This window comes from Pontitalea aquivivens (assembly GCF_046507575.1).
Taxonomy (GTDB): domain Bacteria; phylum Pseudomonadota; class Alphaproteobacteria; order Rhodobacterales; family Rhodobacteraceae; genus Pontitalea; species Pontitalea aquivivens.
In genome coordinates, this window is sequence record NZ_JBKFEY010000002.1 from 278,905 (window position 1) to 334,046 (window position 55,142).

Here is a 55,142-nt window from a genome sequence, read left to right on the forward strand (position 1 = left end):
ATGGCGCGAATGACCTTGGCATGCTGGGCATGGCGGGCGCCGGGGTGGCGCTGCACGCCAAGCCCGCGGTCGCCGCGCAATGCGACATCCGCATCAACCACGGCGACCTGACGGCGCTGTTGTATATTCAGGGCTATCGCGCCGATCAGTTCGCCTGAACCGGCGCACCCGCCTGCCAGACGCGGGTCAGTTGCCAGTCGGCATTGAAATGCACCAGATCGGCGGGCAGGCCGGGGGCAATGCGGCCCCGGTCCGACCCGATCACCTGCGCCGGGATGCGGCTGGCCATGGCCAGCGCGCGTTCGGGCGAAAGGCCCACCTGTTTGATCATGAAGCGCACGGCCTGCGGCAGGCTCAGGTCGGCCCCGGCCAGGGTGCCATCCGCCAGCGTCAGCCGCCCGCCCCGGCGCAGGATGCGGCGGTCCCCCAGCTGGAATTCGGTCAAGCCGGTACCCGCCACGGCCATGGCGTCGGATACCAGAAACACCTCGCCTGCGCTTTTGGCGGCCAGCGCCAGACGGATCGTTTCGGGATGCACATGCACACCATCGGCGATCAGGCCACAGGCCAGCGGCAGCGAAAGGGCCGCGCCGACAAGGCCGGGTTCGCGGCTGCCAAGCGGGCTCATGGCGTTGAACAGATGGGTGACGCTGGTGGCGCCCGCGGCCTGCGCGGCGGCCGCTTCGGCCAGGGTGCAGTCGGCATGGCCCAGGCTGACCACCGCGCCCGCGGCGTGCAGGGCCGCGATCTGGCCGGGCCGGGCCGAGGCCGGGGCCAGCGTCACCATCAGCGTGGGCAAGGCGCGGGCGGCGGCGATCAGCGCGGCAAGGTCGCCATCGGTCATCGGGCGGATCAGGGCCGGGTCATGCGCGCCGTGGCGGCGCGGGTCCAGGTGCGGGCCTTCCAGATGCAGGCCCAGAAACCCCGGCACGCGCGCCTTGGCCGCTGCGATTCCGGCTTTGATCACGGCGGCGGTGGCCTGCGGCGTGTCGGTGATCAGCGTGGGCAGGATGCCCGTTGCGCCCAGCCGCGCGTGGGCGGCGCAGATCCGGGCAAGGGTTGCCGCCGTCGCGCTGCCATCCAGCAGGATGCCGTCGCCGCCATTCACCTGCAGGTCAATCAGCCCCGGCGCCAGAACGCCGCCATTCAGATGCAGGACGGGGTAATCGGGCGCCTCGGCCTCGGGCAGGATAGCGGTAATGCGGTTGTCCTCGATCACCAGCGCCATGCCGGGGCGGCGCGTCGTGCCGTCGAACAGATCGGCGCCGGTCAGAATCCGGGTCATGATGCCTCGGCCAGATGGCGCGCCATGTGCAGGGCGCCCGCCACATTGTCGCCCAAGGCAGGGCGGATCTGCCAGCGGTCGTGCAGGTGCGTCGCGCAGGCCGGGCCAAGACCGCCGGTGAAGGTGACGGGCAGGGGGGGGCCGCCCTGTTGCAGCAGGGAAATCGCGGCGGCGACCTCGGCCGTGGCGGCGCCCAGCACCGCGATCGCGGCGGGGTCGTCGCTGTCGGTGACAAGCGGCGCGACGGCGGCGAAATCCGCCGGACGGGCGGATTGGGCAAAGGCGGCAAGCCCCGCGCCGCCGCCGTTGTCGTCCAGCAGCCGCTGCAACAGCGGCGTCAGGGACACAAAGCCGTCCAGCCCCCGCAGCGCCCGCGCCATCAGCGCCCGCCCGATCCAGGCGCCCGATCCCTCGTCGCCCAGCACCAGCCCCCAGCCGCCGATCACCCGCAGCGCGCCGCCGCGCCGCGCGGCAAAGACCGACCCGGTGCCCATCGCGGCCAGGATGCCATCGTCATCCCCAAGTGCGCCGGCCACTGCGATCTGCACATCCTGCACCACCTGCACACGGGCAAAGGGCAGGCCTTGTGCGATGCGCGCGGCGGCCTCGGGGAAATTCGCCCCGGCAAGGCCAAGAACGGCGCAGACCTGATCGGGGTGGCAATGACCGTCCATCACCGCGTCGGCGGCGGCAAGGATCGCGCCCCGCGCGCCCTGCGGATCGGTGACGATATTCGCCGGCCCCGCGGTGGCGCGGGCGATCGCGCGGCCCGTCGCATCGGCCAGCGCCGCGCGGCATCCGGTGCCGCCACCATCCAGCCCCAGTAGAAACATGCCCGCCCCCTTGCAGCCCCGCGCCACGCAGATTGCCAAAACCTTGCGCCCGGCGAAAGGGTGGCTGGCGCCAGCGGTGCTTTTTCCGTCTTATGCCGGGGCGGGCGGATTTTTTGGGTGACATTCCGTCCGCTTGCGCCAATTGAAGGGGGCGGGCGCGTATCGCCGCCCGAAGCGATGGGCGGCAAGGGAAAACGATGCGCAAACCGGTGATCTTTGCGGCGCTGGGGCTGGTGGTGCTGGGCCTGATCTGGGCCAGTGGCGGTGCGCCTGCCGATCTGGACGGCCTGCGCGCTGCGCTGGCCCGTGCGGAAGGGTGGCGCGCGGCGAACCACGCCGCCTTCGCGGTGCTGTTTTTTGCCGCCTATATCGCGGTTACGGCGTTGTCGCTGCCCTTTGCCGTCTGGATGACGCTGGCGGCGGGGGCGGTGTTCGGGTTCTGGGGTGGGCTGGTGCTGGTGTCCTTCGCCTCGACCATCGGCGCGACGCTGGCGTTCCTGGCGGCGCGGTTTTTGTTGCGCGACTGGGTGATGGCGCGGCTGGGGGCGCGGGCCAGGGCGGTGGAACAGGGGCTGGCGCGGGACGGTGCGTTCCACCTGTTCTCGCTTCGGCTGATCCCGGTGGTGCCGTTTTTTGCGTTGAACCTGCTGATGGGTCTGACCGCGATGCCCGCGCGCCGGTTCTACTGGGTCAGCCAGCTGGGGATGCTGCCGGGCACGGCGGTCTATACCAACGCGGGCACGCAGCTGGGGCGGCTGGACAGCCTGTCGGGGGTGATCTCGGCCCCTGTTTTGGGGGCCTTTGCGGCACTGGCGGTGTTTCCCTGGATCGCGCGGCTGGGTCTGGGTCTGCTGCGGCGCAGGCGGGCCTATCGTGGCCATACCCGCCCGGCGCGGTTCGATCGCAACCTGATTGTGATTGGCGCAGGCGCGGCGGGGCTGGTCACGGCCTATGTGGCCGCCGCCGCCAAGGCCCGCGTCACGCTGATTGAATCGCATCGCATGGGCGGGGATTGCCTGAATTACGGCTGCGTGCCGTCCAAGGCGCTGATCCGCTCGGCCAAGGCGGCGCATCAGATGCGCCATGCCGACCGCTTTGGCCTGACGCCCGCCGATCCGGGCGTATCGTTCCGCGCGGTGATGGCGCGGGTGAGGCAGGTGATTTCCGACATCGCACCGCATGACAGCGCAGAACGGTATGAGGGCCTGGGGGTCGAGGTTCTGCAGGGCCATGCCCGTCTGGTTGACCCCTGGACGGTCGAGGTGACCGGCGAATCCGGGCTGCAGCGGCTGACGGCGCGGGCGATCGTGCTGGCGACCGGGGCCGCGCCTGTGATCCCCGATCTGCCGGGGCTGGCCGATGCAGGGCCGCTGACCTCGGACACGTTGTGGGACCGGATGGCGCCGCGCGACACCCCGCCCGCGCGGCTTCTGGTGCTGGGCGGCGGGCCGATCGGGTGCGAACTGGCGCAGGCCTTCCAGCGGCTGGGCTCACAGGTGACGCTGGTCGAACAGGCCCCCCGCCTGCTGGCGCGTGAAGAGGCCGAGGCCGCCGATCTGGTCCGCGCGTCGCTGGAGGCAGACGGCGTGCGGGTGCTGACCGGCCACCGGGCGCTGGCCTTTGGCGCGCAGGGCGGAAAATGGGTGGATCTGGACGGCGGTCAGCGGGTCGAATTTGATGAGGTGATCGTTGCCGTGGGCCGCGCCGCGCGTCTGACGGGATACGGGCTGGAGGATCTGGGCATTCCTACCGCCCGCGTGATCGGGACGAACGAGTATCTGGAAACCGTCTTTCCCAACATCTACGCCGCCGGGGATGCGGCGGGGCCGTTCCAGTTGACCCATGCCGCGGCGCATCAGGCCTGGTTTGCCGCGGTGAACGGGTTGTTCGCCCCCTTCTGGCGGATCAGGACCGATTACCGCGTGATCCCCTCGGCGGTTTTCACCGACCCTGAAATCGCCCGCGTCGGCCTGACCGAGACCGAGGCGCAGGCGCGCGGCATCCCCCATGAGGTCACCCGCTACGGTATCGACGATCTGGACCGTGCGATTGCCGACGGCACCGCGCGTGGCTTTGTCAAGGTGTTGACCCCGCCCGGCAAGGACCGGATTCTGGGCGTGACCATCGTGGGTGAACGCGCCGGGGATCTGTTGGCGGAATTTGTTCTGGCGATGAAACAGGGGCTGGGGCTGGGGCGTATCCTGTCCACGATCCACATCTATCCGACGCTGACCGAGGCAAACAAATTCGCGGCCGGCAACTGGCGCCGGGCGCATGTGTCGCCCCGCGCGCTGGCGGTTTTGGGGCGGTTCCACGCCTGGAGACGCGGATGATCGACGCCGCGCTTTTGCCCCTGCAGCGCCGTCTGCTGCATCCCCCGGCCCGCGCGCTGGCGGGTTTGGGCGTGCAGGCCGACCAGGTCACCATCGCGGGGTTTGTGCTGGGCCTTGGCGCGGTGATCGCCCTGACGGCCGGTGCCTTTGGCGCGGCGCTGGGGTTCATCGCATTGAACCGGCTGGCCGACGGGCTGGACGGTGCGGTGGCGCGGATCACCGGGCCGACCGACCGGGGGGCGTTCCTGGATATCGCGCTGGATTTCGTGTTCTACGCGCTGGTTCCCCTGGGCTTTGCGCTGGCCGATCCGGTGGCCAACGCCCTGCCCGCCGCCGTGTTGATCGCGGCCTTTGTCGGCACCGGGTCCAGCTTTCTGGCCTTTGCCAGCGTTGCCGCCAGGCGCGACCTGCGGACCGAGGCCTATCCCGCCAAGGGCATCTATTACCTGGGTGGTCTGACCGAAGGGGCCGAGACCATCGCCTTTTTCACCGCCGCCTGTCTGTGGCCCGGGGTTTTCGCGTCCCTGGCCTATGGCTTTTCCGCCGCCTGCGCGGTGACCACCCTGACCCGCTGGCATTGGGGCTGGCGGGCCTTTTCCGACAAAGGATGACCGATGCGACTGTTGTTCAGCGCCCTTGCCCTGACCGCCGCCACCCCCGCCCTTGCCGACTGGCAGGCCACGCTGGATGCCGCGCGCGGCCAGACCGTCTATTTCAACGCCTGGGGCGGGGATCAGCGCACCAATGACTTCATCGCCTGGGTGGGGGCGCAGACCGAGGTACGTCATGGCGTGAAGGTCGAACAGGTCAAACTGGCCGACACCGCCGAGGCCGTGTCGCGGGTGATCGCGGAAAAGGCGGCGGGCAAGGACACGGGCGGCTCGGTCGATCTGATCTGGATCAACGGGCCGAATTTCCTGGCGATGAAAGAGGCGGGGTTGCTGCATGGCCCCTTTGTCGGCGATCTGCCGAATGCGGCGTTTGTGGACCTGTCGGCGGGTGCCCCGGCCTCGGTCGATTTCACGGTGCCGGTCGAGGGGATGGAAGCGCCGTGGCGGCTGGCGAAATTTGTCTTTGTCCATGACAGCGCACGGGTTGATCCGCCTGAAACCATGGCGGCTTTCGTGGATTGGGCGGCGGCCCATCCGGGGCGGATGACGCATCCGAACCCCGCGAATTTCATGGGCGCGACCTTCCTGAAACAGGCGCTGACCGAGCTTGCGCCCGATCGGGCGGTGCTGCAGTCCGCCCCGACCGGGAAAAGCTATGCTGCCGCGACCGCGCCGTTGTGGGCCTGGTATGACGCGCTGCGCCCGCATCTTTGGCGCGCGGGCGAAAGTTACCCGGAAAACGAATCCGTTCAGGCCCGGATGCTGAACGATGGCGAGGTGGACATCGCCATGTTCTTTGATCCGGCCGCCGCCGCCGCGATGATCGAACAGGGGCTGCTGCCGGAAACCGTGCGCGTCTTTGTCCCGAAGGGCGGCAGCCTTGGCAACGTGTCCTTCGTGGCGATCCCCTACAACGCCGCCCACAAGGAAGGCGCGCAGGTCGTGGCCAATTTCCTGCTGGAACCCGCGACCCAGGCGCGGATGCAGGATATTACCGTGCTGGGCTCATTCCCGGTGCTTGACCCGGCCCGGCTGGACGGGGCGGCCCGGGCGGCCTTTGACGCGCTGCCCACCGCACCCGCCTTGCCGACGCTGGAAGATCTTGGCCCGACCCTGGCCGAGCCGCACCCTGCCTGGATGACCCGCCTGACCGCGGACTGGGCCGCGCGCTACACGAAATGATCTGGGCGCGCGTCCTTCGCGGGCTGGTTGTGCTGGGGATCGGCGGGCCGATCCTGGCGGGGCTGGCGGTGACGCTTGCGGCCTCGTTCGGATGGCTGCCGGCGATTGGGCATGCGGATCTGACCCTGGCGCCCTGGGCGCAGGCGCTGGCGCAGCCGGGCTTTGGCACGAGCCTGCGGCTGACGCTGGTGACGGGGCTTGGCGCCTCGGTCCTGTCGCTGGCGCTGGCTTTGGGGGTGGCGTTCCGGCTGGCGATGCGACCCGGCGCCTTGCGCTGGCTGGCCCCGATCCTGGCGGTGCCGCATGCGGCGCTGGCGATCGGGCTGGCCTTTCTGATCGCGCCCTCGGGCTGGATCGCGCGCGTTCTGAGTGGCCCTTTGGGCTGGACGCAGCCGCCCGATCTGGCGACCGTGGGCGATCCTTTGGGGCTGGCGCTGATCCTGGGGCTGATGCTGAAAGAGGTGCCTTTCCTGCTGCTGGTGATCCTGGCCGCGCTTTCGCGGGTGCCGGTGGCGGCGCAGATGGCGGCGGGGCGGGCGCTGGGCTATCGCCCGTGGGCGGTCTGGCTGAAGCTGGTCGTGCCGCAGCTTTACCCGCTGATCCGGTTGCCGGTCTATGTGGTGCTGGCCTTTTCGCTGTCGGTCGTGGATATGGCGCTGATCCTTGGCCCATCGCACCCGCCAACCTTGGCCGTGGCAATCCTGCGCGGCTTTTCGGCACCCGATCCGGCGGTGGCGCTGCCGGCCTCGGCCATGGCGATGCTGCAGGCTGGCATCGTCGCGGCGGGCATCGGCCTGTGGCGGTTGGCCGAGTTGGCATTGGCCGCAGCGGGCAGGCTTTGGCTGCGCCGGGGCGGGCGCGGGGGGGCGGCCCCGGTATGGGCGTTGGCGGCGGTCGGCGGCGGGGGGGGCCTGGTGCTGGCGGTCGGTTCGCTTTTGGTGTTGGCGATCTGGTCACTGGCCTGGCGCTGGCGCTTTCCACAGCCCCTGCCCGAAAGCTGGTCGCTGCGGATCTGGGCCGCGCCGGGGCAGGGCTGGGGCGGCGATGCGTGGACGACGCTGGGGCTTGGGCTGGCGGTGGCGGGGTTGGCGCTGGTGCTGGCCATCGCCTGGCTTGAGGCCGAGGACCGGCTGGGCCACCGCACGCCGCTGGCGGCGCTGATTGCGCTGCCGCTGCTGATGCCGCAGATCGCGTTCCTGCAGGGGGTGAACGTGGCCTTCCTGCGCGCGGGTCTGCCGCCGGGATGGGGGGCGGTGCTTTGGGCGCATCTGCTGTTTGCCTTTCCCTATGTGCTGATCGCGCTGGCGGGGCCGTGGCGCGCGCTGGATGCGGGCCTGATCCGGTCCGCTGCCAGCCTTGGCGCGGGGCCTGTGCGGCGGCTGGCGGTGGTCAAGCTGCCGATCCTGCTGCGCCCGATCCTGACCGCGGCGGCGATCGGCTTTGCCGTGTCGGTCGCGCAATATCTGCCGACGCTGTTTCTGGGCGGGGGGCGCGTGGTGACGCTGACGACCGAGGCGGTGGCGCTGTCGTCGGCCTCGGACCGGCGGGTGGCGGCGGTCTATGCGGTGTTGCAGGGGGCGCTGCCGTTGCTGGCCTTTGGCGCGGCGATCATCTTGCCCGCGCTGGTGCAGCGCAACCGCGCGGGGCTGACCGGGGCGCTGACCCGATGACGCTGATCCTGCACGATATCGCGCTGACCGCGCCCGGTGCCGCCGCGCCGTTGTTCGCGCCGCTGACCCTGACGGTTCCGCCCGGCGTTGTGGCGACGGTGATGGGGCCGTCGGGGGTGGGCAAATCCTCGTTGCTGGACCTGATCGGCGGGCATCTGGCGCGGGGCTTTCGCTGGACAGGCCGGGTCACGCTGGAGGGGGGTGACCTGTTGCCCCTGCCGGCCGAGGCGCGGCGCGTCGGCGTGTTGTTTCAGGATGCCCATCTGTTCCCGCATCTGTCGGTGGGCGACAACCTGGCCTTTGGTCTGTCGGCGCAGGTGCGTGGACGTGCCGCCCGCCGCGCCGCGGTGGATCAGGCGCTGGATCGCGCGGGCCTTGCCGGCATGGCGCGGCGCGATCCGGCCACGCTGTCGGGTGGGCAGCGGGCGCGGGCGGCCTTGATGCGGACGCTTCTGGCGCGGCCCCGGGCGATCCTGCTGGATGAGCCGTTTTCGCGTCTTGATGCGGGTTTGCGCGCCGAAATCCGCGCTTTCGTGCTGGATCACATCCGTGCCGAGGCGATCCCTGCGATCCTTGTCACCCATGACCCCGAGGATGCGCGCGCCGCCGCCGGGCCCATCGTGACGCTCTGACGCGCCAAACCGCCTTGCCCCGCCAGCCTGCGCGCTTTATGCCATAGCCAGCCAATTCCGGGAGGATGCCCCATGCACAACAGCCGTTTCAACAAGTCGAAACTTCCCAGCCGCCATGTGACCGAAGGGCCCGAACGCGCCCCGCACCGGTCCTATTTCTACGCGATGGGCATCACCGAGGAAGAAATCCACCAGCCCTGGGTCGGCGTCGCCACCTGCTGGAATGAGGCAGCACCCTGCAACATCGCGCTGAACCGTCAGGCGCAGGCGGTCAAGATGGGCGTCAAGAAGGGCGGCGGCACCCCGCGCGAATTCACCACCATCACCGTGACTGACGGCATCGCCATGGGGCATGAGGGGATGCGTTCGTCGCTGGCGTCGCGCGATGCCATTGCCGATACGGTTGAACTGACGATGCGCGGCCATTGCTATGATGCGCTGGTCGGCCTTGCGGGCTGCGACAAGTCGCTGCCGGGGATGATGATGGCGATGGTGCGGTTGAACGTGCCCTCGGTCTTCATTTATGGCGGGTCGATCCTGCCGGGCAAGCTGAACGGCAAGGATGTCGTGGTGCAGGACGTGTTCGAGGCCGTGGGCCAGCATGCCGCAGGCAACATGTCCGATTCGGAACTGGCGATTCTGGAACGCGTTGCCTGCCCCTCGGCCGGGGCCTGTGGCGGGCAGTACACCGCCAACACCATGGCCTGCGTGTCCGAGGCGATCGGGCTGGCGCTGATGAATTCCTCGGGTGCGCCCGCGCCTTATGAAAGCCGTGACCAGTATGGCGATGCCTCGGGCGTGGCGGTGATGAACCTGATCGAAAAGAACATCCGCGCGCGCGACATCGTTACCCGCAAGGCGCTGGAAAACGCGGCCCGCGTCGTGGCCTGCACCGGCGGGTCGACCAACGCGGGCCTGCACCTGCCCGCGATCGCGAATGAGGCCGGGATCGACTTTGACCTGTTCGACGTCTGCGACATCTTCCGCGACACGCCCTATTTCGTGAACCTGCGTCCGGGCGGCGATTACGTCGCCAAGGACCTGTTCGAGGCGGGCGGCGTGCCGGTCGTGATGAAGGAACTGCGCAAGGCGGGTCTGATCCACGAGGATTGCATCACCGCCAGCGGCAAGACCATGGGCGAGGAACTGGACCTGATCACCCGCGAGGCCGATGGCCGCGTGATCTATCCGGTGGAAACCCCGATCTCGGCCACCGGCGGTGTCGTGGGCCTGAAAGGCAACCTGGCCCCCGATGGCGCGATCGTGAAGGTCGCGGGCATGGCCCCCGAACAGCAGGTCTTCACCGGCCCCGCCCGCGTCTTTGAATGCGAGGAAGAGGCCTTTGCCGCCGTGCAGGCGCGCACCTACAAGGAAGGCGACGTGATCGTGATCCGCAACGAAGGCCCCGCTGGCGGTCCCGGCATGCGGGAAATGCTGTCCACCACTGCGGCGCTGTCGGGTCAGGGCATGGGCAAGAAGGTTGCGCTGATCACCGACGGGCGTTTCTCGGGCGCGACGCGCGGCTTCTGCGTGGGCCACGTCGGCCCGGAATCGGCGCATGGCGGGCCGATCGCGTTGTTGAAGGATGGCGACATGATCACCATCGACGCGATCAAGGGTGAAATCTCGGTTGCGCTGAGCGATGCGGAACTGGCGGCGCGCAAGGCCGACTGGAAGGGATCGCGCGCCACCGATTACGGCTCGGGCGCGCTGTGGAAATATGCCCGTCTTGTCGGGCCGACGCGCTTCGGGGCGGTGACCCATCCGGGCGCCAAGGCCGAAACCCATGTCTATATGGATCAGTAACCTGCGGCACGGGGCCGGGCGTCTTGCCCCGGCCCTGGCCCTTGCGGTGCTGGCGGGGTGCATGGCCCCCACGGCAGGGCCCGCGCCGCGCAGCGTGGCTGTGGCCGATGGTGCGCTGCTGCTGGCCGCCCCGCGCGGCTTTTGCGTCGACAACCGTTCGCTGCGCAATCAGGGCGCGGCCTCGTTCGTGTTGTTTGGCAATTGCGCGGCGCTGTCGGGTGACCCGGCCGATGCGCGCCCCGACTATCCCGCGGTGTTAAGTGCGGCGGTCAGCACGGACGCGGGCGGGGCCGGTCTGGAAAGCCGGTTTGACCAGATGCGGCAGTTCTTTCGTTCGCCTGCCGGGCGCGCCGCGCTGAGCCGGGCGGGCCGGGCCGAGACCGTCGAGGTCCTGGATATCCGCACCCAGGGCAGCCTTTTGCTGATCCGCCTGTCGGATAGCGCCCCGATGGGCGGGGCGCCGGTCAGTGAAACCTATTGGCGCGCCATCACCGGCATTGGCGGGCGCATCCTGTCGCTTTCGGTGCTGCCGCTGAAGGACCGGCCGATCAGCGATGCGGCACAACGCGCCCTGCTGGAACAGTTCGCCGCGACGATCCGGGCGAATAACGCCGGCTGAATGTAAAAAATGCGCGGATTGGCCCGTGCGAAACGAAATGATTACGGATAAGTGGTTCACTCTGGCAAAGAATGCGGGTGTTTTGCGTAAAGATGACCAGGAAACCGGCCTCGCTCCTTGACCGTCTGGCACAGCGCCATGCCTTGGCGCGCTGGTCGCGCGCTGCGCGCATCGCAGAGGCGTTGGATTTTTCCGACCTGCGGATGCTGCGCGCCGAGGCCCGCGCCCTGCGGCGCGAACTGAACCGCCTGCTGCATGTGGCAGAGGGGCGGCTGGCGCAGCCATTGCCGGGCCATGACGGGATCGTGCGTCCGCTGGGCACCGATTGGGCCTGGCGTGGGGACCTGTGGTCCGGCCCGGTGCACCCCGCGGGTCTGGCCCCGGCCGTCAACCGCGCAACGCTGGGCGGTCAGGTGACGCTGTTTCATGATTGCCCGGCCGCGGAACTGGTCTTGCGCCAGATCCGCAGGGCCCATCCCGATCATGTTGCGGCCTTCTGCCTGGGGCTGGATGTGTTTCGCTTTGACGGGTCGTTTCTGTCGCTGGCGATTGATCTGCCCGATGCGGCGGTCCGGGGGCTTCGGCGTGACCATCTGATCCGGCTTGACCTGCCGGTTGAAATGGAACGGCCGCTGGAAATCTATTGCCGGCTGAATGTGAAACACGGGCCGAATACGGAACATCTTGTGCGCACCCTGCCACACCGGCAGGGGGAAACCGCGGTGGAATTCGACCTGGCCTATACGAAACTGAATGAAAAACGCGTCGAGCGGGCCTGGATCGACCTTGTCTTTGACGGGCCGCAGATGAACCGGATCGTGATCCACGATCTGACCGTTTCGCGTCGGCCGCGCGCTGGCATATAGGGGGCAGGCATGAAGCTGGAACTGTCGCGCATCCGCGCGGGCCATTGGGAAGGGATCATCGCCGCCGGTGCCCCCCCCGTGCCCGAGGTGGTGCATCTTGACCGCGTTCTGCCAGGCCTGACGGTCGATGCGCAAGAAGATGGTCGTTGGCGCCTGACCCTGCCGATCCCGGCAGATCTGTTGCACGACGGCGTGCAGACCTTCGTGGTCCGCGATGCCGGGTCGGGCGCCCGGATCGGCCATTTCACCATCATCGCCGGCACCGCGCTGGAGGATGACATCCGCGCGGAACTGGATTTGCTGCGCGCGGAACTTGACATGCTCAAGCGCGCGTTCCGCCGCCATTGCGCCGAAACGGGCGCCTGATCGCGCCCGGTTACAGCGCCGCGGCCAGACGCGTGCCCTGGTCGATGGCGCGCTTCGCATCCAGCTCGGCGGCCACATCGGCCCCGCCGATCACATGCGGCTGGCGGCCCGCGGCAATCAGCCGGTCGGCCAGCCTGCGGTCGGATTGCTGGCCTGCGCACAGAACGACCGTATCCGCGGCAATCACGGTCGGATTTTCCCGCGCCGCGCCAAAGGTGATGTGCAGCCCCTCGGCGGTGATGCGTTCGTAATTCACACCACCGATCATCCTGACCCCCTTCGCCGCCAGCGTCGCGCGGTGGATCCAGCCGGTGGTCTTGCCCAGCCTGCGCCCGGGCTTTTCCGCCTTGCGCTGCAACAGCGCCACGGCCCGTGCGGGCGGCTCGGGCCGTGCGGGGGCCAGCCCCCCGGGGCTGCTGGCCGGATCGCCCACGCCCCATTCGCGCATCCAGTCCGCAGGGTGCAGCGTGGGGCTTGTGCCGCCTTGCGTCAGGAATTCGGCCACGTCAAAGCCGATGCCCCCCGCACCGACAATGGCCACACGCGGACCGGCCGTGACGGTGCCGTTCAGGATGTCGACGTATGACACCGCCTGACCGCCCTCAACGGGGATCGCGGGGTCGCGCGGGGTGACACCGGTGGCGATGATGACCTCATCGAACCCGGCAAGCGCCGCGACCGTCGCTTCGGTGTTCAGCCGCAGGCTGACCCCGCTTTCCCCGATCATGGTGGCGAACCAGTCGGTCAGTTCCCGGAACTCCTCTTTCCCCGGGATTTCGCGTGCCAAGGTCAACTGCCCGCCGATCTGGGCCGCGCGGTCGAACAGGGTGACCCGATGTCCGCGCTGTGCGGCGGTGATCGCGGCGGCAAGCCCGGCGGGCCCGGCCCCGACGATGCCGATCGATTTGGGCACAGCCGCCGGCGCAATCCGCAACTCGGTCTCATGGGCCGCACGGGGGTTCACCAGACAGGTTGAAATCCTGCCCGAAAAGGTGTGGTCCAGGCAGGCCTGATTGCAGGCGATGCAGGGGGCAATCTCTGCCGCGCGCCCCGCGGCGGCCTTGGCCACGAAATCGGCATCGGCCAGGAAGGGCCGCGCCATCGATACCATGTCCGCCTGTCCCTGGGCCAGAACCGCCTCGGCCACCTCGGGCGTGTTGATCCGGTTCGAGGCAATCACCGGTATCGACACCTCGGGCCGCAGCCGCCCGGTCAGCCAGGTGAAGGCCGCGCGCGGCACCGAGGTGGCAATTGTGGGAACCCGCGCCTCATGCCAGCCGATCCCGGTGTTCAGCATGCTGGCCCCCGCCGCCTGGATCGCTTGGGCCAGTTGCACCACCTCATCCCAGGTCGACCCATCGGGAACAAGATCGATCAGCGAAATGCGATAGATCACGATGAAATCAGGCCCAACTGCGGCCCGGATCCGGCGCACCACCTCGACGGGCAGGCGCATCCGGTTTTCATAGGCGCCCCCCCAGCGGTCGGTGCGGCGGTTGACGTGACGCACCAGAAACTGATTCAGGAAATATCCCTCGGATCCCATCACCTCGACCCCGTCATAACCCGCCTCACGCGCGCGGGCGGCGGCGGTCACGATGTCGGAAACCTGCTTTTCGATTCCCGCCTCATCCAGTTCCTGCGGCATGAAGGGCGAAATCGGCGACTTCACCGCCGAGGCGGACACGCAGTCCGGCCCATAGGCATAGCGCCCCGCATGCAGGATCTGCATCGCGATCCGCCCGCCCGCATCGTGCACCCGGTCCGTCACCCGGCGGTGGTTGGCGATGTCTTCGGGCGTGAACAGCCCCGCGGCGCCGGGAAAAACGCCCCCCTCGCGGTTGGGCGCCATCCCCCCCGTCACCATCAGCGCGACGCCGCCGCGTGCGCGCGCGGCGTAGAATTCGGCCACCCGGTTCCAATCGCCGGTCTCTTCAAGGCCCGTGTGCATCGACCCCATAAGAACCCGGTTCGGCAGCACGACATGCCCAAGATCGAGCGGTGAAAGCATCTGCGGATATCGGCTCATGCGACCCTCCTCCTTGGGCTGTTCCGTGCGTCAATCTGCGCCGCGCGCCGCCCCAAGTCACGCCAAACGCGGCGTCATGTTTTCATCTTGCCCGAAATACCTCGGGGGGGGCCGCAAGGCGGGGGGCAGAGCCCCCCTTGCACGGCCGATCCGTCGGGCGAACCTTTGGGCTTTTTCCAACTTCTTGTCCGTCCGTGGCCCCATTTGCGCCCGAATTCGACCTGATACCGGATCAAGCTGCTCAATGTTGTCGAAGGTCGCACAATGGATCGCCTGACAGAAATGGAAGCCTTCGCCACCGTGGTGGATCAGGGTGGGTTCACCGATGCCGCCCGAAAGATGGGCATTTCAAAGTCGGCCGTGTCCAAGCACGTCTCTGCGCTTGAGGCGCGTCTGGGTGCACGCCTTCTCAACCGCACCACGCGCCGGGTCTCTCCCACGGAAATCGGGCTGGCCTATTACGACCGTGCGCGCCGGGTGCTTAATGACGCGGGCGAGGCCGATGCGCTGGTCACCGCGATGCAGACCGCGCCCTCGGGCCTGCTGCGGATTTCGGTGGCCACCGATTTCGGGGTCAATCTGCTGTCGCCGATCCTTGGGGATTTCCTGCAGGAATATCCTGAAATCACCGTGAACATGGTGCTGAACAACCGCTATGTCGAACTGATTTCGGAAGGGTTCGACATGGCGATCCGCGTCGGCGATCTGGAAGACAGCACGCTGCGCGCCCGCAAGCTGACCGAAACCTCGCGCCGGATGATCGGCGCGCCGTCCTATTTCCAGCGCTATGGCCGCCCGCTCAGGATCGACGACCTGAACGATCACAGGCTGCTGCACTATTCCAGCCAGTCCAATGGCAATGTCTGGAAGATTACGGCACCTTCGGGCGAACGCCGTCAGGTGCGGTCCAACGGCTGGTTGACGGTGAATGACGGTCAGTCGCTGCTGCATGCCGCGATTTCGGGGCTGGGCATCGCCTGTCTGCCTTCGTTCCTTTATGCCGATGCGATGCGCAAGGGGCTTGTGGAAGAGGCGATCCCGGGCCTGCCGATGGAAACCCTGGGGATCTTTGCCGTCTATCCGCCGGGCCGGTTCACCCAGCCGAAGGTGCGCGCTTTCATCGATTTCCTGGCGCAGACCTTTGCGGACAAGGGGCCGGACAACTGGTAGCGTGTCAGTCGGTTCCGGCGGCGGATTGCGGGGCGGTGGTCAGAACCGCCTCGACGCGCCGGTTGCGCAGGCGGCCTTCGGGCGTCTGGTTCGACGCGCGCGGGGCAAGCCAGCCCGCGCCCTCGGCCGAAACCTGCGCCTGCGCCACCCCGTAATCCGCGATCAACGCAGCGCGCACCGCTTCGGCCCGGCGCTTTGACAGGGCGATGTTTGCGGCCAGACCGCCCTCGGTATCGGTATGACCGACCAAAGCGACCTGCGCGTCCGGCTGTGCCGCAAGATAGCCGGCCAGTGCCGCAAGCGAGGCAAGCCGATCCGGCCCAAGTGTCGTTGACCCGCTGTCAAACCGCAGATCTTCCAGCACGGCACGGCCTTGCGTTTCCAGCGCGGCCGCAAAGTCGCTTTCGGGCGCCGCAGGGGCGGGCACGGTGTTCTGGGCGGTGGCGGGCTGCGGCGCGCGGATGGGCCCGTCAGTGATCTCGGTGATCTGAATGAAACCCGATTCGCCAGACCGGCTGACCAGAAGCGCCAGGTGATCGGCGTCGCGCCGGGCCGACAGAAACCGGAAATCACCCAGATCGACATGCATCGCGGGTTCGGGCAGCGTGTCGGTTTCATAGCGGAAGTCAAAGCCGCCGCAGCCGTCCGTCTCGCATTCGAACAACAGGCTGTAGCCTGCGGCAAGGATCTGTTCGCGCAAGGGTGCCAGGATCTGCAGCGTTGTCAGGCTGCTTGATGCGATGCGCCAGGCGCGGTCGCGGCGCGGGCCTTCCAGCCGGCGCCGGTCAAAGCCGGTTTCGGTCCAGGGGCCAAGGGCCAGATCATAGCTTGCCGCTTCGCTGGTGCTGGCGGCGGTTTCCACCGCGCCCGCCGGCAGGTCGGGGGCGAAGGCCAGGACAATCCCCGGAAAGGCGGCCAAGACCGATCCCAGCGCCAGGCCGCGGATCATGCCGCCGCCTCTGCGGGTGCGATGCGGTAATGATAGGCGGCGGTCCGGGTCATCCCCAGGCTGCGGTAAAGCGCGTTCGCGGCCACATTGGCGCGCGTGACCACCAACGCCAGCGTATCGGCCCCGGCGTCTTGCGCCCAGTTTGCGGCCTCGGTCATCATGTGGCGCGCAAGGCCCCGGCGGCGCAGATCCGGCAGGATCGCCAACGCGTGAACCATCGCGGTTTTCTGGTGCAATGCCACGAAGGCCGCCCCCGCGCAGCGGTCGTCGGTCCGGCCCAGGATCGCGGTTTTGGGGGTGGACACGCGCGCCATGACCGCCTGGCGTTCCGCCCCGATGCCGCACTCGGACCACAGGTCGCGTGTGATCTGCAGCGGGGGCCAGATCGTAAAGGCGGTGACCGGGTGTCCCGGGCCCGCCAGATTCGCCACCGGGATGGCATAGGCCACCACCGGGTCGACGACGCCGTAGCCCCGCGCCGCCAGCGCGGCATCAAGCGGGTCTTCACCGGGCCGGATCATGAATCGCGGTACCTGGCCCAAGGCGCGATGCGCCGCTTCGGCGGCGGCGATGTCGGCCTGATCGAACGGCCCGTCAAGGCTTGCCGCGCTGACCCGCCCGCCACCGCCACGGCCTTCGCGCACGGCAAATCCGCCGGCGTGGACGATACCGGCCGCGGGCCAGGTGGTGTCGATCGCGGCAAAGATCGGATTGGGGTGCGCCATGTCAGCGGCCATCGGGGAAAGCGGCCTGCAGCCGGGTGAACCCTTCGCCGACGCGGGCAGGGTCGGTGCCGCGCACCACAAGATTGCTGCCATAGGCGCCATCGATCACGAAGGGATAGGACCCGAAGGACAGATCGGGCATGGCGCGCGCCAGATCGCCCAGCCCTTCGGCCAGCGCCGCCTCGGGGCGCATGACGCGCAGGCTGTGGGTGACAAGCGGCGCGCCGCCCGTCAGCTGCGGCAGGACCGAGGCGACCATCGCCTGAAATATGTTGGGCACACCCGCCATGACATGGCAATTGCCAACGCTGAAGCCCGGCGCGGCCGAGACCGGGTTCTCGATCAGGGTGGCGCCTTCGGGGATGCGCGCCATGCGCAGGCGGGCCTCGTTGAAGTCCAGCTGGCGGGCGGCGTAATGCGCGGCAAGAATGGCGCGGGCATCTTCGCGCACGCCGATGGGCACGCCAAAGGCATCGGCCACGGCATCGGCGGTGATGTCGTCATGCGTTGGCCCGATCCCGCCCGAGGTGAACAGATGGTCATGCGTCGACGACAGCGTCTTGACCGCCGCGGCGATGGTCGGGTGATCATCGCCCACGACGCGGATTTCCCGCAGGTCAATCCCGGCGCGGGCAAGTTCGCCCGCCAGGTAATGGGCGTTGCCCTCACGGGTGCGGCCGGTCAGGATTTCATCCCCGATCACAAGGATGGCGGCGGTGGGGTTGGGCATGGGTCTCTCCTTCGATGCAACAGCTATAGGGCGCGGGCGGGGGCGCGAAAAGCCCGGCACTGGCCAAGGCCGCGATTTGTGACTATCTAGGAGCCGCAAACGCAGGAGAAAGCCCGTGGACGATAGCCGTGGCCGTCTGACGAAGGACGGCATCCGCATTCATGAGCCCGCCGATTTCGAAGGCATGCAGGCCGCGGGCCATCTGGCCGCGCGCATCCTGGATGAGGTGGCCCCCCTGGTGGAACCGGGTGTCAGCACCGGCGTGCTGGACGATTTCATCCGTGGCCGGGTCGAGGCGCTGGGCGCGAAATCGGCCACCATCGGCTATCGCGGCTATCAGCATGCCTCATGTATTTCGGTCAACCATGTGGTCTGCCACGGGATTCCAGGGGGAAAGCTGCTGAAGGATGGCGACATCCTGAACATTGACGTGACGGTGATCCTGAATGGCTGGTATGGCGATACCAGCCGGATGTATGTGGCGGGCACCCTGTCGCGCAAGGCCGAACGGCTGATTCAGGTGACCCATGACGCGCTGATGCTGGGGATCGAGGCGGTGAGGCCCGGCAACACCTTTGGCGATATCGGCCATGCGATCCAGACCTATGTCGAGGCACATAGGATGAGCGTGGTGCGCGATTTCTGCGGCCACGGGCTGGGCACCGTGTTTCACGCGCCGCCGAACGTGTTGCACTATGGCCGCGCGGGGGCGGGCCCGGTGCTGGAAGAAGGCATGTTCTTCACCATCGAGCCGATGGTGAACCTGGGGCGGCCCGAAACCAAGGTGCTGGCCGATGACTGGACCGCCGTGACGCGCGACAAGTCGCTGTCGGCGCAGTTCGAGCATTCGGTGGGCGTGGCCGCCGACGGTTGCGAGATTTTCACCCTGAGCCCGGCCGGGCGGTTTCATCCGACCTGGGGCTGAACGGTCAGGCCGGGGGCGCCGCCCCCGGACCCCCGGAGTATTTGGCCAAGAAGAAGCGGCAAGGCTCAGTCCGGCATCCGCAAAAGCGTGACCAGCGTATCGCCATAGGAACGCTGGTCGATCTGTTCCAGCGGCGCGGGGGGTGCGGGGGGGGTGTTTTCTTCCCATACGATCATTGCGCCCGGCGCGATCCAGCCGCCTTCGAGACACGAGGCGAGCGCGGCCTCGCCCAGCGATTTTCCGTAGGGCGGGTCAAGGAGAATCAGGTCGTAGGCGGGGCCGCGGTTGGGGCCCATGCGGGTGGCATCGCGCCGCCAGACATCGGTGACGCCCATGGCGCGCATCTTTTCGATATTCTGGCGCAACAGCGCGCGGGCGGTGGTGCCGTCATCGACGAAGGCCACGCGGGCGGCGCCGCGCGACAGCGCCTCAAGTCCCAGTGCGCCGGTGCCGGCGAACAGGTCCAGCACCCGGGCGCCGGGGATCGGGTTGCCATGGGTGCCGTTGACCAGAAGGTTGAAGATCGCTTCGCGCACCCGGTCGGAGGTGGGGCGCAGGTGGGCGCGGGCGTCGCCCTCGCCTACATCGGCCAGTTTCAGGCCGCGTTTGTCGCCGCCGATGATCCTCATGCCAGAAGCGCCCTGAGATCGGTGGCGGGATCGGTCAGCACGCCGGGTGCGGGGGATTTGCCCGATTCAATCAGGCGCTTGCCGATCATGTAGGCGCGCGCGTCGTTCAGCGCATCGACGGCGATCAGGCGGTCGTTGCGATAGTACCAGAAGGATTGGCCGTCGCCCCGGCGCGTGATGACCCGGGTGTAGCCGGTGTTCAGCCCGGCGATCTGAAGTTTGGCATCGAACTGATCCGACCAGAACCAGGGTTTGGGGTGATAGGGGGTGGTGGCGCCCAGCATGTTCGCGGCGACCGTCTCGGCCATGTCGATGGCGTTGCCCACGCTTTCCAGCCGCATCCGGCCATCCGGCCCGGGGAAAGAGGCGCAATCGCCCGCGGCCCAGATCGCGGGGTCGGCGCTGCGGCCCTGTGCATCGACCTTGATGCCGTTGTCGATGGCCAGGCCCGCGGTTTCGGCCAGCGCGGTCTGTGGCGCGACGCCGATACCGACAAGGACCAGATCGGCCGGGATGTGGCGGCCGTCGGCCAGATCGGCGCCGGTGACGTGATCGGTGCCGGTCAGGCGCGCAAGGCCGGTGCCCTCGATGATCTGAACGCCATGGGCCTGGTGCAGGGCGCGGATTGCGTCCGCGGTTTCGGCGCAGGCGACGCGGCCCAGGATACGCGGGGTGGCCTCGATCAGGGTGACGTCCAGGCCCAGTTTGCGCGCGACCGCGGCGCCTTCCAGCCCGATGTAGCCGCCGCCGATGACCACCAGCCGCGCGCCCGGTTTCAGCGCCGGGGCCATCGCATCGACATCGGCCAGCGTGCGGACCACATGCACCCCGCCAAGCCCGCCGCCGATTGCCGCGGGCAACAGGCGCGGGGTGGCGCCGGTGGTCAGGGCCAGCTGGTCATAGGCCAGGGTTTCGCCGCCGGTCAGGCGCAGGGTCCTGGCGGCGCGGTCGATCGCCTCGGCCCGGCAGGCGGTGCGGATGGTGATGTCCTGCGCGGCCCAGTAATCATCTGCGCGCAGCAACAAACGGTCCAGCGCCATGTCGCCCAGCAGATAGGCCTTGGACAGGGGCGGGCGCTGATAGGGGGGCACAGGTTCATCGCACAGGATCGTCAGCGTGCCCACATATCCCAAGGCGCGCAGCTTTACCGCCAGAGAGGCCGCCGCCTGCCCCCCGCCCACGACGACAATTCCTGCCATGACTGCATTCCCTCTGGCCGTTTCCGCGACAGACCCTATATCCTGCCGGCATCTTAGCGCAACGCAACAGGGAGACTGACATGACGATTTCCGCGGGAGACACGCTGCCGGGGGCGACACTGCTGGAACTGGGGGCCGAAGGGCCGCAGACGGTGGATCTGGCGGCCAAGCTCAAGGGCCGCAAGGTTGTGATTTTCGGCCTTCCGGGGGCCTATACCCGCACCTGTTCTTCGGCGCATCTGCCCAGCTTCATGCGCACGAAAGGCCAGCTTGAGGCAAAGGGCGTGGACGAAATCATCTGTGTTTCGGTCAACGATCCTTTCGTGATGGGCGCCTGGGGGCAGGCCACCGGGGCGACGGCGGCGGGCATCACGATGCTGGCGGATGCCGAAGGCGCCTTTGCCAATACCATCGGTTTGTCGTTCAGCGCGCCGCCGGTGGGCCTGATCAACCGCTTCAAGCGGTTCGCGATGTATGTCGAGGATGGCACCATCAAGGTGCTGCATGTCGAGGAAGCCCCCGGCGTCTGCGAGGTTTCGGGCGGTGAGGCGATGCTGGCGGCGATCTGATCGCGCGGCACCGGGCGCGCCTCTGCGGGCGCGCCGTTTCAGCCGGTCATCCCCCTGCGTGCAGCTTGCACAGGCATTCGACGGGTTCTGTCTGGTCGCGCTGGACGGTTGCGCCCGGGGCCAGCCTGTCGATGGCGCGGGCCAGGTCGATATCCAGCTGGCTTAGCCCGTCGCAGTGATGTGTCGTCAGGATGATGTCGACCACGTTGTAGACATTGGTCCATTCCGGGTGGTGGCCCATTTTCTCGGCCACCAGCGCGGCGCGCGACATGAAGCCCCAGGCTTCCGAGAAATTCCCGAACTTCAGGATCTTGCGGATCGCATCGCGGTCGGGCACGGCGCCCCATCCGGTGTTGCCCAGATCGGGCAGCAGGCGCAGGCGGTCGGCTTTGCTCAGGCGTTGGGTCATGGCAGTCGCTCCTTGGCTTGCGTGTGACGATAGCGCGCGGGCGGCCCGCGGAAAGGGCGGGGCGGTCAGTCGGCGGTGCCGGACCGGAACGGGCCATAGGCGGTAAGGATCTCGATATCCTCGGTCACGGCGGCGCGTTCGGCGCGCAGGTAATCGGCAATAGCGGCGCGCAGGCCCGGGTGTGCAATCCAGTGGGCGGAATGAATCGGGCCTGGCAGATAGCCGCGCGCCAGCTTGTGTTCACCCTGTGCCCCCGCCTCGACCCGCGACAGTCCCTGCGCGATGGCCCAGTCGATCGCCTGATGATAGCACAGTTCGAAATGCAGGAAGGGGTGATCCTCGATGCAGCCCCAATAGCGGCCGAACAGCGCGTCCCGCCCGATCAGGTTCAGTGCGCCCGCCACCGGCCTGCCGCCCCGTTCCGCCAGCACCAGAACCACATCGTCGCGCATGGCATGCAGGGCGTCGAAAAAACCGCGCGTCAGATAGGGGCGGCCCCATTTGCGGCTGCCGGTGTCCTGATAAAAGGCCCAGAAAGCATCCCAGTGGCGGGGCTGGATGTCATCCCCGGTCAGGGCGCGGATCGTGCCGCCAAAGCCTTGCGCGCGTTCACGTTCCTTGCGCAGCGCCTTGCGCTTGCGCGATGACAGCTCCGCCAGAAAATCATCATAGCTGGCATAGCCGCGGTTGACCCAGTGGAACTGTTGCGTGCGGCGCGCCAGATAGCCCGCGGTTTCGGCATCCGTCACCTCATCGGCCGTGCAGAAGGTGACATGCACCGAAGACAGCCCCGCGTCTTGCGCAATCCGTTCCATCCCATGCAACAGCGCCGCGCGGCCCTGCGCCTCATGCCCCGGACGGGTCAGCAGGCGCCGCCCGGTGACCGGGGTGAAGGGTACGGCACATTGCAGCTTGGGGTAATAACGTCCCCCCGCACGTTCATAGGCATCGGCCCAGCCATGATCGAAGATATATTCCCCCTGGCTGTGGGATTTCACATAGACCGGCGCCACGGCGATCACCTGGCCCTGCAGGCGCGCCACGATCGGGCGCGCCTGCCAGCCGGTCCCCGCCCCGACCGAGCCCGAGCTTTCCAGCGCGCTCAGGAACCGATGCGTCGTGAACGGGTCGATGGCTCGGCCTGTCGCCGCCTCGGGGCAGGCGCAGGCGTCCCAATCCTGTGGCGCGATCGCCGCCACGCCGGAATGGACCGTGATTTCGATGCTCTCGCTCATGCTGGCCCCCGTTCGCCCGCAAACATGGCGCGCCGCTGGGCGCGGTCAAGCGGGCAAGGGGGAAAGATACCCCTCAAAGGTCACGTTATCCGCGATCCGGCGTGCTTCGGCCTCGGCCTCGGGGGATCTGACCGTCCAGCACAGCACCGCCGCACCCCGCGCCTTCAACGCCGCCACCCGGGGGTGGCCCAGATCCGATACCTCATGCGAGATGAAACAGGCCCCGACCCGGTCATAATCCGGGATCTCGCGCAGCCGGTCGCGCGTGCCCGCCGCGATCAGCCCCCAATCCTCGGCGCGATAGGCCGAGGTGGTCAGCCCCACCGCCACCCCCGGCGCCGCCTGATGGAGGGCCGCCACCGCATGCGGGTTGAACGACATCACCGCAACCGGCCCGCCATAGCCGGCCAGTGTCTCTGCCACCGCCTGTTCCAGCGGGCCAACCCCGGGGCCAAGGCCGCCATCCTGATCCTTGATCTCGATCAGCAGGGGCACCCGGCCCGCCACGATCGCCAGCACCTCGGCCAGTGTCGGGATACCGTCTCCCCCCCCAAGCAACCGCAGCGTCGCCAGCTTGCGCGCGCTCAGCCCCCGAATGCGTCCGGGGACCCCGGTCAGGCGCCGCAGGTCATAGTCGTGAAACACCATTGGCACCCCGTCTTCCGACGGCTGGATGTCGATCTCGATCGCATAGCCCGCCGCCACGGCGGCGCGCACGGCGGCGCGGCTGTTTTCCGGCCGACCGGCGGCGCGGTCATGCAACGCGCGATGCGCGATCGGCAGGCGCAGGAAACCCGGGTGCAGGGTCATCATTCGACCTCGAAAATCGCCTCGACCTCAACCGCAACCCCGCGCGGCAGACTGGCGGCGGACACGGCGGATCGCGCATGCCGTCCCGCCTCGCCGAAGACCTCGACCATCAGGTCGGAACAGCCGTTCACCACCTCGGGCTGATCGGTGAAGCCGGGCGTCGAATTGACAAAGCCCACCAGCTTCACAACCCGCTTGATCCGGTCCAGATCGCCAAGCGCCGCCTTGGCCTGCGCAATCAGTGCCAGCCCGCAGGACCGTGCGGCCAGCGCGCCCGCCTCCCGGTCCAGATCCGCGCCCAGCTTGCCTGTGATCAGCCCCTCGGCCCCGGCCGAGATCTGGCCCGATACGAACAACTGATCGCCCGTACGCACAAAGGGCACATAATTGGCCGCCGGCATCGGCGCCGCCGGAAGTTCAATCCCCAGTTCCGCCAGACGTGCCTCGATCTTCGCCATGATTCCCTCCGTTGGTTGCGGGCGCAGGCTAGGGTGCCGTCCGCGCGCCCTCAAGCCCTCTTCGGCTTTGTCGAAATATCCCGGGGGTAAGCGGCCATCGGCCGCAAGGGGGCAGCGCCCCCTTTGCTAGGCCACCAGCTGTTCCGCCCGCTTGAGGTCGACCGAAACCAGCTGGCTGACCCCCTGCTCCTGCATCGTGACGCCGAACAGGCGGTCCATCCGGCTCATGGTCACGGCATGGTGGGTGATGATCAGGAACCGCGTATCGGTGCGGCGGGTCATTTCGTCCAGCAGGTCGCAAAAGCGGGTGACATTGGCATCATCCAGCGGCGCGTCAACCTCATCCAGCACGCAGATCGGTGCGGGGTTGGCCAGGAAGACGGCAAAGATCAGCGCCATCGCCGTCAGCGTCTGTTCGCCGCCCGACAAAAGGCTCAGCGTCGACAGCTTCTTGCCTGGCGGCTGGCACATGATTTCCAGCCCCGCCTCCAGCGGATCGTCGCTTTCCACCAGCACCAGGTTCGCATCGCCCCCGCCGAACAGATGCGTGAACAGCATGCGGAAGCTTTCGTTCACCTGTTCAAAGGCGGTCAGCAGGCGTTCGCGGCCCTCGCGGTTCAGGCCCGCGATGCCCGCGCGCAGCTTACGGATCGCCTCTTCCAGATCGGCCTTTTCCTTGACCAGCGTGTCATGTTCGGCCTGAACCTCTTTCGCGTCCTCCTCGGCGCGCAGGTTGACGGCGCCAAGGGCTTCGCGCTGGCGTTTCAGGCGGGCGACCTCGATCTCCAGCTCTTCGGATGCGGGCATGGCGTCGGGGTCGGCCTCCAGCGTCGCCAGAAGCGCGGTCGGGTCAAGCCCGGTCTCTTCGCGGATGCGTTCGGCGGCATAGGCCACGGTTTCGCGCGCCGCCTCAACCCGGGCTTCGGCCCGGGCGCGGGCCTCGCGGGCCTCACCGGCCAGGCGCTCGGCATCGCGTTCGGCCATCTGTGCCTCGCGCAGTGCCGCTTCGGCTGCGGCCAGCGCATCGGCGGCGCGCGCGCGCCGGTCTTCGGCGGCCTCGATCGCTTCGGTCAGTTCCTCGCGCTTGGCGGCCAGTTCGGCCGGGGCCTCGGCCGCCTCGTGCAGTTCGGCCTCAGTCTCGCTCCGGCGCTGCGCCAGTTCGGCGGACCGTTTCTCGGCGGTTTCCAGACGGTGCCGCCACCCCGAGATTTCCTTGGTGATTTCCTGCCGGCGCTTCAGCCGCGCCTCGCCCTCGCGGCGGATTTCGTCATGGGCGGACCGGCGGGTCATCATCGTCATCCGCGCCGCTTCGACCGCCATCTTGACCGCGTCGACATCGGCGCGCGCCGCTGCAAGATCGGGCAGGGCGGTCAGCGCGCTTTCCGCCTCGCGCAGCGCCATACGCGCGGTCGAGGCCTCTTCCTCATGGCGCGCCACGGCCAGACGTGCGCTTTCCAGCTTGCTGCCCGCGATCGAGCGATCCGCCTCGGCACGCGATAGCGCGCGGCCCGCTTCGGCCAGCCGCCGGTCCGCCTCGCGCCGGGCGTCGCGGGCGCGGGCGTCGGCGGCGCCGGCCCCGGCCAGCTGACGGGTCAGCATCTCATGCGCCTGCCGCGCGCCCTCGGCCCGGGCGGCGACCTCTTCCAGATCGCGTTTCAACTCGACCAGACGGTTCAGCTGCTGCAGCCGCAGCGCCGCGGCCGAGGGCGCATCTTCCGCACCCGACCGGAACCCGTCCCAGCGCCACAGATCGCCCGCAGGCGACACCAGCCGCTGGCCGGGGCGCAGCGCCGCCTGCAAACGCATGCCTTCCGCGCGGTCGGCCACCAGCCCGATCTGCCCGATGCGGCGGGCCAGCACCGCGGGCACGGTGACATGCGCCGACAGCGGCGCCACGCCTTCGGGCAGGGACTGGGGCGCATCATAATCGGGCAGAACACCCCAGCCGGATGTCGCGGTCCGATCCACCTCGGGCGCGCGCAGATCATCGGCCAGCGCCGCCCCCAGCGCCGCCTCAAAGCCCTTGTCGACCCGGACCCGGTCCAGCAATTGCTTGCCCGTCGCGGCCTCGCGTTCGACCAGACGCGCCAGCGCCGCGACCTCGGCGCGCAGGGCGCCGGCCTCGCCCTCGGCTTCGGACCGGGCGGCCCGGGCGACGGATTCGCGGCCCTGAATTTCGGCGCGGGCCTCTTCGGCGGCGGCCAGTGCCTCTTCGGCGGCCTCGGCGCTGTCCTGTGCCTCGGCCTGTGCGGCTTCGGCGGTGGCGTGATCGGCATCCGCGCGTTCAAGCGCCGCCTGCGCGGCGGTGGCGGCCTGGGCGGCGCGGGCGGCGTCGGTTTCTGATTTCTCGGCCGTGGCGCGGTTGTCGGCCACCAGGCGTTGCGCCGACTGGTGGCGCGCCGCCAGCCGGGCGACATCTTCGGTCATCTCGGACAGCTGTGCTTCGCGGTCCTGCAGCACGCCCGCCGCCTCGGATGAGGCATCGGCGGCGGCGGTCAGGCGGGTCTCGTGCCCGTCGCTGGCCTTGGCGATCTGGGCCTGTTCCCATTCCAGCTGCGTGATTGTTTCGCCCGCATCGCGGTTCAGCCCCGCCTCGCGATCCATGTCGCGGTCCAGCTGGGCGATGCGCGCGGTCAGGGTTTCGATCATGGCGCGGGCGCGGTTTTCCTGATCGGTCAGGGCATCGCGCTGCACGGTCAGGCGCTGCAGGATGGCACCCGCGATTGCCTCTTCCTCGCGCAGGGGGGGCAGGGCGTCTTCGCGCGCGGCGCGGTCCCTGGCGGCGGCGCGGGCGGCCTGTTCGGCCTGACCCGCCGCACGCATCCGGTCGGCCAGGCCAGATTCCGCCTCGGCCCGGGCCAGATCGGCCTCGCGCCAGCGGCGATACAGCAGGCTGCCTTCGGCCCGGCGCAGATCGGCGCCGATCTCGCGGTAGCGGGCGGCCTGCCGGGCCTGGCGCGCCAGCGTGGCCAGCTGCGCGGCCAGCTGTTCGACCACATCATCGACGCGCAACAGGTTCTGTTCGGCGCCGTTCAGCTTCAGTTCCGCCTCATGCCGGCGCTGATACAGCCCCGAGATCCCGGCGGCTTCCTCAAGGATGCGGCGGCGGGCCTTGGGCTTGGCGTTGATCAGTTCGGCGATCTGGCCCTGGCGGACCAGCGCGGGCGAATGCGCCCCGGTCGAGGCATCGGCGAACAGCATCTGCACGTCGCGGGCGCGCACATCCCTGGTGTTGACCTTGTAGGCCGACCCCGCATCGCGCGTGATCCGGCGCACGATTTCCAGCACGTCGGAATCGTTGAAGCCCGAGGGCGCCAGCCGTTCGGTATTGTCGATCGACAGCGAGACTTCGGCAAAGTTGCGCGCGGTGCGGGTGGCGGCGCCGGCGAAGATCACATCTTCCATCCCCTCGCCGCGCATCGCGGTGGGGCGGTTTTCGCCCATGACCCAGCGCAACGCCTCAAGCAGGTTGGACTTGCCACAGCCATTGGGGCCGACCACGCCGGTCAGCCCGTCGTGGATCACCAGATCGGTGGGGTCCACGAAGCTTTTGAAACCGTTGAGGCGAAGCCGGGTGAAGCGCAAGACGAAGCCTTTCTGATTCCCGTGGGCGGGGGACAAGTGTCGCCGCATCGGGGCCCGAGTCAATCAGGTTCCCCATGATGTGGCGGCATCTTGCGCCTTATCCACAAGATATGCGTGGGTTGAGGCGATCGGGGGGCTGTCTGCCCCCCGGCCCGGCCCTGGCGGGCCGCGCCCCCCCCCCCGAGGATATTTGGACAAAGCCGAAGATCAGGGATCGGTGCTGGCGCGGGGGATTTGCGCGGGCTAGGCTGAACCTGTTCATGGGGGAGGATGCGATGATCCCGGCGCTGGCCACGATCCTGATGTTTCAGCTTGCGGGTGAGGTGATCGCGCGCGCCCTGGATTTGCCCTTGCCGGGGCCGGTGCTTGGGATGATCGGTCTGGTCGCGGCCTTCCTGCTGGCGCCCAGGCTGGCCGAGGTGGTGCGGCCCACGGCGCAGGGGCTTCTGGCGCATCTGTCGTTGTTGTTCGTGCCGGCAGGCGTCGGCGTGGTGGCACATTTCGGGGTGCTTTCCGAACAGGGCCCGGCGATCGCGGTGGCGCTGGTCGGATCGACTGTTCTGGCGATTGCGGTGGGCGCGCTGGTCTTTGCCGGCGTGGCACGGATCATCGGGAGCCGGGACGATGGCTGATGCGGCGCTGATCTGGTCCTATCTGTCGCGCGAGCCGTTGTTGTGGCTGACGGCGACCCTGCTGGCCTATTGGGCGGGGGATGCGGCGTTCCGCGTCTCGGGGCGGAAACCCCATGTCAATCCGGTGCTGGTGGCGGTGATCGTGCTGGCGGCGGTGCTGTGGCTGACCGGTACGGACTATTCCGCCTATTTCGAGGGGGCGCAGTTCGTGCATTTCATGCTGGGCCCGGCGACAGTGGCGCTGGCGGTGCCGTTGCATGCCAACCTGTCCCGGGTGCGGCGGGCGGCCTTGCCGATCCTGGCGGCGCTTGTGGCGGGGTCTGTCACCGCGGTGCTGAGCGCGCTTGGCATAGCCTGGGCGCTGGGGGCGGATGCGGGGGTGCTGGCATCGCTTGCGCCGAAATCGGCGACGGCCCCGGTGGCCATCGGCATATCCGAAGGCCTGGGCGGGGCGCCGACGTTGACGGCGGTGCTGGTGTTGCTGACGGGGATCATCGGGGCGGTGGTGGTGACGCCGCTGCTGAACGTGCTTGGGGTGCGCGACTGGCGGGCGCGCGGCTTTGCGGTTGGCGTGGCGGCCCATGGCATCGGCACCGCGCGGGCCTTTCAGGTCAATGAGACTGCGGGGGCCTTTGCTGGCATAGGCATGGGGCTGAACGCGGTTCTGACCGCCCTGATCGCGCCCGTTGTGCTGCGGCTGTTCGTTTAGGTGCGGGGCGGGCGCGCCTTGTAGACCGGCAGGCGCCAGCCGAAGATCAGGCTGCCTGCGCGCAGCGCAAAAGTCACGCCGCCGCAGGCCAGCAGCGCGGGCGCCCCGGCCCAGCCCAGCGCCACCATGACCAGCGCCGCCGCCGCCCCGCAGAAGGCACAGGTCAGGTAAAGTTCCCCCTGTTTCAGCACAAGTGGCACCTCATTGCAGACGACATCGCGCATCAGCCCGCCGAAGGACCCGGTGGCAATGCCCATGATCACCACGATGACCGGCCCGTGCCCCAGTGCCAGCGTCACGCCGACGCCTGCGGGCACGGCCACCGCCAGCGCGCAGGCGTCCAGCCACAGCAACGCGCGGTAGCGGCTTTCCAGAAAATGCGCGGTAAAGAACACCACAACCGCCGCCCCGGCGGCCAGCACGACAAAGCCCGGCGCGCCGACCCAGAATACCGGATCGCGCCCCAGCATCAGATCGCGCAAGGTGCCGCCGCCCACCGCCGTCAGCGCGGCCACGAAGACGAAGCCCACCAGATCCAGCTGTTTGCGTGAGGCGACCAGCGCCCCGGTCAGTGCGAAAACCAGAACCGAGGCATAGTCCAGCGCGGTGACGACCGGCAGGTTCGCAAGCGCCCCGATCATTTCCCGCTGCCCTTGTAGGGGGCCATGCCGGTGCGGGCCAGTTCGTCGGCGCGTTCGTTTTCCGGGTGGCCGGCGTGGCCCTTGATCCATTTCCAGGTGACCCTGTGGCGGCGCTGCGCCTCATCCAGGCGCTGCCACAGGTCGACGTTTTTCACCGGCTTGCGGTCGGCGGTTTTCCAGCCGTTCTTCTTCCAGCCGTGGATCCAGGCCGTCACGCCGTTCTTCACATAGGCCGAGTCGGTGGTGACGGTGATCGCCACATCGCGGCTTAGAACCTCAAGCGCATTGATCGCGGCCAAAAGCTCCATCCGGTTGTTCGTCGTTTCGGGCTCGCCGCCGGAAAGTTCGCGTTCCTTGACGATGACGGTCCCGTCCAGGGCGCGGATCAGTACGCCCCAGCCGCCGGGGCCCGGATTGCCCGAACAGGCGCCGTCTGTCCATGCGAAGAATTCAGCCAAGGGTCACCTGTTCATCTGTCAAAAGGGGGCGTCAGCCCGTCGTCAGGATCGCGATCAGTGCCCCGATCACCACCGCGCTGAGCATCAGGCGCAGCCGCATCCACCAGCGCGGTGCAAGCCCGCGTGCGGCAAAGACCCAGTCCAGCGGCAAAAGCGCGGCAAAGCCCAGGATCAGTGCTTCGTTCACCGACAGGGCCTGCACCGCCATCGCGGCCAGAAACCCCAGCACGGGCAGCGCGGACAGCGCGTAGCCAAGGGCCCAGTTGCCCTTGGCGGCAAAGCCCCAGAGGCTGCCGGCCATGAAGCAATAGATCATCAGCCCATAGCTGAGCGCCACTTCGCGCGCGCTAAGCCCCGGCAGGGAAAAAACGCCAAAGCGCAGCACCGCCACCGCCCAGAGAAAGGGGATCAGCCCGGCCAGCCCCGGCGCCAGCGCGGCAACGGGAATGCGCCCCAGCCCGATCAGGCCACGACCGATCATGCCACGGCCTCGCGCAGCACGCGCGGCACCTTGAATTCAATATCTTCGCGTGCGGTTTCCACCGGCTCGACGGTCAGGTCGAAACGGTCGCGGAAGGCGTCGATCACCTCGGTCACCAGAACCTCGGGGGCGCTGGCGCCAGCGGTGACGCCCACCGCCCGCACCCCATCCAGCGCGCGCCAGTCGATATCTTCGGCGCGCTGCACCAGCTGGGCATAGGCGCAGCCCGCGGCGCGCCCGACCTCGACCAGACGGCGCGAGTTTGACGAATTCGGTGCGCCGATCACCAGAAGCGCGTCGATCCGGGGCGCGATGGCCTTGACCGCGGCTTGCCGGTTGGTGGTGGCATAGCAGATGTCTTCCTTGGCGGGGCCGACAATGGCGGGAAAGCGTGTTTCCAGCGCGGCCACGATCGCGGCGGTGTCATCGACCGAAAGGGTGGTCTGGGTGATATAGGCCAGGCGCGCGGGATCGCGCGGGGACAGATGCGCCACATCCTCGACCGTTTCGACCAGCAGTACCTCATTCTCGGGCAGCTGGCCCATCGTGCCCAGGACCTCGGGGTGGCCGGCATGGCCGATCATCACCATCTGCAGGCCTTCGGCATGGTGACGCTCGGCCTCGATATGGACCTTGCTGACCAGCGGGCAGGTGGCATCGACATAGACCATGTGGCGGCGGGCGGCCTCAAGCGGGACGGATTTCGGCACGCCATGGGCGGAAAAGATCACCGGCCGGTCATCGGGGCATTCGTCCAGTTCCTCGACGAAAACCGCGCCCTTTTCACGCAGCCCGTCCACCACGAACTTGTTGTGAACGATTTCGTGTCGCACAAAGACCGGCGCGCCCCATTTCTGCAACGCCAGTTCCACGATCTTGATCGCCCGGTCCACGCCCGCGCAAAACCCGCGCGGCGCGGCAAGATAGAGTGTGAGAGCAGGTTTTCCCATGCGGCGCCCCTTTGCCGAAATCTTCTGACAGGTATGTCCGTCGGGCGCGAAGGTCCAGACCGAAATCCGGCCACCGGGCGCTGGGCCGGGCCTAGCCTAGCCGCCCCAGCCCATCGCCTGTGCGGTGATCCAGGCCACGGCGGCGTAGCGCCCGGTCTTGGCCAGTGCCACCAGCGGCAGGAAGATCAGCATCGGCAGCCGCAAGACCCCGGCCACCAGACATGCCAGGTCGCCCCCGGGCGCCCAGCTGACCAGCAGCACCCAGAACCCCCAGCGGTCGAACCAGCGTTCGGCGCGCGCCATCTGGCTGGCCGAGGCGGGGAACCAGCGCCGGTCGCGCCAGTGGTTCACCCCACGCCCCATTCCGTAGGTGATCAGCGCCCCAAGCGTGTTGCCGGCGCCAGCCACCAGAACCATCAACCAGACCGGCGTGGCCCCGGCGGTCTGCATGGCGACAAAGACGATCTCCGATTGCATCGGGATCGGCGAGGCGGCCAGCATGGCCGAAAAGAAAAGCCCGGTCAGGGCGGCAATATCCTGCATCGGACGTGCCTTGCCAAAAGGGCCGGCGGGGTGCAAGCGTGCCGGGCTGAACTTTGTGCGATCAACCCGGCCCGGGGGGCGGTCGCGGCGATCAGGTTTCGGTGGCCGGCTCGGGTTCGCGCGGTTCGCGCGGCGGGCGGCCGATCACTTCGCGCAGGGCGTCCAGTTCGATGAAATTGTCGGCCTGACGGCGCAATTCGTCCGCGATCATCGGCGGCTGGCTGCGGATCGTCGAAACGACCGAAACCCGGCATCCCTGACGCTGCAGGCTTTCGACCAGCGGCCGGAAATCGCCATCACCCGAGAACAGCACGACATGATCCAGCCGCGGGGCCAGTTCCATCGCATCCACGGCCAGCTCGATGTCCATGTTGCCCTTGACCTTACGGCGGCCCATGGAATCGGTATATTCCTTGGCAGGCTTGGTCACCATCGCATAGCCGTTGTAGTGCAGCCAGTCGACCAGCGGGCGGATCGGGGAATATTCCTCATTCTCCAGAAGCGCGGTGTAGTAAAACGCGCGAACCAATTTGCCACGGCGTTCGAATTCCTGGCGCAACAGCTTGTAGTCGATATCGAAGCCCAACGCTTTGGCCGCAGCGTAAAGATTCGACCCATCAATGAACAGCGCAAGCCGTTCGTCCTTGTAAAACATCAAATCGTCCTTTCCAGAATGCCCGCCATCCGAAGTCGAGTGGTGCAAAGTCCTGTGGGATCAAAGATAACGGGTGTCTTGTAAGATCGATTCAGTATACGAAAACGCACTTGTCTGGATATGTGTCTAAATGGATAACAGCACTTATTTTATAGCATTGGGTGCAAATCTGCCATCGCCCGCCGGCGCGCCCGCGCGGACGCTGGTCGCGGCCTTGCGCGCGCTTGTGCAGGGGGGGGCGGAATTGCGCGCGGTCAGCCGGTTTTACCACGCACCCGCCTTTCCGGCAGGTGCCGGGGCGGATTATGTGAATGTGGCGGCGGCGGTTGCATCGGGGTTGGACCCGGCGCAGTTCCTGGCGTTGTTGCACCGCATCGAGGCGGATCTGGGGCGTCAGCGCGCGGCGCGCTGGGAATCGCGCGGGGTGGACCTGGATCTGCTGGCGGCGGGCGATGCGATCCTGCCTGATGCACGGACCCAGGCGCATTGGCGCGGGCTGGCGCTGGCCGATCAGATGCGCGACTGGCCCGAGGGGCTGATTCTTCCGCATCCGCGCCTGGCCGATCGTGCCTTCGTGCTGATTCCCCTGGCCGAGATCGCGCCGCTTTGGCGCCATCCGGCCACCGGCGACAGCGTGATGCAGATGCTTGCCGCACTGCCGCAGGCGGAAAAAGCCGCGATCCGGCCGCTTGATGCCCCGTTCTTCGGGGAAGGGCGCTTGTCAAGGCCCGGGTTGGGGTCTAAATAGGCCGCTCACACCTTCCATGTCCGATTGGAGATGCTCATGGCCCGCGTGACGGTTGAAGATTGCGTTGACAAGGTTCCGAACCGGTTTGAACTGGTGATGCTTGCCGCGCACCGCGCCCGTGAAATTGCGGCCGGCTCTCCGATCACGGTGGATCGTGACAACGACAAGAACCCCGTTGTCGCGCTGCGCGAGATCGCCGACGAAGCCCAGGCCGCCGATGACCTGCGTGAGCGGCTGATCGAAAGCAACCAGACCCAGATCGAGGTTGATGAGCCCGAGGATGATTCGATGTCGCTGCTGATGGGCGGCGAAGCCGATCGCCCGCGCGAAGACGACATGTCCGAAGAACGCATGCTGCGCATGCTGATGGACGCGCAGGGCCGCGAATAACACCGGGGGGCAGGGCGCGCGCGAATGATCGATGTCGAAGACCTGATCGCGCTCGTCCGCAATTACAACCCGCGCACCAATGCCGAATTGATCCGCCGCGCCTATGATTATGGCCGACAGATGCATGACGGGCAGTTTCGCCATTCGGGTGAACCCTATTTCACCCATCCCGTCGCCGTCGCCGCCATCCTGACCGAACAGCGGCTGGATGATGCGACCATCGTGACCGCGCTGCTGCACGACACGATCGAGGATACCCGGTCCACCTATTCCGAAGTGGCGCAGATGTTCGGCGACGAGGTCGCGGAACTGGTGGATGGCGTGACCAAGCTGACCAATCTGCAGCTGTCGTCCAACGCCTCGAAACAGGCCGAGAATTTCCGCAAGCTGTTCATGGCCATGTCCAAGGACCTGCGGGTAATTCTGGTCAAGCTGGCCGACCGTCTGCACAACATGCGCACGATCCGTTCGATGCGGGCCGACAAGCAGGCCCAGAAGGCGCGCGAGACGATGGAGATCTTCGCGCCCCTGGCGGGCCGGATGGGCATGCAATGGATGCGCGAGGAACTGGAAGACCTTGCCTTCAAGGTGCTGAACCCCGAGGCGCGGACCTCGATCATCCGGCGTTTCGTGACATTGCAGAAGGAAACCGGCGACGTGATCCCCAAGATCACCGCCGATATCCGCCACGAACTTGAAAAGGCGCAGATCGAGGCCGATGTCTTTGGCCGCGCCAAACGCCCCTATTCGATCTGGCGCAAGATGGAGGAAAAGCAGCTTTCCTTCTCGCGCCTGTCCGACATCTACGGCTTTCGCGTCATTACCCGGTCCGAATCGGATTGCTATGCCGTTCTGGGGCTGATCCATCAACGCTGGCGTGCGGTGCCGGGACGGTTCAAGGATTACATCAGCCAGCCCAAGTCGAACGGTTACCGGTCGATCCATACCACTGTTTCGGGCCGCGACGGCAAGCGGGTCGAGGTGCAGATCCGCACCCGCCAGATGCACGAGGTAGCCGAGGCGGGCGTTGCGGCGCACTGGTCCTATCGCGATGGCGTGCGGGCCGCGAACCCCTTTGCGGTGGACCCCGCCCAGTGGATAGCGCAGCTGACCGAGCGGTTCGACGAAGGCGACCACGACGAATTCCTGGAAAACGTCAAGCTTGAGATGTATTCCGACCAGGTCTTCTGCTTCTCGCCCAAGGGCGATGTGGTCAAGTTGCCCAAGGGGGCGACGCCCATCGACTATGCCTATGCGATCCACACCCGGATCGGTAATTCCTGCGTCGGCGCCAAGGTGGATGGCATCCGCGTGCCTTTGTGGACACGGCTGAAGAACGGCCAGTCGGTCGAGATCATCACCGCCACCGGCCAGCGCCCGCAGGCGACCTGGCTGGACATCGTCAAGACCGGCCGCGCCAAGGCCGCGATCCGCAAGTCGCTGCGCGAAGAGGACCGGACCCGTTTCGTCAAGCTGGGCACGGAACTGGCGCGCGTGGCCTTTGAACATGTTGGCCGCAAGGTTTCCGACAAGGCGTTGCGCACTGCGGCCAAGACCCTTGGCCTGCCCGATGAGGTGGAACTGCTGGCACGCATCGGTTCGGCCGAGCTGACCGCGCGCGAGGTGATCGAGGCGCTTTATCCCGAGCTGGCCGTGGCCCCCGCCGAAACGGTCGAACCCGCCCGCGCCGTTCTGGGCCTGCCTGCCGACCAGACCTTCCGCCGTGCGGGGTGTTGCCAGCCGCTGCCCGGGGAACGGATCATCGGTATCACCTATCGCGGCCAGGGTGTGGTGATCCACGCCGCCGACTGTCCGGTTCTGGCCGAATTCGAGGAACAGCCCCGGCGCTGGGTCGATCTGCACTGGCATTCGGGCCGCCACGCGCCGGTCTATTCGGCCAGTCTTAAATTGACCATTTCCAATGATGCCGGCGTGCTTGGCCATATCTGCACCTTGATCGGTCAGCAGAAGGCCAATATCTCTGATCTGAACTTCGTCGATCGCAAGCCTGATTTCTATTCGCTGGTGATAGAGGTGGAACTGCGCGACGTCGAACATCTGCACACGCTTTTGACCGCGCTTGAGGCGGAAAGCAACGTGGCGCAGGTTGAACGGTATCGCGATCTGACGCGCAAGCCCTGATCTGCGATGCGCCCGGTCAGGGCGAGGGAAGGACTGGACGTGGTATTCAAGCGGCGTGACAGGCGACCGGCGCTTAAGGCGATGCGGGAATTCCTGTGGCCCCGCGGTGGCTGGGCGCGGGCCTTCCACTATGTCCGCCACCGCGTCAACCGCCTGCCAGATCAGCCCCACCGGATTGCGCGGGGCATTTTCGCGGGGGTTTTCGTTTCCTTCACGCCGCTGTTCGGTCTGCATTTCCTGTCTGCCGCGCTGGTGGCGCTGGTGCTGCGGGGCAATGTGCTGGCGGCGTTGCTGGCCACCTTCATCGGCAATCCGCTGACCTTCCCTGTCATTGCGGTTTCGGCGATGAAGCTGGGCAAGTGGATGCTGGGACGGCGCCATGGCCCGGAAGAGCCCGAGTATCTTGGCCAGACATTCCTTGCCGCGGGTGAGGATTTGCACCACAATTTCCTGGCGCTGTTCACCGCCGACAAGATGTATTGGGGCGGGCTGGCGCGCTTTTTCCATGACGTTTGGCTACCCTATCTGGTGGGCGGCCTGCTTCCGGGCGTCGCTGCCGGGGTGCTGTGCTACTATCTGTCCCTGCCTATCGTCGAAGCCTATCAGACCCGCCGCCGCGCCCGCCTGAAGGACCGGCTGGAAGCGTTGCGCGCGCGCCTTGAAGCCCGCCGCGAAGACCGTGGCAGCCGCGATCCGGGCGATACGCTTTAGGGGTGTTCCCAATCCGGTTCCGCCGCATTACCCTGCGCGCGTCTTGGCCATGGGGGACCGACGATGCCGCAATCCGACCCGAACCGCCTTCGTCTGGGCGTCAACATCGATCATGTCGCCACGCTGCGCAACGCGCGCGGATCGGCCTATCCTGACCCCGTGCGCGCCGCCCGCCTGGCCGAAGAGGCGGGGGCCGATGGCATCACCGCCCATCTGCGCGAAGATCGCCGCCATATCCGCGACGCCGATATCGGCGCGCTGATGGCCGCATTGCGCCGCCCGCTGAATTTTGAAATGGCAGCCACGGCGGAAATGCGGCAAATCGCGCTGCGCCACCGTCCGCATGCGGCCTGCATCGTCCCCGAAAAGCGTGAAGAGCGCACGACCGAGGGCGGTCTGGATGTGGCGGGCGATGAGCCCCGGCTGGCGGATTTCATCGCACCCCTGCGTGCGGCGGGCATCCGCGTGTCGATGTTCATCGGCCATGACCCGGCCCAGATCGAGGCCTCGGCCCGGATCGGCGCGGCGGTGGTGGAATTGCATACCGGCCATTACTGTGACCTGCACCACGAAGGTCGGCTGGCCGAACGCGATGCGGAACTTGCGGCGCTGCGCGAGGGCGCCCGGCTGGCCCATTCCCTGGGCCTTGAGGTTCATGCCGGCCACGGCCTGACCTTTGACACCGTGGGCCCCATCGCCGCCTTCCCCGAGGTGCGCGAACTGAACATCGGGCATTTCCTGATCGCAGAGGCGGTGTTCATCGGCCTTGGCCCCGCCATCGCACAGATGCGGGCCGCGATGGATGCGGCGCGCGCCGGCGCATAGGGGCGGGCAGCGATGATCCTGGGCATCGGGTCCGATCTGGCCAATATCGACCGGATCGCTGCGACGCTGAACCGTTTCGGCGATCGGTTCCGCAACCGCGTCTTCACGCCCGCCGAACAGGCCAAGGCCGAACGGCGCGCCGACACGCCCGGAACCTATGCCAAGCGCTGGGCCGCGAAAGAGGCCTGTTCCAAGGCCCTGGGCACCGGCCTGCGGATGGGCATTGCCTGGCGCGACATGGCGGTCAGCAACCTGCACACCGGTCAGCCGGTCATGCACCTGACCGGCTGGGCCGCCGACAGGTTGGCCGCGATGACGCCCCCCGGCCACGAAGCCGTGATCCACGTCACCCTGACCGACGATCACCCCTGGGCGCAGGCCTTTGTCGTGATCGAGGCGCGCAGGCTTCCTTGACTCGGGCGCGCGCGCGTCGCAAGGAAGGCGGGATTTTCAGCAAGGACCGGGCAGGCATGGCAAGCAAGACTGACAGCGGCATCATCGAGACGATCAAGACCGTCTTCTGGGCCCTTCTTATTGCGGGGGTGTTCCGGACGCTGTTCTTTCAGCCGTTCTGGATTCCCTCCGGATCAATGAAGGATACGTTGCTGATCGGCGACTTCCTGTTCGTCAACAAGATGGCCTATGGCTATTCGCGCCATTCCTGCCCGTTCTCGGCCTGCCCGATTGAAGGGCGCATCCTTGGGGCGGACCCGGAACGGGGCGATGTGGTGGTGTTTCGGCACCCTACCCGCGGGGTGGATTTCATCAAGCGCGTGGTGGGCCTGCCGGGCGATACGGTGCAGATGAAAGATGGCGTGCTGCATATCAACGGCGCTGCGGTGCAGTTGACGGATGGCGGGGTCTTCCGCGAGGTCAAGGAACTGCAGGGGCCCCAGGGCCTGATGCCGCGCTGCGAAAATGATCCGGTGGGCCAGGGCGGCACCTGTGAAAAGACCCGCCAGATCGAAACCCTTCCCGGCGGCGCCAGCCATTCCATCCTGAACATCGCCGATGGCTGGATGGCTGACAACACACCCGTCTTTACCGTGCCTGCGGGGCAGTTCTTCTTCATGGGCGACAACCGCGACAATTCCGAAGACAGCCGCTTTCCGGCCGCCGCCGGCGGGCTTGGCTTTGTTCCGGCCGAATTCCTGATCGGCCGCGCGGACCGGGTGATGTTCTCGTCTGCGGGGCGGTCGCTGTTCTTCTTCTGGACCTGGCGGTCCGACCGCTTCTTCAAGGCGATCGAGTGAAGGTTTCCGCTGATATCCAGGCCTTCATGGGCCGTCTGGGGCATCCGTTTGCCAAGCCCGAACTGCTGCTGCGCGCGCTGACGCATGCCTCGATCGCCTCATCGACCCGGCCCGACAATCAGCGGCTGGAATTTCTGGGCGACCGGGTGCTGGGTCTGGTGATGGCCGATGCCCTGTTGGCCGCCGATCGCGGCGCATCCGAAGGCCAGCTTGCCCCGCGCTTCAACGCATTGGTGCGCAAGGAAACCTGTGCCGATGTTGCCCGCCAGATCGATCTTGGCGCGGTGCTGAAACTGGGCCGGTCCGAGATGATGACCGGCGGGCGCCGCAAGGAGGCGCTTCTGGGCGATGCGATGGAGGCGGTGATCGCCGCCGTCTATCTGGACGCGGGGCTAGAGATCGCGCGCGCCCTGGTGCTGCGGCTTTGGGGCGGGCGGCTGGCCAATGTGGCCGAAGACGCCCGCGACGCCAAGACCAGCCTGCAGGAATGGGCCCAGGCACGCGGCCTGCCGCCGCCGAAATATGTGACCATCGCGCGTGAAGGCCCGGACCACGCCCCGGTCTTCACGATCGAGGCACAGCTGGCCTCGGGCGAGATGGCGCAGGCCACGGCGGGCGCGAAACGGCAGGCCGAACAAGCCGCGGCCAAGGCGCTTCTGACCCGGATGGAGGGGCAAGATGACTGAAACGACACGCGCCGGTTTCGTGGCCCTGATCGGCGAACCGAACGCCGGAAAATCAACGCTGCTGAACCGTATGGTCGGGGCCAAGGTCTCGATCGTGACGCACAAGGTGCAGACCACCCGCGCCCGCATCCGCGGCGTCGCGATCCAGGGCGATGCCCAGATCGTCTTTGTCGACACCCCCGGCATCTTCCGCCCCCGCCGCCGCCTGGACCGTGCGATGGTCTCGGCCGCCTGGGGGGGCGCCGCCGATGCCGATATCATCGTCCTGCTGATTGAGGCGCACCGCGGCCTGACAGAGGGGGTGGCGTCGATCATCGCGGCGCTGAAGGACCGCGCGGGCGATCGTCCCGTGGCCCTTGCCATCAACAAGATCGACCGCGTCAAGGCCGAGGTGCTGCTGGCGCTGGCCGAAAAGCTTAATGCCGAATACCCCTTTGCGCGAACCTTCATGATCTCGGCCGAACGCGGCTATGGGGTGGATGACCTGCGCGAATGGCTCGCCTCGGAACTGCCCGAAGGCCCCTGGTTCTACCCTGAAGATCAGATCGCCGACCTGCCGATGCGCGTCATCGCCGCCGAGGTGACGCGCGAAAAGCTGACGCTCCGCCTGCATGAGGAACTGCCCTATCAGCTGACCGTCGAGACCGAAAAGTGGGAAGACCGCGCCGACGGTTCCACCCGCATCGACCAGCTGATCTATGTCGCCCGCGATGGTCACAAGGGCATTGTCCTGGGCAAGGGAGGCGAGACGATCAAAGCCATTTCCAAGGCCGCGCGCGCCGAACTGGCGGAATTCCTGGGCCGCCCGGTCCATCTGTTCCTGCAGGTCAAGGTTCGCCCGAACTGGCTGGAAGAGGCGGAACGCTACTCGGAAATGGGTCTCGATTTCAAGGACGGTGACTAGCGTGACCGCTCGGCTGGCATCCGATGTCTGGGTGCGCGCCTACCTCAAGCGGCTGGAACTGGCCTGCATCCCGGCCTATGTCACCGCGCATGGCCATGCCGAGGCCGGCGCGATCCTGATCAAATGCGCTACGCTGGATGCCCGCGCCCGCGCCCTGCACCGCAGCTTTGACCTGTTGACCGGGCAACGCGCCTGGGTCACGCTGGCCGAAGGCCCCGAACCCGAAGTTGACGCAGCCATAGCCCGTCAGCGCAAGTTCGACCCCGATCTTTGGGTCATCGAAATCGAAAGCCGCCAGGGGCGCACCCTTCTGGACGAAGAGGGTCTGGCCGACTGACCGGCTTTTCCTTTCGGCTTTGCACAAATATCCTGCGGGGGTCCGGGGGTGCAAAACCCCCGGCGCGACCTGGCCGGTTTCACCAAGGAAGGGCATGATGGACTGGCGCGACGAAGGCACGATCATCGCGATGCGCGCCCATGGTGAAGGCGCTGCCATCGTTGAGGTCTTCACCGCCGCGCATGGCCGCCACCTTGGGGTCGTACGCGGCGGCGCCTCGCGCCGCCTGGCCGCTGTGGTGCAGCCGGGCAGCCGGGTTGCAGTCCATTGGCGCGCGCGGCTGGAGGACCACATCGGCAGTTTCACGGTCGAGCCTCTGGCCAGCCGCGCCGGCGTGCTGTCGGATCGCCTTGCGCTTCTGGGGTTGAATGCCACCTGTGCCCTTCTGTCCTTCACCCTGCCGGAACGCGAACCGCACCCTGCGCTGCACGCGACCACGGAACCCTTGTTCGACCTTATCGCCGGTGCCGCGCCGGGCTGGCTGCTGGCCTATCTGCGCTGGGAACTGGGCCTTCTGGAGGAACTGGGCTACGGGCTTGACCTGACGCGCTGCGCCGCCACCGGCACGCGCGAGGATCTGGCCTTTGTCAGCCCGAAAAGCGGTCGTGCCGTCAGCCGCAAGGGTGCGGGCGACTGGGCGCCGCGCTTGCTGCCCCTGCCGCAGTGCCTGTTGGGGCAGGGGCCTGCCACCACGGAAGAACTGCGGCAGGGCCTGGCCCTGACCGGGTTCTTTCTGGGGGAACGGCTTGCGGTGGACCTTGGCACCCGCCCCTTGCCTGCGGCGCGGGCACGGCTGGTCGAGGCCTTGACGCGGGCATGAAAAAGGCGGGGACCATGCCCCGCCTCTCCTCGATTTGACAAGGATCAGCCCAGCAGGCGCCGCGCGATCACCTGTGCCTGAATTTCCGCAGCGCCCTCAAAGATGTTCAGGATGCGCGCATCGCACAGGATGCGGCTGATCTGATATTCCAGCGCAAAGCCGTTGCCGCCGTGAATCTGCAGGGCATTGTCCGCCGCGGCCCAGGCCACGCGGGCGCCCAGCAGTTTCGCCATCCCGGCCTCCAGGTCGCAGCGGTGACCGTGATCCTTTTCCCAGGCCGAGAAATAGGTCAGCTGCCGCGCGATCATGATTTCCACCGCCATCATCGCCAGCTTGCCCGAAACGCGGGGGAATTCGATCAGCGACTTGCCGAACTGTTTGCGGTCGATCGCATACTGCATCCCCACCTCGACCGCGGCCTGCGCCACGCCGATCGCGCGGGCGGCGGTCTGGATCCGGGCGGATTCGAAGGTTTCCATCAGTTGCTTGAAGCCCTTGCCGGGTTCGCCGCCCAGGATGTTCTCGCCCTTGACGCGGAAGCCGTCGAAGCCGAGTTCATATTCCTTCATGCCGCGATAGCCCAGCACCTCGATTTCGCCGCCGGTCATGCCGGGGGTCGGGAAGGGGTTTTCGTCGGTGCCGGGGATCTTTTCGGCCAGAAACATCGACAGGCCGCGATAGTCGGTGGTGTTCGGGTCGGTGCGCGCCAGCAGCGTCATCACATGGGTGCGCGCGGCATGGGTGATCCAGGTCTTGTTGCCGGTGATCACCCAGTCGTCGCCCTCTTTCACCGCGCGGGTGCGCAGGCTGCCAAGGTCCGACCCGGTGTTCGGTTCGGTGAAGACCGCGGTGGGCAGGATCTCGCCCGAGGCGATCTTGGGCAGCCACTTGGCCTTTTGTTCCCCGGTGCCGCCGCACAGGATAAGTTCCGCCGCGATTTCGCTGCGCGTGCCAAGGCTGCCGACGCCGATATAGCCGCGCGACAGTTCCTCGGACACGACGACCATGGATGCCTTCGACATGCCAAGCCCGCCGTATTCTTCCGGGATGGTCAGGCCAAAGACGCCCAGTTCCGCCAGTTCGCCGATCACCTCCATCGGGATCAGCTCGTCCTTCAGGTGCCATTCATGGGCATTGGGGGCGACGCGTTCGTCGGCATAGCGGCGGAACTGGTCGCGGATCATTTCCAGATCGTCATCCAGACCCGAGGCGCCAAAGGTCGCCCGGCCCTGATTGTCGCGCATCAGGGCGACCAGCGCGGTTCGCGCGGCGGGGGTGTTGCCCTGGGCGATCAGCTGCGCCGCGGCGGGGCCCGGGGTCCAGCTTTGGTCAAGGTCCGACAGGCGGGCGGTTTCGCCCTGGCTCATCGGGATGCCGCCGAAAATCTGCGACAGGTATTCGCCAAAGCCGATCTGCAGGATCAGGGCCTCCATGTCGCCGAACTGGCCAGCCTCGGCCAGGCGGCCCGCCCAGGCGCGCAGCTGGGTCAGCGAGTGGTTGTAGGTGGTCAACCACGACAGGGCATGGGCCGCGAATTGATCGGCCTCCAGCGCCGCGCCGGAAATCTTGCCATCGCGTGTAACCCGGACACGCAACGCCTGGGTCGCCGAGGCGGTCAGCGCGGAAATCTCGGGCAGAGCGGTTTCGGTCAGGCCCAGAAGGTCGGTCAGAATGGCGGTTTTCGGCATCGCAGCCCCATCATGCGGCATGAGTCGGTTCCTTTCTGCAGGTGCATAATGCTTAGGCAGTCTTGATTTGCTGCGCAATAAAAATTCGTGCAGCTGCAGCAAGGGGAATGATTGTGTCGTGTTTCTTATCGGCTCTGCCTATGGCTCAGGCGGCGCGCGATCCGCGGTCCCGGGCGGCGGCAAGTCGGCGCGCGTCGTGATCCGACAGGATAGGCCGGGCCGGTGTGCCATGCACCGGCAGGCAGCCCGTGGTGGCAAGACCGGCCAGCGCCGTTGTCATCGCCAGGGCCGTGCTTCTGGCCAGCTGTCCCAGCCCGAGGCTTTCGATCCGGCAACCATCCGCGACCAGAAGATGATGATCCTGCAGCAAAATCCCCTGCCAGGTCAACGCAGCGGGCCGATCCGGTTGCTGCGCGCTGCGTCCATCAAGCAGATGGCGGCATTCCACCAGAACCTCTTCGCTGGCGAAAAGGCTTTGTACTACGGGCCCGGCCACTGCGATCCGGTGCTGCGGCAGCAGCCACAGGTCGCGCGTGCGTCCGTAGGCCGGTGCGCACAGCCGGACCGGACGCAGCGCCCCCAGGGCCGGCAGGCTGACCCGGCCGGACCAAAGCACCGGCTGCGCCCCGGCATCGACGGTCTCTACCAGATCGCCCGCGCGGATCAGATTGGCCGGTCTTGGCCCCTGCGGTGTCTCGATCTGCGTCGCCGGGGCGAAACATCCCGCCGGGCCCACCGGTTGCAGATGGTCGCCTATCGCCAGCCAGTCCACCTGCGGCCCGATCCGCGCAGCCCCGGTCCCGGTGGCCAGTGCCTCCAGATCATTCCGGGGCAGGGGCAGCGGATCTGCGCCGGCATTCTGGCGCAGGGTTCCGGTGTCCAGCGTCTCCAGCGTCAGCAGGCTTTGGCGGCCAGCCATATCCCAGCGCCAGGACAGCCGCATCCGCCCGCCCGCCGCAAGTTCGGCGCTTGCATCGATCGACAGCGCGTGAAAGGCCGCGCCCTGCAGCTGGACCACCTCGATCCGCCGCTCGGGCGTGATCGCAAGCGACAAAAGCCGGGGCTCGGGCGCACGCGTTGCCAGATGGATCAGCCGCATTGGCCCGGCGAAATCCGTGCCCGTGGTGAATTCCAGCATCAGCGTTCCACGCCCGGCCAGCGCCGGAAACGGCCGCGCATCAAGCGTCAGCGCGCCTTCCCCCGGCACATGGGCCGCGATCCAGCCGCCCTCTGCCATGCCTTCCATTGCCATGCCTGCCTCCTGCCCCCGGAGGCCCGTGCAAACACATCTGCCGCGCCCGCTTGCCACGGGTCATCCGGCGATACTGCCCTGACGGGGGTTTGCCCCCCGGTGTCTGCCCTGCCTCGGGTCATTCTTGCCTTTTACGATAGGGCGGCATGCGCGCCCCGGGCGAGCGTTTCCTGCGCGCATCCACCCGGGAACGCCCCAGGGTTGCATGGCGGCAACAGTTGTGCCTTGCGCGCCGGGCCGCTAATCCTGTGGCATCTGAAGGAGGTGCCGATGCCGCTCGATCCCGTGAAGCTGACCGCAGACCTGATCCGCTGCCCCTCGGTCACCCCGTTCGAAGGCGGCGCGCTGACGCTGCTGGAAGGGATCCTGCGCGATGCGGGCTTTGAATGTCACCGCGTCGATCGCAACGGCATCCCGAATCTTTTTGCCCGCTGGGGCGCCAGGGGCGCGCCGCGCAGCTTCGGCTTCAATGGCCATACCGACGTGGTGCCGGCCGGTGACGTATCTGCCTGGACGCATGATCCCTTTGGCGGCGAAATTCACGGTGACGAACTTTGGGGCCGTGGCGCGACCGACATGAAATCCGGCGTTGCCGCCTTTGTCGCGGCTGCGGTCGATTTCGTCACCGAAACCCCGCCCGATGGCGCGGTGATCCTGACCATCACCGGCGATGAGGAAGGCGCAGGCCACGATGGTACCCGCGCGCTTCTGGACTGGATGGCCGCCCGGGACGAGGCGATGTCGGTCTGTCTGGTGGGCGAACCCACCTGCCCCGAACACATGGGCGAGATGATGAAGATCGGCCGCCGCGGCTCGATGACGCTCTATCTTGAAGCGCAGGGTGTTCAGGGCCATTCCGCCTATCCGCATCGCGCCAGGAACCCGCTGCATGCCCTGGTCACGCTTCTGGCGCGGATGACCGCTGCGCCGCTGGATCAGGGCACCGCGCATTTCGATGCCTCGACGCTTCAGATCACCACGATCGATTGTGGCAATCCGGCCAACAATGTCATCCCCGCCAAGGCGCGCGCCACGGTCAACATCCGCTTCAACGATTCCCATTCCGGCGAAAGCCTGACCCGCTGGGCGGAAGGCTTGCTGACCACGGTTGAGGCGGAAACCGGCGTCACCCTGGCCTTGCGCACCGAGATTTCGGGGGAAAGTTTTCTCACCCCGCCCGGCGATTTCGTGCGCCTCGTCGCCGCGGCGGTCGAGGCGGAAACCGGCCTGGCGCCGGCACTTTCCACCTCGGGGGGCACGTCGGATGCGCGCTTCGTCAAGGATCACTGCCCGGTGCTGGAATTCGGTCTTGTCGGCAAGACCATGCACCAGGTCGATGAACGCGTCGAGACCGCCCAGATCGGCCAGCTCAAATCCATCTACGGCCGCATCCTGCGCGATTATTTCGCGTGATCCCTTTCATCTTGCCGAAAATACCTCGGGGGTGCGGGGGCAGCGCCCCCGCCTTTGCTGGCGCGGGTGCTGCGCTTTCCGTCATGACGCCGCCCTCGGCCCGTGCTAATCCTTGCCCATGACCCAGATCCCGACCAAACAGCAGATCCTCGACTGGCTTGCCGACCACCCCGGCGCCGGCGCAAAACGTGACATCGCCAAGGCCTTCGGGATCAAGGGCGCCGCGCGGATCGAATTGAAACGCCTGTTGAAGGAGATGGAGTCCGAGGGCGTCCTTGCCCGGCGCCGGACCAGCTTCCACGATGTGGAAAAGCTGCCGCCCGTCACCGTGGTGCAGATCCTGGCCCCTGATGCGGCGGGCGATCTGTTCGCGCGCCCGATGGAATGGGCGGGCACCGGTCCGGTGCCGCGTATCCTGTTCGTGGCACGTCCCCAGGATGCGCCGGTGGCCGAAGGCGATCGCGTTCTTGCCCGCCTGACCGAGGTCGCGGCCGAAGATCACGCCTATGAGGCGCGCCTGATCCGCAAGATCGGCGTGGCCGCGCATCGCATCGTCGGCATCTTCCGCAAGACGGCCGAGGGCGGGCGGATCCTGCCGATCGACAAGGGCGAGGACAAGGAATGGGCGGTTGAGCCCGGCAAGACCCTTGAGGCGCGCGACGGCGAACTGGTCGAGGCGGAATTTGCCGGCCCCCGGGGGCGCCTGGGCCTGCCGCGCGCGCGCATCATCGAACGGCTGGGCGATCCCACCGCGCCGCGCGCCGTGTCCCTGATCGCGATCCATCAGCATGGCATCCCCGACGATTTTCCTGACCCCGTCATCCTTGAGGCCGATACCGCCGAACCGGCAGGCCTTGGCGCGCGCGAAGATCTGCGCGATTTGCCGCTGGTCACCATCGACCCTTCCGATGCGCGTGACCGCGACGATGCCTGCCTGGCGCTGCCCGATGACGACCCTGCCAATGAGGGCGGGTTCATCCTGTGGGTCGCCATTGCCGATGTGGCCCATTACGTCCGCCCCGGTTCGGCGCTGGACCACGAGGCGCGCAAGCGCGGGAATTCCACCTATTTTCCTGATCGCGTGGTGCCGATGCTGCCGGACCGGCTGTCGGGCGATCTGTGTTCGTTGCATGAACATGTTCCGCGCGCCTGCATTGCGGTGCGGATAAAGATTGACGCGGCCGGCAACAAGCTGTCGCATCGTTTCACGCGCGGGTTGATGAAATCGGTGGCCTCGCTGGAATATGCCGAGGTGCAGGCCGCGCGCGACGGCGATCCTTCGGAACGGCTTGCGCCGCTGGTCGATGACATCATCACCCCGCTTTATGGCTGTTACAACGCCCTGATGCGGGCCCGCGCCGCGCGTCAGCCGCTGGATCTTGACCTGCCCGAACGGCGCATCGTGATCGGCGAGGACGGCAAGGTCGCCTCGGTCGCCTTCAAGGACCGGCTGGATGCGCATCGGCTGATCGAGGAATTCATGGTGCTGGCCAATGTCGCCGCCGCCGAGGAATTGCAGCGCCTGCGCCGCCCGCTTCTGTATCGCGTCCATGAAGAACCCAGCCCCGAAAAGCTTGAGGCGCTGCGCGATGTCGCCGAGGCCTCGGGGTTCGCGCTGGCCAAGGGGCAGGTGCTGAAAACCGCGCATCTGAACCGGCTTCTGGCGCAGGCCGAGGGCACCGAGTTTGATGAATTGCTGAACATCTCGACCCTGCGGTCGATGACGCAGGCCTATTATCACCCTCAGAACCTGGGCCATTTCGGGCTTGCGCTGCGGTCCTATGCGCATTTCACCTCGCCGATCCGACGCTATTCCGACCTGATCGTCCATCGTGCGCTGATCGCGGCGCATGGCTGGGGCGATGACGGGTTAAGCCCGGCGGATATCGAGACGCTTGAAGAAACCGCCCAGCATATTTCCGATACCGAGCGCCGGTCGATGGCGGCGGAACGCGATACGACAGACCGCTATCTGGCGGCGTACCTGGCCGACCGGGTGGGCAGCGAATTCGCGGGCCGGATCAGCGGCGTGCAGCGATTTGGTGCCTTTGTGAAGCTGGACGAAACCGGCGCGGACGGGCTGATCCCGGTGCGATCAATCGGGCGGGAATTCTTCCATTACGACCGCGACGCGCAGACGCTGGTGGGGTCGGACAGCGGGGTGGCCATCGGGGTCGGCCAGCGCGTCACCGTGCGTCTGGCCGAGGCGATCCCGATGACCGGCGGCCTGATGCTGGAGCTGCTCGAACTGGAGGGCAGCCCCCTGCCCGCAGGCCGGCGCCATGGCGGCAAGGGGGGCGCGCGGGGCCGCAAGTCGGCGGCGCTGAAGGCCAAGGAACGCGGCGTGGCACGCAAGGTCCGGCGCAGCCGCAAAAGCTAGGCCGCCGCGTTACAGCATCCATTCGATCGGCAGCCATGAGGCCAGCACGACAAAAACGCGCTGGGCCAGCGTCGTGTGTGGTTCGCGCCGAAGCGGCGGGCGGTCGGGGCGGTGCCAGCGTAGCCTTTGGGTGCGCGCCAGCGTCAGCCGCCAGGACCTGTCGGGAATGAAGCCGTTGAAGGCATCGCTGATCATGTGCGCGATTTCAGGCGAGTGGATCACGATGCCCAGTTCGGTGTTCAGCCGCAATGATCGCGGGTCGAAGTTGAACGATCCGATGAAGACGCGCGCCCGGTCCACGGCAAAAACCTTGGCGTGCAGCTTGTTGCGCGAAAACGGCGAGGTACCCTTGACCTGCTTGCCCAGCAGGTCCGGCTGGGGCGTGCCTTCGGCATCGGCGGCGTATTCATACAGATCGACCCCGGCGCGCAGCAACGGGCGGCGCCGATGGGCATAGCCGGCATGCACAATGCCGACATCGGTGGCCGCGAAGGAATTGGTCAGCACCCGTACCCGCACGCCCGCCTGGGTGAACCGCCGGATCGCCCGAAGCCCGGCGCGCCCCGGCACCAGATAGGGCGTGATCAGCACCAGTTCGGATTGCGGCCGACCCAGAGCGGCGCGCAGAAAGCGCCACAGCATGTCGCGTTCACGCACCCGGCCTTCGACCTTTTCCGGCGGGTCATACAACAGCTCGGCCCTTGCCCAGACAAGGCCTGCCGCACCACGTTGCAGCTGATCGGCCAGACTGCCCTGTGCTGCGCCGGGCTGGTAGATCGCGGCGCCCGGGCGGGCCAGAACCCTGGCTTCGGCCGCGCGCAGGCTGTCTGCGCGGGCGGGCGGCGGTGGCGGGCACAGGGCGCGCAAGGGGATGGCGGCGGGGGCGTTCCAGTAGGCATCGAACTGGGCGCAAAGCTCGGCCACGACGGGGCCCGCGACGGCCACATCCATATCCATGAACAGATCGCCGGACAGGTTGCTGTAATAGTCATCCCCGATATTGCGCCCGCCCAGCACGGCCACGGTCGAATCAAAGATCATCGCCTTGTTGTGCATTCGCCGGTTCAGCCGCGCGAAGTCGGACAGATAGCCCAGCACCCGCGCGCGCCGGATCGGGAAGGGGTTGAACAGCCGGACCTCGACGTTGTTCTCGGCGTTGAACAGGGACAGGATGTCATCCAGCCCGGCGGTGCCGTTGTCATCCAGTAAAAGCCGCACGCGGACACCGCGCCGGGCCGCCTCGCGAAGGGATCGAAGCAGCGCAAGGCCCGCCGCATCCGCCTTCCAAAGATAGTATTGCGCATCGATGGAATGGCGCGCGGCGTCGACAAGACCGACGCGGGCGTGAAAGGCATCGGGCGGATCGACCAGTGCGTGGATACCATTTTCCCCCGGATGGGCGGCCAGCGCCGGGGCAAGTGCGCGCGCCAGGGGGGTATCTGCCTGTGGCGGCAGGCAAAGGTCCTTTCCCTGTGGTGGCGTGGGCCGGGGGTGGGACGTGCGGGCGATCCACAGCACCAGCTTTGCTGCCGCCAGCGCCAGCGCGACCGCAATCACCGCAACAAGGATCGGACCTGGCATCATGCGCGCAGTATGGCGCGACTTTGTCCCCGGGCCTAGGGGCCGCGCACACAAAGGAAAGGGCCGGACGCGTTCCCGCCCCGGCCCTGATTTTCACTGTGATCGGTGTTCCGCGATCAGCCGATGGCGGCCGCTTTCACGTCGTCGTCGATATAGGGGACATACTGGGCGAAGTTGGCGGCGAACATTTCGACCAGTTTTCTGGCCTGCGCGTCATAGGCGGCCTGATCGGCCCAGGTCGCGCGCGGGTCCAGCAGGGTGCCGTCCACGCCCGGTACGGCGACCGGGACCTCAAAGCCGAAGTTCGCATCCCTGCGGAAGGTCACGCCGTTCAGTGATCCGTCCAGCGCGGCGGTCAGCAGCGCGCGGGTGGCCTTGATCGGCATCCGCTTGCCGGTGCCGAAGGCGCCGCCGGTCCAGCCGGTGTTGACCAGCCAGCAGGTCGCGCCATGCGCCGCGATCTTGGCGCGCAGCAGGTTGCCATAGGCTTCGGGGCGGCGCGGCATGAAGGGCGCGCCGAAGCAGGTCGAGAAGGTGGGGGTGGGTTCTGTCACGCCAACCTCGGTGCCCGGCGTCTTGGAGGTGAAGCCCGACAGAAAGTGATACATCGCCTGCGCCGGGGTCAGCCGCGCGATCGGTGGCAGCACGCCATAGGCATCACAGGTCAGCATGATCACGTTGCGCGGATGGCCGCCAAGCGAGCTGTCCGAGGCGTTCGAGATATAGTCCAGCGGATAGGCGCAACGCATGTTGTCGGTCAGCGAGTTGTCCTCGAAGTCCAGATCAAGCGTGTTCGCGTCGAAGATCATGTTCTCGACCACGGTGCCGAATTTCGAGGTGGTCGCGTAGATTTCCGGTTCGGCCTCGGCGCTGAGGTTGATGGTCTTGGCATAGCAGCCGCCTTCAAAGTTGAAGGTGCCGCGGTCCGACCAGCCGTGTTCGTCGTCGCCGATCAGGATGCGCGCGGGGTCGGCCGACAGCGTGGTCTTGCCGGTGCCCGACAGGCCGAAGAAGATGGCGGTGTCGGCCACATCGCCGATCGCGTGGTTGGCCGAGCAGTGCATCGGCATCACGCCCTTTTCGGGCAGCAAGTAGTTCAGCAGGGTGAAGACGGATTTCTTGTTTTCCCCGGCATAGGCGGTGTTGCCGATCAGGATCAGCTTCTTGTCGAAGTTGAGCGCGATCACCGTTTCGCTGCGGCAGCCATGGCGCGCGGGATCGGCCTTGAAGCTGGGGCAGTTGATGATGGTGAATTCCTGCTGGAAGCCGGAAACCTCGTCCGCGCCGGGACGGCGCAGCAGGTGGCGGATGAACAGCCCGTGCCAGGCCAGTTCCGTCACCACCCGCACGTCCAGGCGCAGTTCGGGATCGGCGCCGGCATACAGGTCCTGGACGAAATAGTCCTTGCCCTTCATGTGCGCCAGCATGTCGGCATAAAGCACGTCGAACTTGGCCGGGTCCATCGGGGCGTTGTTTTCCCACCAGATCGCGTTTTCGACCGACGCGGTGCGCACCACGAACTTGTCCTTGGGCGAACGGCCGGTGTGCTTGCCGGTCGTGCAGTAGAATGCACCGCCCTTGCCCAGCGTGCCTTCGCCGCGTTTCAGCGCGGCTTCCACCAGCGCGGGTTCGATCAGGTTGTAATAAACGTTGCCCAGGCCAGTGATGCCCTGATCTTCCAGGCGGTTCGCCGGGTTCACACGTCCATTGATCATCTGCAAGCTCCCGATGCCGTCGCGCGGCGCTTCAACGGTTCCCTCGGCATCCCGGGCCATTGGGATACCGATCCGGCCGGCAAACCCGGTGGATGACCGCCCTATAACATGTAGGATTTGCGAAGGAACAGGCAGCTTTGCCGCAGTTAGCGCAATCAATGCCGGTTTAGCGCCACCACCCCGAAAAGGTGAGGCAAATTAGTCAAACCTTTGGATTTTTCGTCTGTGATGAATGCGATGCGCGGGCCGATTCGTATAACGGTGTTGATTCCGCGACTCGGAAAGCCGACTATCGGGCGTGAAAGAATTACAAACCGGGCAGTTGAAGGGAAGAACATATGTCACGAATTGCGCTTGTCGATGATGATCGCAACATTCTGACGTCCGTTTCCATGACGCTAGAGGCCGAGGGTTTCGAGGTCGAGACCTATAACGACGGTCAGGCAGCCCTGGACGCCTTCAACAAGCGGTTGCCGGACATGGCGGTGCTGGACATCAAGATGCCGCGGATGGACGGGATGGACCTGCTGCAGCGCCTGCGCCAGAAGACGACGATGCCGGTGATCTTCCTGACCTCGAAGGATGATGAGATCGACGAGGTTCTGGGTCTGCGTATGGGTGCGGACGATTATGTGAAAAAGCCCTTCTCTCAACGGCTTCTGGTGGAACGCATCCGCGCGCTGCTGCGCCGCAAGGAGGCGATTTCCACCGGCGAGGTCGCCACGTCCGAGGAAAACAAGGTCATCGTCCGCGGTTCGCTGACGATGGACCCGCTGCGCCATTCGGTGATCTGGAAGGGCAAGGAGGTTACCCTGACGGTGACCGAATTCCTGCTGTTGCAGGCGCTGGCCCAACGGCCGGGCTTTGTGAAAAGCCGCGATCAGCTGATGGATGTGGCCTATGATGACCAGGTCTATGTCGACGACCGCACCATCGACAGCCACATCAAACGGCTGCGAAAGAAGATGCGCACCGCAGATGAGGAATTCTCGGCCATCGAAACGCTTTATGGCATCGGCTATCGTTACAACGAAGAATGACTGTCGCGGGGCGCATCGGATTGGGCAAGACGCGGTCGGGAGACACAAAACCGGATGTCGTTCTGGGCGAGGACTGGGTGTCGCCTGACGCGACATTGCCCGGTCGGGCGCGGCGGGGGCTGATCTCTCTCAACCGCTCGCCGCTGGCACGAAAGATCATCACCTTCAACCTGCTGGCGATGATCGTGCTGGTCGGGGGGGTGCTTTACCTGAACCCATTTCGGGATTCGCTTGTCCTTCAACGTGAACGCGGGCTTGTGAATGAAGCGCAGCTGGTCGCCGACGTGTTCGAGGCGCAACTGCCCGTTGGCGTGCCGGTCAACCTTGCGGCGGGCGATGGTGTGGATGTCGCGCGCACGATGGCCGGGATCGAGCTTGCCGATGGCGCGGATCTTTACCTGTTCGATCCTTCGCTTGCCCTTGTCGGCATGACCGATCCGGCCGCGCGCGCGACGCGCGAGGCTGTGGCAGGGCTTGGGGTTGATCACCGATCGACCCTGATCACCGATTTTCTCAATAATGTCTGGGAGGGGATTGCCGGCTTTGTGGCGCGGCGCGGGGCCGATGACGCATCGGCCAGCGTGCAGGACATGGTGCGCGCACTGGCACCCGCGGCCCTGGAGGGGCAGACGCAGATCGCCTCGCGCCGCGATCCGGGCGGGGCCGCGATCTTTGCGGTCGTCACCCCGATCCGGCAGGGCGACCTGGTCGTGGGGGTGGTGGGCCTGGCCTCGGTCGCAGGTGAGATTGATGAGCTTGTCCGGGTGGAACGGGAACAGGTTCTTCAGATGTTCGTCATCGCGGTGATCGTATCCATCGGGCTTAGCCTTGTTCTGGCCTCGACAATCGCCAACCCGCTCAGCGATCTGGCCGCCGCGGCCGAGATCGGGCAGGAACGCAACGCGCGCAAGATGGCGCCGTCGCGTGTGCGCATCCCCGACCTGACCGCGCGCCCGGACGAAATCGGGCGTCTGTCGGGCGCGATGCGCGGCATGGTGGCGGCGCTTTATGAACGGATCGATGCCAACGAACAATTCGCCGCCGATGTCGCGCATGAAATCAAGAATCCGCTTGCCTCGTTGCGCTCGGCCGTGGCCTCGCTGCACATGGTCCGGCGTGAGGATCAGCGGACCCGTCTGCTTGAGGTGATCGATCACGATGTGCGCCGGCTTGACCGGCTGGTCAGCGACATTTCCAACGCCTCACGGCTGGATTCGGAACTTGTGCGCGAAGAGGAAGAGCCCTTCGATCTGGTGCGGATGATGTCCAACCTGACCGAATATCTGGGCAAACAAGCGCGCGAAAAGGGGGTCGAATTCATCACTGACCTGCCCCCCGACCCGATCCGCATCACCGGGCTGGAGGCGCGGCTGGCCCAGGTCTTTGTCAACCTGATCACCAATGCGATCTCATTCTGCGACGAGGGGGATGCGGTGCGCGTCTGGGCGCGCCGGCGTGAAAACCGGGTTCTGGTCGTGGTCGAGGATACCGGGCCCGGCATCCCCGAAGAGGCGCTGACAAAGATATTCAAACGCTTTTATTCCGAGCGGCCCGTGGGGCAATTCGGCGATCATTCCGGCCTGGGGCTTGCGATTTCGAAACAGATCGTTGAGGCGCATGGCGGGGTGATCTGGGCCGAGAACATCCGCCCGACCCATGCCGACATCACGTCGGAACCGCTGGGGGCGCGTTTCGTGGTCGGCCTGCCGCTGTGAGCGGGATGGGCGATGCCACCAATCTGCATGCCAGCGCGGTGGCGCTGACCCGGGATCGGGGCGTTCTGATTCTGGGGCGTTCAGGGGGCGGGAAATCGGCGCTGGCGCTGCGTTTGATGGCCTGTGGCGCGTATCTGGTGGCCGACGACCGCGTTGATCTGCGCCTGCGCGACGGTGGGCTGTGGGCTAGCGCGCCGCCACGGATCCGCGGCCTGATCGAGGCACGCGGTTTCGGGCTTTTGTCCGCCAACGCCCTGCCTGTGGCGCGGATCGCCCTGGCCGTTGATCTGGACCACGAGGAAACCGAGCGGCTTCCCCCCATGCGCGAGACGCAGTATCTTGGCCAGAGCGTTCCCTTGGTGCGGTTCTTGCGTCAGGATCATTTCCCTGCCGCGATCATGCAATATCTTCGGGGTGGGAGGGTTGTATGACGACGGAACGGCATAGTCCTGAATCGCAGGCCGGGCAAAGCGTGGTGCTGGTTACGGGGCCTTCGGGCGCGGGCCGGTCCACCGCGATCGCCGCACTGGAAGACCTGGGCTATGAGGCGATCGACAACCTGCCGCTCAGCCTGGTGCCGCGGGTTCTGGACGGCCCGGTCGTTCAGCCCCTTGCGCTGGGCATTGATGTGCGTAACCGCGATTTTTCGGCGACGCGCCTGATCGAGCTGATCGACACCCTTACACGCAATCCGGCACTTCACCTGTCGGTGCTGTATCTGGACGCCTCGGCTGAAACGCTGGTGCGCCGCTACAGCGAAACGCGTCGCCGCCATCCGCTGGCACCCGCGCAGGCCCCTCTGGACGGGATTTTGCAGGAAATCGACCTGTTGATCCCGATTCGCACCC

55 protein-coding genes (2 of these 55 only partly in view) are annotated in these 55,142 nt (G+C 67.0%); 32 read left to right on the plus strand and 23 right to left on the minus strand.

The genetic code is table 11. From position 1 onward, the window contains the following. A protein-coding gene (gene serB / locus ACK8OU_RS04885; protein WP_410302262.1) for a phosphoserine phosphatase SerB crosses the window boundary here: on the plus strand, nt 1–158 show its end. 715 nt of this gene lie to the left of the window's left edge; the window shows 158 of its 873 coding nt (coding positions 716–873); its start codon lies off the left edge, out of view; the stop codon is at nt 156–158. Here the strand turns inward: serB and nagA are convergent. Both nagA and ACK8OU_RS04895 read right to left on the minus strand, forming a co-directional pair. Further along, a complete protein-coding gene (gene nagA, locus ACK8OU_RS04890) occupies nt 146–1,285 on the minus strand; it encodes an N-acetylglucosamine-6-phosphate deacetylase (protein ID WP_410302263.1) in 1,140 nt (379 codons plus the stop codon). The two genes, serB and nagA, sit on opposite strands and share 13 nt — an antisense overlap. Beyond that, a complete protein-coding gene (locus ACK8OU_RS04895; RefSeq protein WP_410302264.1) occupies nt 1,282–2,118 on the minus strand; it encodes a glucosamine kinase nucleotide-binding domain-containing protein in 837 nt (278 codons plus the stop codon). The genes nagA and ACK8OU_RS04895 overlap by 4 nt, the downstream gene beginning before the upstream one ends. A gap of 197 nt (nt 2,119–2,315) precedes the next feature. Between ACK8OU_RS04895 and ACK8OU_RS04900 the strand changes: the two genes are divergently transcribed. The 9 genes from ACK8OU_RS04900 to ACK8OU_RS04940 all read left to right on the plus strand — a co-directional run bounded on the left by ACK8OU_RS04900 (nt 2,316) and on the right by ACK8OU_RS04940 (nt 12,203). Continuing rightward, nucleotides 2,316–4,451 (plus strand): FAD-dependent oxidoreductase, encoded by a 2,136-nt coding sequence (locus ACK8OU_RS04900; RefSeq protein ID WP_410302265.1) that lies wholly within the window; start codon nt 2,316–2,318, stop codon nt 4,449–4,451. Next, complete coding sequence (locus tag ACK8OU_RS04905; protein WP_410302266.1) at nt 4,448–5,062, plus strand: CDP-alcohol phosphatidyltransferase family protein; 615 nt, start codon at nt 4,448–4,450, stop codon at nt 5,060–5,062. Before ACK8OU_RS04900 ends, ACK8OU_RS04905 begins: the two co-directional genes overlap by 4 nt. 3 nt (nt 5,063–5,065) lie before the next feature. Then, nucleotides 5,066–6,244: an ABC transporter substrate-binding protein gene (locus ACK8OU_RS04910; RefSeq protein ID WP_410302267.1), complete on the plus strand. Its 1,179-nt coding sequence runs from the start codon at nt 5,066–5,068 to the stop codon at nt 6,242–6,244. After that, nucleotides 6,241–7,914, plus strand: coding sequence for an ABC transporter permease (locus tag ACK8OU_RS04915; protein WP_410302268.1), 1,674 nt, complete (start codon nt 6,241–6,243; stop codon nt 7,912–7,914). Before ACK8OU_RS04910 ends, ACK8OU_RS04915 begins: the two co-directional genes overlap by 4 nt. Then, nucleotides 7,911–8,546 (plus strand): ATP-binding cassette domain-containing protein, encoded by a 636-nt coding sequence (locus tag ACK8OU_RS04920; protein ID WP_410302269.1) that lies wholly within the window; start codon nt 7,911–7,913, stop codon nt 8,544–8,546. Before ACK8OU_RS04915 ends, ACK8OU_RS04920 begins: the two co-directional genes overlap by 4 nt. Before the next feature lie 72 nt (nt 8,547–8,618). Next, nucleotides 8,619–10,352 (plus strand): dihydroxy-acid dehydratase, encoded by a 1,734-nt coding sequence (ilvD, locus tag ACK8OU_RS04925; RefSeq protein WP_410302270.1) that lies wholly within the window; start codon nt 8,619–8,621, stop codon nt 10,350–10,352. Next, nucleotides 10,333–10,971, plus strand: coding sequence for a hypothetical protein (locus ACK8OU_RS04930; protein WP_410302271.1), 639 nt, complete (start codon nt 10,333–10,335; stop codon nt 10,969–10,971). The genes ilvD and ACK8OU_RS04930 overlap by 20 nt, the downstream gene beginning before the upstream one ends. Before the next feature lie 92 nt (nt 10,972–11,063). Further along, nucleotides 11,064–11,837 (plus strand): DUF6478 family protein, encoded by a 774-nt coding sequence (locus tag ACK8OU_RS04935; protein WP_410302272.1) that lies wholly within the window; start codon nt 11,064–11,066, stop codon nt 11,835–11,837. Nucleotides 11,838–11,846: 9 nt separating this feature from the next. Further along, nucleotides 11,847–12,203 (plus strand): hypothetical protein, encoded by a 357-nt coding sequence (locus ACK8OU_RS04940; RefSeq protein ID WP_410302273.1) that lies wholly within the window; start codon nt 11,847–11,849, stop codon nt 12,201–12,203. Between the two features lie 10 nt (nt 12,204–12,213). Here ACK8OU_RS04940 and ACK8OU_RS04945 read toward each other — a convergent pair whose 3' ends face one another. Further along, the gene (locus ACK8OU_RS04945) at nt 12,214–14,232 is read right to left on the minus strand and encodes an oxidoreductase (protein ID WP_410302274.1); all 2,019 of its coding nucleotides are present in this window, start codon (nt 14,230–14,232) and stop codon (nt 12,214–12,216) included. Nucleotides 14,233–14,496: 264 nt separating this feature from the next. Between ACK8OU_RS04945 and ACK8OU_RS04950 the strand changes: the two genes are divergently transcribed. Continuing rightward, nucleotides 14,497–15,402 (plus strand): LysR family transcriptional regulator, encoded by a 906-nt coding sequence (locus ACK8OU_RS04950; RefSeq protein WP_410302275.1) that lies wholly within the window; start codon nt 14,497–14,499, stop codon nt 15,400–15,402. A 4-nt stretch (nt 15,403–15,406) separates the two neighbouring features. Here the strand turns inward: ACK8OU_RS04950 and ACK8OU_RS04955 are convergent, their stop codons facing one another. From ACK8OU_RS04955 to ACK8OU_RS04965, 3 genes are read right to left on the minus strand one after another with little or no spacing between them, the layout of a single operon-like run. Beyond that, nucleotides 15,407–16,351 (minus strand): OmpA family protein, encoded by a 945-nt coding sequence (locus ACK8OU_RS04955; RefSeq protein WP_410302276.1) that lies wholly within the window; start codon nt 16,349–16,351, stop codon nt 15,407–15,409. Further along, nucleotides 16,348–17,076 carry a GNAT family N-acetyltransferase gene (locus tag ACK8OU_RS04960; protein ID WP_410302277.1) on the minus strand — a complete coding sequence of 243 codons (729 nt, stop codon included), beginning with the start codon at nt 17,074–17,076 and terminating at the stop codon, nt 16,348–16,350. Before ACK8OU_RS04960 ends, ACK8OU_RS04955 begins: the two co-directional genes overlap by 4 nt. A gap of 1 nt (nt 17,077) precedes the next feature. Further along, complete coding sequence (locus tag ACK8OU_RS04965) at nt 17,078–17,806, minus strand: competence/damage-inducible protein A (RefSeq protein WP_410302278.1); 729 nt, start codon at nt 17,804–17,806, stop codon at nt 17,078–17,080. A 115-nt stretch (nt 17,807–17,921) separates the two neighbouring features. On the opposite strand from ACK8OU_RS04965, the gene map reads away from it, so the two are divergent. Next, on the plus strand, nt 17,922–18,731 hold the full coding sequence (gene map, locus ACK8OU_RS04970) for a type I methionyl aminopeptidase (protein WP_410302279.1): 810 nt from the start codon (nt 17,922–17,924) through the stop codon (nt 18,729–18,731). 65 nt (nt 18,732–18,796) lie between these two features. Here map and rsmD read toward each other — a convergent pair whose 3' ends face one another. After that, on the minus strand, nt 18,797–19,360 hold the full coding sequence (gene rsmD, locus ACK8OU_RS04975; RefSeq protein WP_410302280.1) for a 16S rRNA (guanine(966)-N(2))-methyltransferase RsmD: 564 nt from the start codon (nt 19,358–19,360) through the stop codon (nt 18,797–18,799). After that, nucleotides 19,357–20,559, minus strand: coding sequence for an NAD(P)/FAD-dependent oxidoreductase (locus ACK8OU_RS04980; protein ID WP_410302281.1), 1,203 nt, complete (start codon nt 20,557–20,559; stop codon nt 19,357–19,359). Before ACK8OU_RS04980 ends, rsmD begins: the two co-directional genes overlap by 4 nt. Nucleotides 20,560–20,639: 80 nt before the next feature. Here ACK8OU_RS04980 and ACK8OU_RS04985 point away from each other — a divergent pair, with 80 nt between their 5' ends. Then, entirely contained in the window at nt 20,640–21,128 is a 489-nt protein-coding gene (locus tag ACK8OU_RS04985) for a peroxiredoxin (protein ID WP_410302282.1), read from the plus strand. Between the two features lie 46 nt (nt 21,129–21,174). Here ACK8OU_RS04985 and ACK8OU_RS04990 read toward each other — a convergent pair whose 3' ends face one another. The 5 genes from ACK8OU_RS04990 to smc form a co-directional block, all read right to left on the minus strand. After that, a complete protein-coding gene (locus ACK8OU_RS04990) occupies nt 21,175–21,537 on the minus strand; it encodes a 4a-hydroxytetrahydrobiopterin dehydratase (protein WP_410302283.1) in 363 nt (120 codons plus the stop codon). Nucleotides 21,538–21,602: 65 nt separating this feature from the next. Further along, a complete protein-coding gene (locus ACK8OU_RS04995; RefSeq protein WP_410302284.1) occupies nt 21,603–22,772 on the minus strand; it encodes a GNAT family N-acetyltransferase in 1,170 nt (389 codons plus the stop codon). Between the two features lie 45 nt (nt 22,773–22,817). Continuing rightward, on the minus strand, nt 22,818–23,585 hold the full coding sequence (locus ACK8OU_RS05000; protein ID WP_410302285.1) for a glycerophosphodiester phosphodiesterase family protein: 768 nt from the start codon (nt 23,583–23,585) through the stop codon (nt 22,818–22,820). Further along, a complete protein-coding gene (locus ACK8OU_RS05005; RefSeq protein WP_410302286.1) occupies nt 23,582–24,040 on the minus strand; it encodes a RidA family protein in 459 nt (152 codons plus the stop codon). The genes ACK8OU_RS05000 and ACK8OU_RS05005 overlap by 4 nt, the downstream gene beginning before the upstream one ends. A 126-nt stretch (nt 24,041–24,166) precedes the next feature. Next, nucleotides 24,167–27,625: a chromosome segregation protein SMC gene (gene smc / locus ACK8OU_RS05010; protein WP_410302287.1), complete on the minus strand. Its 3,459-nt coding sequence runs from the start codon at nt 27,623–27,625 to the stop codon at nt 24,167–24,169. Nucleotides 27,626–27,900: 275 nt separating this feature from the next. On the opposite strand from smc, the gene ACK8OU_RS05015 reads away from it, so the two are divergent. Together ACK8OU_RS05015 and ACK8OU_RS05020 are read left to right on the plus strand one after the other, a co-directional pair. Continuing rightward, nucleotides 27,901–28,257 carry a CidA/LrgA family protein gene (locus ACK8OU_RS05015; protein ID WP_410302288.1) on the plus strand — a complete coding sequence of 119 codons (357 nt, stop codon included), beginning with the start codon at nt 27,901–27,903 and terminating at the stop codon, nt 28,255–28,257. Further along, entirely contained in the window at nt 28,250–28,966 is a 717-nt protein-coding gene (locus ACK8OU_RS05020; RefSeq protein ID WP_410302289.1) for an LrgB family protein, read from the plus strand. Before ACK8OU_RS05015 ends, ACK8OU_RS05020 begins: the two co-directional genes overlap by 8 nt. Here ACK8OU_RS05020 and ACK8OU_RS05025 read toward each other — a convergent pair. The 6 genes from ACK8OU_RS05025 to ACK8OU_RS05050 form a co-directional block, all read right to left on the minus strand. Continuing rightward, on the minus strand, nt 28,963–29,607 hold the full coding sequence (locus ACK8OU_RS05025) for a trimeric intracellular cation channel family protein (protein ID WP_410302290.1): 645 nt from the start codon (nt 29,605–29,607) through the stop codon (nt 28,963–28,965). The two genes, ACK8OU_RS05020 and ACK8OU_RS05025, sit on opposite strands and share 4 nt — an antisense overlap. Further along, a complete protein-coding gene (gene rnhA / locus ACK8OU_RS05030) occupies nt 29,604–30,065 on the minus strand; it encodes a ribonuclease HI (protein ID WP_410302291.1) in 462 nt (153 codons plus the stop codon). Before rnhA ends, ACK8OU_RS05025 begins: the two co-directional genes overlap by 4 nt. A 31-nt stretch (nt 30,066–30,096) precedes the next feature. Next, nucleotides 30,097–30,546, minus strand: coding sequence for a DUF3429 domain-containing protein (locus ACK8OU_RS05035; protein ID WP_410302292.1), 450 nt, complete (start codon nt 30,544–30,546; stop codon nt 30,097–30,099). After that, entirely contained in the window at nt 30,543–31,496 is a 954-nt protein-coding gene (gene ispH, locus ACK8OU_RS05040; protein WP_410302293.1) for a 4-hydroxy-3-methylbut-2-enyl diphosphate reductase, read from the minus strand. Before ispH ends, ACK8OU_RS05035 begins: the two co-directional genes overlap by 4 nt. 96 nt (nt 31,497–31,592) lie before the next feature. Further along, nucleotides 31,593–32,039 (minus strand): YqaA family protein, encoded by a 447-nt coding sequence (locus ACK8OU_RS05045; RefSeq protein ID WP_410302294.1) that lies wholly within the window; start codon nt 32,037–32,039, stop codon nt 31,593–31,595. A 91-nt stretch (nt 32,040–32,130) separates the two neighbouring features. Then, nucleotides 32,131–32,694, minus strand: coding sequence for a LabA-like NYN domain-containing protein (locus ACK8OU_RS05050; protein ID WP_410302295.1), 564 nt, complete (start codon nt 32,692–32,694; stop codon nt 32,131–32,133). A 157-nt stretch (nt 32,695–32,851) separates the two neighbouring features. Here ACK8OU_RS05050 and folK point away from each other — a divergent pair, with 157 nt between their 5' ends. The 11 genes from folK (at nt 32,852) to recO (ending at nt 41,510) form a co-directional block, all read left to right on the plus strand. Continuing rightward, on the plus strand, nt 32,852–33,442 hold the full coding sequence (gene folK / locus ACK8OU_RS05055) for a 2-amino-4-hydroxy-6-hydroxymethyldihydropteridine diphosphokinase (RefSeq protein WP_410302296.1): 591 nt from the start codon (nt 32,852–32,854) through the stop codon (nt 33,440–33,442). 36 nt (nt 33,443–33,478) lie between these two features. After that, nucleotides 33,479–33,832, plus strand: coding sequence for a DNA-directed RNA polymerase subunit omega (gene rpoZ, locus ACK8OU_RS05060; RefSeq protein ID WP_410302297.1), 354 nt, complete (start codon nt 33,479–33,481; stop codon nt 33,830–33,832). 24 nt (nt 33,833–33,856) lie between these two features. Continuing rightward, entirely contained in the window at nt 33,857–35,974 is a 2,118-nt protein-coding gene (locus ACK8OU_RS05065; RefSeq protein WP_410302298.1) for a RelA/SpoT family protein, read from the plus strand. Between the two features lie 81 nt (nt 35,975–36,055). Then, nucleotides 36,056–36,685: a DUF2062 domain-containing protein gene (locus tag ACK8OU_RS05070; RefSeq protein WP_410302299.1), complete on the plus strand. Its 630-nt coding sequence runs from the start codon at nt 36,056–36,058 to the stop codon at nt 36,683–36,685. Between the two features lie 63 nt (nt 36,686–36,748). Next, the gene (locus tag ACK8OU_RS05075) at nt 36,749–37,510 is read left to right on the plus strand and encodes a pyridoxine 5'-phosphate synthase (protein ID WP_410302300.1); all 762 of its coding nucleotides are present in this window, start codon (nt 36,749–36,751) and stop codon (nt 37,508–37,510) included. A 12-nt stretch (nt 37,511–37,522) separates the two neighbouring features. After that, the gene (gene acpS / locus ACK8OU_RS05080; protein WP_410302301.1) at nt 37,523–37,924 is read left to right on the plus strand and encodes a holo-ACP synthase; all 402 of its coding nucleotides are present in this window, start codon (nt 37,523–37,525) and stop codon (nt 37,922–37,924) included. A 56-nt stretch (nt 37,925–37,980) separates the two neighbouring features. Next, nucleotides 37,981–38,763, plus strand: coding sequence for a signal peptidase I (gene lepB / locus ACK8OU_RS05085; RefSeq protein WP_410302302.1), 783 nt, complete (start codon nt 37,981–37,983; stop codon nt 38,761–38,763). Further along, nucleotides 38,760–39,449 (plus strand): ribonuclease III, encoded by a 690-nt coding sequence (rnc, locus tag ACK8OU_RS05090; RefSeq protein WP_410302303.1) that lies wholly within the window; start codon nt 38,760–38,762, stop codon nt 39,447–39,449. Before lepB ends, rnc begins: the two co-directional genes overlap by 4 nt. Next, on the plus strand, nt 39,442–40,353 hold the full coding sequence (gene era / locus ACK8OU_RS05095) for a GTPase Era (RefSeq protein WP_410302304.1): 912 nt from the start codon (nt 39,442–39,444) through the stop codon (nt 40,351–40,353). Before rnc ends, era begins: the two co-directional genes overlap by 8 nt. Before the next feature lies 1 nt (nt 40,354). Beyond that, nucleotides 40,355–40,690, plus strand: a complete 336-nt coding sequence (locus tag ACK8OU_RS05100; protein ID WP_410302305.1) for a DUF1491 family protein — start codon at nt 40,355–40,357, stop codon at nt 40,688–40,690. A 94-nt stretch (nt 40,691–40,784) separates the two neighbouring features. Beyond that, nucleotides 40,785–41,510: a DNA repair protein RecO gene (gene recO, locus ACK8OU_RS05105; RefSeq protein ID WP_410302306.1), complete on the plus strand. Its 726-nt coding sequence runs from the start codon at nt 40,785–40,787 to the stop codon at nt 41,508–41,510. A 44-nt stretch (nt 41,511–41,554) separates the two neighbouring features. Here the strand turns inward: recO and ACK8OU_RS05110 are convergent, their stop codons facing one another. Both ACK8OU_RS05110 and ACK8OU_RS05115 read right to left on the minus strand, forming a co-directional pair. Beyond that, nucleotides 41,555–43,219, minus strand: a complete 1,665-nt coding sequence (locus tag ACK8OU_RS05110) for an acyl-CoA dehydrogenase family protein (protein ID WP_410302307.1) — start codon at nt 43,217–43,219, stop codon at nt 41,555–41,557. 124 nt (nt 43,220–43,343) lie between these two features. Beyond that, a complete protein-coding gene (locus tag ACK8OU_RS05115) occupies nt 43,344–44,450 on the minus strand; it encodes a Hint domain-containing protein (RefSeq protein ID WP_410302308.1) in 1,107 nt (368 codons plus the stop codon). A 270-nt stretch (nt 44,451–44,720) separates the two neighbouring features. Between ACK8OU_RS05115 and dapE the strand changes: the two genes are divergently transcribed. Further along, the gene (dapE, locus tag ACK8OU_RS05120; protein ID WP_410302309.1) at nt 44,721–45,863 is read left to right on the plus strand and encodes a succinyl-diaminopimelate desuccinylase; all 1,143 of its coding nucleotides are present in this window, start codon (nt 44,721–44,723) and stop codon (nt 45,861–45,863) included. A 118-nt stretch (nt 45,864–45,981) separates the two neighbouring features. Beyond that, on the plus strand, nt 45,982–48,243 hold the full coding sequence (gene rnr, locus ACK8OU_RS05125) for a ribonuclease R (RefSeq protein ID WP_410302310.1): 2,262 nt from the start codon (nt 45,982–45,984) through the stop codon (nt 48,241–48,243). Nucleotides 48,244–48,252: 9 nt separating this feature from the next. On the opposite strand, the gene ACK8OU_RS05130 is transcribed toward rnr, so the two are convergent. Beyond that, nucleotides 48,253–49,824, minus strand: coding sequence for a phospholipase D-like domain-containing protein (locus ACK8OU_RS05130; RefSeq protein WP_410302311.1), 1,572 nt, complete (start codon nt 49,822–49,824; stop codon nt 48,253–48,255). Nucleotides 49,825–49,940: 116 nt separating this feature from the next. Beyond that, nucleotides 49,941–51,539 (minus strand): phosphoenolpyruvate carboxykinase, encoded by a 1,599-nt coding sequence (locus tag ACK8OU_RS05135; RefSeq protein WP_410302312.1) that lies wholly within the window; start codon nt 51,537–51,539, stop codon nt 49,941–49,943. A gap of 338 nt (nt 51,540–51,877) precedes the next feature. On the opposite strand from ACK8OU_RS05135, the gene ACK8OU_RS05140 reads away from it, so the two are divergent. The 4 genes in view from ACK8OU_RS05140 to rapZ are tightly spaced (at most 5 nt apart) and all read left to right on the plus strand, a layout consistent with a single transcriptional unit that may run on beyond the window. Further along, a complete protein-coding gene (locus tag ACK8OU_RS05140; protein ID WP_410302313.1) occupies nt 51,878–52,579 on the plus strand; it encodes a response regulator transcription factor in 702 nt (233 codons plus the stop codon). Then, on the plus strand, nt 52,576–54,294 hold the full coding sequence (locus tag ACK8OU_RS05145) for a sensor N-terminal transmembrane domain-containing protein (protein ID WP_410302314.1): 1,719 nt from the start codon (nt 52,576–52,578) through the stop codon (nt 54,292–54,294). Before ACK8OU_RS05140 ends, ACK8OU_RS05145 begins: the two co-directional genes overlap by 4 nt. A gap of 5 nt (nt 54,295–54,299) precedes the next feature. Further along, nucleotides 54,300–54,725, plus strand: a complete 426-nt coding sequence (locus ACK8OU_RS05150; protein WP_410302315.1) for an HPr kinase/phosphorylase — start codon at nt 54,300–54,302, stop codon at nt 54,723–54,725. Then, nucleotides 54,722–55,142: the start of an RNase adapter RapZ gene (gene rapZ / locus ACK8OU_RS05155; RefSeq protein WP_410302316.1), read on the plus strand. The gene runs 503 nt beyond the window's last position; 421 of the gene's 924 nt are visible here — the first part of the coding sequence; the start codon lies at nt 54,722–54,724; the stop codon falls past the right edge of the window. The genes ACK8OU_RS05150 and rapZ overlap by 4 nt, the downstream gene beginning before the upstream one ends.

Excerpts from the sequence above, each read along its gene's own strand:
- nagA (WP_410302263.1), bottom strand. The coding sequence starts at position 1,285 with ATGACCCGGATTCTGACCGGCGCCGATCTGTTCGACGGCACGACGCGC.
- ACK8OU_RS04895 (WP_410302264.1), bottom strand. The coding sequence starts at position 2,118 with ATGTTTCTACTGGGGCTGGATGGTGGCGGCACCGGATGCCGCGCGGCG.
- ACK8OU_RS04900 (WP_410302265.1), top strand. The coding sequence starts at position 2,316 with ATGCGCAAACCGGTGATCTTTGCGGCGCTGGGGCTGGTGGTGCTGGGC.
- ACK8OU_RS04905 (WP_410302266.1), top strand. The coding sequence starts at position 4,448 with ATGATCGACGCCGCGCTTTTGCCCCTGCAGCGCCGTCTGCTGCATCCC.
- ACK8OU_RS04910 (WP_410302267.1), top strand. The coding sequence starts at position 5,066 with ATGCGACTGTTGTTCAGCGCCCTTGCCCTGACCGCCGCCACCCCCGCC.
- ACK8OU_RS04915 (WP_410302268.1), top strand. The coding sequence starts at position 6,241 with ATGATCTGGGCGCGCGTCCTTCGCGGGCTGGTTGTGCTGGGGATCGGC.
- ACK8OU_RS04920 (WP_410302269.1), top strand. The coding sequence starts at position 7,911 with ATGACGCTGATCCTGCACGATATCGCGCTGACCGCGCCCGGTGCCGCC.
- ilvD (WP_410302270.1), top strand. The coding sequence starts at position 8,619 with ATGCACAACAGCCGTTTCAACAAGTCGAAACTTCCCAGCCGCCATGTG.
- ACK8OU_RS04930 (WP_410302271.1), top strand. The coding sequence starts at position 10,333 with ATGTCTATATGGATCAGTAACCTGCGGCACGGGGCCGGGCGTCTTGCC.
- ACK8OU_RS04935 (WP_410302272.1), top strand. The coding sequence starts at position 11,064 with ATGACCAGGAAACCGGCCTCGCTCCTTGACCGTCTGGCACAGCGCCAT.
- ACK8OU_RS04940 (WP_410302273.1), top strand. The coding sequence starts at position 11,847 with ATGAAGCTGGAACTGTCGCGCATCCGCGCGGGCCATTGGGAAGGGATC.
- ACK8OU_RS04945 (WP_410302274.1), bottom strand. The coding sequence starts at position 14,232 with ATGAGCCGATATCCGCAGATGCTTTCACCGCTCGATCTTGGGCATGTC.
- ACK8OU_RS04950 (WP_410302275.1), top strand. The coding sequence starts at position 14,497 with ATGGATCGCCTGACAGAAATGGAAGCCTTCGCCACCGTGGTGGATCAG.
- ACK8OU_RS04955 (WP_410302276.1), bottom strand. The coding sequence starts at position 16,351 with ATGATCCGCGGCCTGGCGCTGGGATCGGTCTTGGCCGCCTTTCCGGGG.
- ACK8OU_RS04960 (WP_410302277.1), bottom strand. The coding sequence starts at position 17,076 with ATGGCGCACCCCAATCCGATCTTTGCCGCGATCGACACCACCTGGCCC.
- ACK8OU_RS04965 (WP_410302278.1), bottom strand. The coding sequence starts at position 17,806 with ATGCCCAACCCCACCGCCGCCATCCTTGTGATCGGGGATGAAATCCTG.
- rsmD (WP_410302280.1), bottom strand. The coding sequence starts at position 19,360 with ATGAGGATCATCGGCGGCGACAAACGCGGCCTGAAACTGGCCGATGTA.
- ACK8OU_RS04980 (WP_410302281.1), bottom strand. The coding sequence starts at position 20,559 with ATGGCAGGAATTGTCGTCGTGGGCGGGGGGCAGGCGGCGGCCTCTCTG.
- ACK8OU_RS04985 (WP_410302282.1), top strand. The coding sequence starts at position 20,640 with ATGACGATTTCCGCGGGAGACACGCTGCCGGGGGCGACACTGCTGGAA.
- ACK8OU_RS04990 (WP_410302283.1), bottom strand. The coding sequence starts at position 21,537 with ATGACCCAACGCCTGAGCAAAGCCGACCGCCTGCGCCTGCTGCCCGAT.
- ACK8OU_RS04995 (WP_410302284.1), bottom strand. The coding sequence starts at position 22,772 with ATGAGCGAGAGCATCGAAATCACGGTCCATTCCGGCGTGGCGGCGATC.
- ACK8OU_RS05000 (WP_410302285.1), bottom strand. The coding sequence starts at position 23,585 with ATGATGACCCTGCACCCGGGTTTCCTGCGCCTGCCGATCGCGCATCGC.
- ACK8OU_RS05005 (WP_410302286.1), bottom strand. The coding sequence starts at position 24,040 with ATGGCGAAGATCGAGGCACGTCTGGCGGAACTGGGGATTGAACTTCCG.
- ACK8OU_RS05015 (WP_410302288.1), top strand. The coding sequence starts at position 27,901 with ATGATCCCGGCGCTGGCCACGATCCTGATGTTTCAGCTTGCGGGTGAG.
- ACK8OU_RS05020 (WP_410302289.1), top strand. The coding sequence starts at position 28,250 with ATGGCTGATGCGGCGCTGATCTGGTCCTATCTGTCGCGCGAGCCGTTG.
- ACK8OU_RS05025 (WP_410302290.1), bottom strand. The coding sequence starts at position 29,607 with ATGATCGGGGCGCTTGCGAACCTGCCGGTCGTCACCGCGCTGGACTAT.
- ACK8OU_RS05035 (WP_410302292.1), bottom strand. The coding sequence starts at position 30,546 with ATGATCGGTCGTGGCCTGATCGGGCTGGGGCGCATTCCCGTTGCCGCG.
- ispH (WP_410302293.1), bottom strand. The coding sequence starts at position 31,496 with ATGGGAAAACCTGCTCTCACACTCTATCTTGCCGCGCCGCGCGGGTTT.
- ACK8OU_RS05045 (WP_410302294.1), bottom strand. The coding sequence starts at position 32,039 with ATGCAGGATATTGCCGCCCTGACCGGGCTTTTCTTTTCGGCCATGCTG.
- ACK8OU_RS05050 (WP_410302295.1), bottom strand. The coding sequence starts at position 32,694 with ATGTTTTACAAGGACGAACGGCTTGCGCTGTTCATTGATGGGTCGAAT.
- rpoZ (WP_410302297.1), top strand. The coding sequence starts at position 33,479 with ATGGCCCGCGTGACGGTTGAAGATTGCGTTGACAAGGTTCCGAACCGG.
- ACK8OU_RS05065 (WP_410302298.1), top strand. The coding sequence starts at position 33,857 with ATGATCGATGTCGAAGACCTGATCGCGCTCGTCCGCAATTACAACCCG.
- ACK8OU_RS05070 (WP_410302299.1), top strand. The coding sequence starts at position 36,056 with ATGCGGGAATTCCTGTGGCCCCGCGGTGGCTGGGCGCGGGCCTTCCAC.
- ACK8OU_RS05075 (WP_410302300.1), top strand. The coding sequence starts at position 36,749 with ATGCCGCAATCCGACCCGAACCGCCTTCGTCTGGGCGTCAACATCGAT.
- acpS (WP_410302301.1), top strand. The coding sequence starts at position 37,523 with ATGATCCTGGGCATCGGGTCCGATCTGGCCAATATCGACCGGATCGCT.
- lepB (WP_410302302.1), top strand. The coding sequence starts at position 37,981 with ATGGCAAGCAAGACTGACAGCGGCATCATCGAGACGATCAAGACCGTC.
- era (WP_410302304.1), top strand. The coding sequence starts at position 39,442 with ATGACTGAAACGACACGCGCCGGTTTCGTGGCCCTGATCGGCGAACCG.
- recO (WP_410302306.1), top strand. The coding sequence starts at position 40,785 with ATGATGGACTGGCGCGACGAAGGCACGATCATCGCGATGCGCGCCCAT.
- ACK8OU_RS05110 (WP_410302307.1), bottom strand. The coding sequence starts at position 43,219 with ATGCCGCATGATGGGGCTGCGATGCCGAAAACCGCCATTCTGACCGAC.
- ACK8OU_RS05115 (WP_410302308.1), bottom strand. The coding sequence starts at position 44,450 with ATGGCAATGGAAGGCATGGCAGAGGGCGGCTGGATCGCGGCCCATGTG.
- dapE (WP_410302309.1), top strand. The coding sequence starts at position 44,721 with ATGCCGCTCGATCCCGTGAAGCTGACCGCAGACCTGATCCGCTGCCCC.
- rnr (WP_410302310.1), top strand. The coding sequence starts at position 45,982 with ATGACCCAGATCCCGACCAAACAGCAGATCCTCGACTGGCTTGCCGAC.
- ACK8OU_RS05130 (WP_410302311.1), bottom strand. The coding sequence starts at position 49,824 with ATGCCAGGTCCGATCCTTGTTGCGGTGATTGCGGTCGCGCTGGCGCTG.
- ACK8OU_RS05135 (WP_410302312.1), bottom strand. The coding sequence starts at position 51,539 with ATGATCAATGGACGTGTGAACCCGGCGAACCGCCTGGAAGATCAGGGC.
- ACK8OU_RS05140 (WP_410302313.1), top strand. The coding sequence starts at position 51,878 with ATGTCACGAATTGCGCTTGTCGATGATGATCGCAACATTCTGACGTCC.
- ACK8OU_RS05145 (WP_410302314.1), top strand. The coding sequence starts at position 52,576 with ATGACTGTCGCGGGGCGCATCGGATTGGGCAAGACGCGGTCGGGAGAC.
- ACK8OU_RS05150 (WP_410302315.1), top strand. The coding sequence starts at position 54,300 with ATGGGCGATGCCACCAATCTGCATGCCAGCGCGGTGGCGCTGACCCGG.